The 57,671-nt window shown below is 36.3% G+C and carries 40 protein-coding genes and 3 pseudogenes (1 of these 43 running past the window's edge); 27 read left to right on the forward strand and 16 right to left on the reverse strand.

Features of this window, described 5'->3' with window-relative positions; translation table 11 throughout:
• The 5 genes and pseudogenes from KQI49_RS15300 to KQI49_RS15320 form a co-directional block, all read left to right on the forward strand.
• A pseudogene (locus KQI49_RS15300) lies at positions 1–273 on the forward strand (tagatose-bisphosphate aldolase); the annotation flags it as partial.
• 743 nt (positions 274–1,016) lie between these two features.
• Positions 1,017–4,397 (forward strand): S8 family peptidase, encoded by a 3,381-nt coding sequence (locus KQI49_RS15305; protein WP_216490381.1) that lies wholly within the window; start codon positions 1,017–1,019, stop codon positions 4,395–4,397.
• An 832-nt stretch (positions 4,398–5,229) separates the two neighbouring features.
• A complete protein-coding gene (locus KQI49_RS15310) occupies positions 5,230–6,090 on the forward strand; it encodes a hypothetical protein (RefSeq protein WP_216490382.1) in 861 nt (286 codons plus the stop codon).
• Positions 6,091–6,119: 29 nt separating this feature from the next.
• The gene (locus KQI49_RS15315) at positions 6,120–9,158 is read left to right on the forward strand and encodes an FIMAH domain-containing protein (RefSeq protein WP_216490383.1); all 3,039 of its coding nucleotides are present in this window, start codon (positions 6,120–6,122) and stop codon (positions 9,156–9,158) included.
• A gap of 415 nt (positions 9,159–9,573) precedes the next feature.
• A complete protein-coding gene (locus KQI49_RS15320; RefSeq protein ID WP_216490384.1) occupies positions 9,574–10,104 on the forward strand; it encodes a hypothetical protein in 531 nt (176 codons plus the stop codon).
• Between the two features lie 366 nt (positions 10,105–10,470).
• Here KQI49_RS15320 and KQI49_RS15325 read toward each other — a convergent pair whose 3' ends face one another.
• On the reverse strand, positions 10,471–10,749 hold the full coding sequence (locus KQI49_RS15325; protein ID WP_216490385.1) for a hypothetical protein: 279 nt from the start codon (positions 10,747–10,749) through the stop codon (positions 10,471–10,473).
• Between the two features lie 126 nt (positions 10,750–10,875).
• Between KQI49_RS15325 and KQI49_RS15330 the strand changes: the two genes are divergently transcribed.
• The 3 genes from KQI49_RS15330 to KQI49_RS15335 all read left to right on the forward strand — a co-directional run bounded on the left by KQI49_RS15330 (position 10,876) and on the right by KQI49_RS15335 (position 12,263).
• Positions 10,876–11,649 carry a hypothetical protein gene (locus KQI49_RS15330; protein WP_216490386.1) on the forward strand — a complete coding sequence of 258 codons (774 nt, stop codon included), beginning with the start codon at positions 10,876–10,878 and terminating at the stop codon, positions 11,647–11,649.
• 72 nt (positions 11,650–11,721) lie between these two features.
• The gene (locus tag KQI49_RS18780) at positions 11,722–11,850 is read left to right on the forward strand and encodes a hypothetical protein (protein ID WP_256439021.1); all 129 of its coding nucleotides are present in this window, start codon (positions 11,722–11,724) and stop codon (positions 11,848–11,850) included.
• A gap of 38 nt (positions 11,851–11,888) precedes the next feature.
• Positions 11,889–12,263, forward strand: coding sequence for a hypothetical protein (locus KQI49_RS15335; RefSeq protein WP_216490387.1), 375 nt, complete (start codon positions 11,889–11,891; stop codon positions 12,261–12,263).
• A 218-nt stretch (positions 12,264–12,481) separates the two neighbouring features.
• Here KQI49_RS15335 and KQI49_RS15340 read toward each other — a convergent pair whose 3' ends face one another.
• Complete coding sequence (locus tag KQI49_RS15340; RefSeq protein ID WP_253286863.1) at positions 12,482–14,119, reverse strand: GIY-YIG nuclease family protein; 1,638 nt, start codon at positions 14,117–14,119, stop codon at positions 12,482–12,484.
• Positions 14,120–14,597: 478 nt separating this feature from the next.
• Between KQI49_RS15340 and KQI49_RS15345 the strand changes: the two genes are divergently transcribed.
• Positions 14,598–18,953, forward strand: a complete 4,356-nt coding sequence (locus KQI49_RS15345) for an alpha-N-acetylglucosaminidase TIM-barrel domain-containing protein (protein ID WP_216490388.1) — start codon at positions 14,598–14,600, stop codon at positions 18,951–18,953.
• A 930-nt stretch (positions 18,954–19,883) separates the two neighbouring features.
• Here KQI49_RS15345 and KQI49_RS15350 read toward each other — a convergent pair.
• The 9 genes and pseudogenes from KQI49_RS15350 to KQI49_RS18645 form a co-directional block, all read right to left on the reverse strand.
• On the reverse strand, positions 19,884–20,354 hold the full coding sequence (locus KQI49_RS15350) for an SMI1/KNR4 family protein (RefSeq protein WP_216490389.1): 471 nt from the start codon (positions 20,352–20,354) through the stop codon (positions 19,884–19,886).
• 378 nt (positions 20,355–20,732) lie between these two features.
• Positions 20,733–21,077 (reverse strand): hypothetical protein, encoded by a 345-nt coding sequence (locus KQI49_RS15355; RefSeq protein WP_216490390.1) that lies wholly within the window; start codon positions 21,075–21,077, stop codon positions 20,733–20,735.
• Positions 21,078–21,629: 552 nt separating this feature from the next.
• Entirely contained in the window at positions 21,630–21,929 is a 300-nt protein-coding gene (locus KQI49_RS15360) for an Imm50 family immunity protein (RefSeq protein ID WP_253286864.1), read from the reverse strand.
• Positions 21,930–21,954: 25 nt separating this feature from the next.
• A pseudogene (locus tag KQI49_RS15365) lies at positions 21,955–22,041 on the reverse strand (HNH/endonuclease VII fold putative polymorphic toxin); the annotation flags it as partial.
• 30 nt (positions 22,042–22,071) lie between these two features.
• Positions 22,072–22,596, reverse strand: coding sequence for an SMI1/KNR4 family protein (locus tag KQI49_RS15370; RefSeq protein WP_371817580.1), 525 nt, complete (start codon positions 22,594–22,596; stop codon positions 22,072–22,074).
• Between the two features lie 24 nt (positions 22,597–22,620).
• Positions 22,621–23,340, reverse strand: a complete 720-nt coding sequence (locus KQI49_RS18935) for an HNH endonuclease (RefSeq protein WP_216490392.1) — start codon at positions 23,338–23,340, stop codon at positions 22,621–22,623.
• 376 nt (positions 23,341–23,716) lie between these two features.
• The gene (locus KQI49_RS15380; protein WP_216490393.1) at positions 23,717–24,064 is read right to left on the reverse strand and encodes a tRNA-Val4; all 348 of its coding nucleotides are present in this window, start codon (positions 24,062–24,064) and stop codon (positions 23,717–23,719) included.
• Between the two features lie 17 nt (positions 24,065–24,081).
• A complete protein-coding gene (locus KQI49_RS18940; RefSeq protein ID WP_371817581.1) occupies positions 24,082–25,116 on the reverse strand; it encodes an EndoU domain-containing protein in 1,035 nt (344 codons plus the stop codon).
• Between the two features lie 51 nt (positions 25,117–25,167).
• A pseudogene (locus KQI49_RS18645) lies at positions 25,168–25,749 on the reverse strand (T7SS effector LXG polymorphic toxin); the annotation flags it as partial.
• Positions 25,750–26,340: 591 nt separating this feature from the next.
• On the opposite strand from KQI49_RS18645, the gene KQI49_RS15395 reads away from it, so the two are divergent.
• The 5 genes from KQI49_RS15395 (at position 26,341) to KQI49_RS18945 (ending at position 28,701) form a co-directional block, all read left to right on the forward strand.
• The gene (locus KQI49_RS15395) at positions 26,341–26,709 is read left to right on the forward strand and encodes a hypothetical protein (RefSeq protein ID WP_216490396.1); all 369 of its coding nucleotides are present in this window, start codon (positions 26,341–26,343) and stop codon (positions 26,707–26,709) included.
• Between the two features lie 181 nt (positions 26,710–26,890).
• Positions 26,891–27,424, forward strand: a complete 534-nt coding sequence (locus KQI49_RS15400; RefSeq protein ID WP_216490397.1) for a T6SS immunity protein Tdi1 domain-containing protein — start codon at positions 26,891–26,893, stop codon at positions 27,422–27,424.
• 96 nt (positions 27,425–27,520) lie between these two features.
• A complete protein-coding gene (locus tag KQI49_RS18650; RefSeq protein WP_253286865.1) occupies positions 27,521–27,769 on the forward strand; it encodes a hypothetical protein in 249 nt (82 codons plus the stop codon).
• Complete coding sequence (locus tag KQI49_RS15405) at positions 27,732–27,938, forward strand: hypothetical protein (protein WP_253286866.1); 207 nt, start codon at positions 27,732–27,734, stop codon at positions 27,936–27,938. The genes KQI49_RS18650 and KQI49_RS15405 overlap by 38 nt, the downstream gene beginning before the upstream one ends.
• A gap of 217 nt (positions 27,939–28,155) precedes the next feature.
• Entirely contained in the window at positions 28,156–28,701 is a 546-nt protein-coding gene (locus KQI49_RS18945) for a PoNe immunity protein domain-containing protein (protein WP_483887806.1), read from the forward strand.
• Positions 28,702–28,901: 200 nt separating this feature from the next.
• Here KQI49_RS18945 and KQI49_RS15415 read toward each other — a convergent pair whose 3' ends face one another.
• Positions 28,902–32,315, reverse strand: coding sequence for a glycoside hydrolase family 84 protein (locus KQI49_RS15415; protein ID WP_216490398.1), 3,414 nt, complete (start codon positions 32,313–32,315; stop codon positions 28,902–28,904).
• 1,173 nt (positions 32,316–33,488) lie between these two features.
• On the opposite strand from KQI49_RS15415, the gene KQI49_RS15420 reads away from it, so the two are divergent.
• The 13 genes from KQI49_RS15420 to manA all read left to right on the forward strand — a co-directional run bounded on the left by KQI49_RS15420 (position 33,489) and on the right by manA (position 55,234).
• Positions 33,489–36,383, forward strand: coding sequence for a beta-N-acetylglucosaminidase domain-containing protein (locus KQI49_RS15420; RefSeq protein ID WP_216490399.1), 2,895 nt, complete (start codon positions 33,489–33,491; stop codon positions 36,381–36,383).
• Between the two features lie 104 nt (positions 36,384–36,487).
• Positions 36,488–38,488, forward strand: coding sequence for a beta-N-acetylhexosaminidase (locus KQI49_RS15425; protein WP_216490400.1), 2,001 nt, complete (start codon positions 36,488–36,490; stop codon positions 38,486–38,488).
• 476 nt (positions 38,489–38,964) lie between these two features.
• Complete coding sequence (locus tag KQI49_RS15430) at positions 38,965–42,021, forward strand: endo-beta-N-acetylglucosaminidase (protein ID WP_216490401.1); 3,057 nt, start codon at positions 38,965–38,967, stop codon at positions 42,019–42,021.
• A 270-nt stretch (positions 42,022–42,291) separates the two neighbouring features.
• The gene (locus tag KQI49_RS15435) at positions 42,292–43,521 is read left to right on the forward strand and encodes an ROK family protein (RefSeq protein WP_216490402.1); all 1,230 of its coding nucleotides are present in this window, start codon (positions 42,292–42,294) and stop codon (positions 43,519–43,521) included.
• 133 nt (positions 43,522–43,654) lie between these two features.
• Positions 43,655–45,001, forward strand: coding sequence for an extracellular solute-binding protein (locus KQI49_RS15440; protein ID WP_216490403.1), 1,347 nt, complete (start codon positions 43,655–43,657; stop codon positions 44,999–45,001).
• A gap of 125 nt (positions 45,002–45,126) precedes the next feature.
• On the forward strand, positions 45,127–45,939 hold the full coding sequence (locus KQI49_RS15445; protein WP_216490422.1) for a carbohydrate ABC transporter permease: 813 nt from the start codon (positions 45,127–45,129) through the stop codon (positions 45,937–45,939).
• 13 nt (positions 45,940–45,952) lie between these two features.
• Complete coding sequence (locus KQI49_RS15450; protein ID WP_216490404.1) at positions 45,953–46,780, forward strand: carbohydrate ABC transporter permease; 828 nt, start codon at positions 45,953–45,955, stop codon at positions 46,778–46,780.
• A gap of 57 nt (positions 46,781–46,837) precedes the next feature.
• Positions 46,838–49,546: an alpha-mannosidase gene (locus KQI49_RS15455; RefSeq protein WP_216490405.1), complete on the forward strand. Its 2,709-nt coding sequence runs from the start codon at positions 46,838–46,840 to the stop codon at positions 49,544–49,546.
• 25 nt (positions 49,547–49,571) lie between these two features.
• Positions 49,572–50,888, forward strand: a complete 1,317-nt coding sequence (locus KQI49_RS15460; RefSeq protein ID WP_216490406.1) for a glycoside hydrolase family 125 protein — start codon at positions 49,572–49,574, stop codon at positions 50,886–50,888.
• 21 nt (positions 50,889–50,909) lie between these two features.
• Positions 50,910–52,289, forward strand: a complete 1,380-nt coding sequence (locus tag KQI49_RS15465; protein WP_216490407.1) for a glycoside hydrolase family 1 protein — start codon at positions 50,910–50,912, stop codon at positions 52,287–52,289.
• A 49-nt stretch (positions 52,290–52,338) separates the two neighbouring features.
• A complete protein-coding gene (locus KQI49_RS15470; protein WP_216490408.1) occupies positions 52,339–53,247 on the forward strand; it encodes an ROK family protein in 909 nt (302 codons plus the stop codon).
• A gap of 50 nt (positions 53,248–53,297) precedes the next feature.
• Positions 53,298–54,215, forward strand: coding sequence for an ROK family protein (locus tag KQI49_RS15475; protein WP_216490409.1), 918 nt, complete (start codon positions 53,298–53,300; stop codon positions 54,213–54,215).
• Between the two features lie 56 nt (positions 54,216–54,271).
• Positions 54,272–55,234: a mannose-6-phosphate isomerase, class I gene (gene manA, locus KQI49_RS15480; protein WP_216490410.1), complete on the forward strand. Its 963-nt coding sequence runs from the start codon at positions 54,272–54,274 to the stop codon at positions 55,232–55,234.
• Positions 55,235–55,405: 171 nt separating this feature from the next.
• Here manA and KQI49_RS15485 read toward each other — a convergent pair whose 3' ends face one another.
• The 4 genes in view from KQI49_RS15485 to KQI49_RS15500 are tightly spaced (each overlapping or abutting the next) and all read right to left on the reverse strand, a layout consistent with a single transcriptional unit that may run on beyond the window.
• Positions 55,406–56,245, reverse strand: coding sequence for an ABC transporter permease (locus KQI49_RS15485; protein WP_216490411.1), 840 nt, complete (start codon positions 56,243–56,245; stop codon positions 55,406–55,408).
• Entirely contained in the window at positions 56,242–57,135 is an 894-nt protein-coding gene (locus KQI49_RS15490; protein WP_216490412.1) for an ABC transporter ATP-binding protein, read from the reverse strand. The genes KQI49_RS15485 and KQI49_RS15490 overlap by 4 nt, the downstream gene beginning before the upstream one ends.
• The gene (locus KQI49_RS15495; protein ID WP_216490413.1) at positions 57,110–57,535 is read right to left on the reverse strand and encodes a DUF3021 family protein; all 426 of its coding nucleotides are present in this window, start codon (positions 57,533–57,535) and stop codon (positions 57,110–57,112) included. The genes KQI49_RS15490 and KQI49_RS15495 overlap by 26 nt, the downstream gene beginning before the upstream one ends.
• Positions 57,528–57,671, reverse strand: the 3' end of a protein-coding gene (locus tag KQI49_RS15500; protein ID WP_216490414.1) for a LytTR family DNA-binding domain-containing protein. The gene runs 312 nt beyond the window's last position; the window shows 144 of its 456 coding nt (coding positions 313–456); its start codon lies beyond the right edge, outside the window; it ends in the stop codon at positions 57,528–57,530. Before KQI49_RS15500 ends, KQI49_RS15495 begins: the two co-directional genes overlap by 8 nt.

A 57,671-nucleotide genomic window follows, 5' to 3' on the forward strand; every position in this document is an offset into this window, starting at 1 on the left:
TATCGTCAATGTTCAGAAAAAAGTCGTTTGCCATTTATTTATTTAAGTGGTGGTGTGACGAACGAGCAATTTATCGATACGCTTCACTTCGCTAAAGAGGCAGGGTCTAAGTTTAATGGCTGTCTGTGTGGACGGGCCATTTGGAAAGACGGTGTGCGCCCATTTGCTGAAGAAGGTCAAGAGGCTTATGTCAATTGGCTAGAGACGACAGGCGTCAGCAATTTGGAAAATGTTCGTGAAGCCGTTCAAGAAACAGCTTCACCTTGGAAATAACAGACGTAAATAAAATTTATAATAATTAAAAACACGTAGCATTCTTTTGATAGAAAGTAAGAGTTATTCCTTTTGTTAATCATATTAAACTCAAAATAAACCTCACCCATGAAAGGGCGAGGTTCATTTTTATATTTGGAGCGTCTCACAAATTAATGAGCTTGACTGTGCGGTCATGGAGGTTGCTGGTATCAATCTAGGAAATCCGAGAACACTTTCACTAGGATCTTGATGGGGTGGAAGTCAATGGAAAAAAACGAATCATTGATTTTAACCATGAATTAACTGATGTTATGATGATAGTTCAATGCACATCTTAATGGTTATGAGAACGATGTAAGATTAACTAAGAATAATAAGGTATCCAAAACAACATGGTTCACACTTTACTTTGATGATGTGAGCCATGTTGTTTTTTGACTCCACATCAGTTTGCTCTTTTATTTTTCTTACAGGGTTTTTAATGCGGTTGAAATTGATACATCCAATTTGCAGGACTTTACACTTAGTGATATTGCTTTGTGCTTAAAGAACAAGGCTTAAAAAACAGTCAATTAGGTTCATTTCGACAAAATTCGATAGAAATTAATGTTTTTTTGGTTAGAAGCAGTTATAATAAAATGAATTTATAGAATGTTATAATATTTTAGAGTTTACTTTCATTTTAGTTTTGCTTTGGGGGGGTTAGTCGCGTAAAAATGTTCTTGGTGTAAGGAAAGTTAAATTTTTTAGGAGGAGAAAACATGAATAGACAAAGATATCATGTCCGATTGTTCAGTATCATCGCTTCATTCGTTATGTTGTTTTCAACATTAGGATCAGGGGTGGTGGTGGCTCAAACCGATGATAATCCAGTTTATCGAGCATTTAATGATACAGAAGCAACTACAAATGTGAAATTGAGCAATCGTTTGCTGGATGAATACTCAGAAGTAGATAAAGTTACTTTTTTGGTTAAATTTAAGGAACAAGCGGAAACGGAAAAAGTGGTTGAAAAAGCGAAAGAAAATGCTGAATCAGCCCGTTTGACTGCTCAAAAGGCTGAGCATTTACAGCGTTCCGCAGTTATATCTGAATTAAAAGCGACATCCTTGGATGCTCAACAAAATGTGCGCGAGTTTATTGAAAATGAAGAGGCGGCTGGTCATGCAGAAATATTACATTCGTATTTTATCGTAAATGGAATGGCGGTGACAGCTACAAAAGAGGTTGCGGAAAAGATTGCTTCATTTCCAGAAGTTGAGAAAGTTTTACCCAATGAGACAAGGCAATTGAATATTGGCTCGGATGTAGCAGTAGCCGAAACACTGAAGTCGCATTCAACTGAAGAAAATACAGCATGGAATGTTGACCAAATTTATGCACCGGAAGTGTGGGAGAAAGGGTTTGACGGCTCCGGTATCGTTGTTGCTAGTATTGATAGTGGTGTGCAATGGGATCATCCAGCATTAAAAGAAAACTATCGTGGCTATGATGCTGAAACAGGGGAAGTTGATCATGAATTTAGCTGGTTTGACTCTGCCACTGAAAAGACGGAGCCATATGATGATGTAGGTCATGGTACACATGTCACGGGAACAATGGTCGGTAATGAGCCTGATGGTTCAAATCAAATCGGGGTAGCTCCAGGTGCAAAATGGATTGCTGTTAAAGCATTTTCAGATGACGGTGGGAGCGATGCAGATATATTAGCAGCTGCAGAATGGATTTTAGCTCCGACAGATAAAGAAGGGAATTCACGGGTTGATCTTGCTCCAGATATTGTAAACAATTCATGGAGTGGTGGACCGGGACTTGATGAATGGTATCGGGATGTTGTAAAAGAGTGGCGTCATGCTGGTATTTTTCCTGCATTTGCAGCGGGAAATGTGGATATGTATAATCCAGGAGGTCCTGGCTCAATTGCTAATCCAGCGAACTATCCGGAATCATTTGCAATTGGTGCAACAGATAAGGATAACTTGATTGGAGAGTTTTCACTACTAGGACCATCACCATATGATGAAATTAAACCGGATATTTCAGCTCCTGGTGTAAACATATATTCTTCTGTCCCAGGTGATAACTATGAGGATGGGTGGAATGGAACGTCGATGGCGAGTCCAGCTGTTTCAGCGACAGTAGCATTGTTACAACAAGTCAATGCGAATCTATCTATTGAAGAAGCTGAAGATATTTTAATAGAAACAGCAACGCCTTTAACGGATGATGACTATACCGAGTCACCGAATAATGGATATGGTCACGGACTTGTTGATGCGCATCATGCATTTTTATCTATGACAGATGGCCTTGGAACTGTCGAAGGGAAAGTGGTTCGTAAAGGGGATGAGGCCCCGGTTAGTGGACAAGTTAACATCGTTGATGATGGGCGATCTGTTAAGACAGACCCTGAAGATGGATCATTTAAATTATCCCACGAAGCTGGAGAGTATACAGCAGAAGCTGAAGCTTATGGTTATCAATCGGAGGAACAATTGGTCACTGTTACAGAAGATGAGGTTACTCAGATTGACTTTACATTAGAAGAAATGTCTAAAAGCACGTTAAGTGGAACAGTTACAAATGAAATATCGGGTGAAGTTGTTGACAATATCTCATTAAGTCTTGTTGAAGATGCAAATATTAAACCTGTAGAAACAGACGAAAAAGGGAACTTCAAAATGACTGCTTATGATGGTACTTATACATTGAAGGTATCAGGCAGTGGCTATCATACAAAAGAAGTTGAAGTAACTTTCGAAGATGATCAGGAAATCAACATTACGCTAGATCCCTTCTTTACATATCCCGGGGAAGAGATAAGTTATGATAATGGAACTATGACAAATGGGAGTATGTACTTTGCTGGTGGAGCCGGCTGGGCGGTTAAAATGTCGTTACCGGATGACAGGGATTCTGCTGTAGTAACGAAAGGGTTGTTTCATTTTATAGATAAAGGTTTTTCCGATACAAGTGGAACGGATTTTGCTGTGGAAGTTTGGGATGCCTCTGGAGCAGATGGTCTACCAGGAAAAAAACTTGCTGGCCCTATTTCAGCTGATGCTAAATTTGATGAGTGGACCACTGTTGATTTAACCGAGCATCAAATTGAAGTTGATGGAGACTTTTATATGGTCTATGTGCAAATGATGGACTATCCAGTGGCTCCTGGGCTAGGTACAGATGATGGTAATCCCTACACACATCGAAGTTACCAATATTTGGATGGTAAGTTCTATCCTGCGTTTGAAGATGATGGAAATTATATGATTCGGTCGAAAGTGAGCTATGAGATAGAGTCACCTGTCATTACGTCACCAAAAGAAGGAGAAACTTTAAATGAATCCACCATAACAGTTGAAGGGACTGCCTCACCAACGACAGAAATTACACTTATGAATAATAGAAAAACTAGTGGTGAAACAGAAGTGGATGACGATGGCCGATTCCTGACGGAGATTGAGCTTACAGAAGGTGAAAATGAATTAACAGCAGTATCAAAGGTTGATGGTGAGACAGCAAGTAAATCGGAACCTGTTACTGTGATATTGGATAATGACAATGATAAGTCAGAACTAACCATCGATAATCCTAAAGATGGCGATAAGATTAATGATGAAACAGTCACCGTTGAAGGAACCGTTACCCCTGATAATCTTGATTATGTTGAAGTGAATGGACAAAAGGCAGATGTGTCGGAAGAAGGAGAATACTCTAAACGAGTGATGCTTGATAATGGTGAAAATGAAATTAACGTATCAGCGATGTATCATGATGGCGATAAAATAGAAGAATCAGTCACTGTTCAAGTGAATTACAATGCTCCTGTTATTGAAAACTTGACTCCAAACGAGGATATATATCTTAAAACAGGGGAATCAATCAAATTTGAATTTGATAGTGAACCAGGATTAAGAGCTACATTCCAAATGCACATGCCATTAACGAACACTTTCACAAGTTTTGCCCAAGCAACCGAATTCCCAATGATGGAAATGTCAGATGGTCATTATGTAGGTTACTGGACAGCACCAGAAAAAGCTTACGCAGGAGGAGCGATTCTCGAAGTTAAAGTGATGGATAAGTTTAATAATGTGTCACGGGAAGAAGCGGAAGGTAAACTATTTATTAATACTGATTGATAATCATCGAATTGTATATAATCGGTAACGGGGTCACATCAGATTAGCCTTGAAAAAATGTCAGTTACATGAACAAATCGCAAGGAGTCAAATTTTGAAACTTGATTCCTTACGATATTTATTAGGTGAAGAAACATTTCGGTTGATTGCTGAGCTGATATTGATGGGAAAGGGAGGAAAAGGATCCATAGAGCCAACAGTTTGTTTGGAATAAATTATACAAAAGCAAATCTCTCATGAAAAATACGGACGAAGAAGATTTCCGATAATACATTGAAATTTTCTCAGCCTAGGATGCCTAAAAAAGCGAAAACGTGCTATTATCAGACGGAATAATCGATCCGCAGCAGATGATTAATGAGCATAAAATGTTTTCCTCATATGATTGGTGAAGTGCTAAACTTTAAATCTGGAATTCTTGTTGTAGAAAAAATACAATAGCCCAACCTTAGTGGGCGAAAGAAAATTAAACTAAAAAACACTAATGAAAAAACGATTGTTATTTCATTAGTGTTTTTTTCTGTTCGCTCACGAGCAGATTACTACATAAAGTTTAATTATGTGCAGATGAAAAGGTGTAGTTAAAAAGACTCGCTATAACTATTATAAGAGGCTTTAGGTTTACGTTTTCCCAAACATATCACCATACTATTTTCCTAATTAACAAAAAAGTTAAATAATTAAGCAATATTAATAAAAAACTCAACAATATCCTTATTGTGAAAGCGCTTTAAAAAATATATCTTTAGGTTATATTCTAATAGTTGTTTAAAGGGAAACTAGAAAGGAGTGAAAATAAATCTATCATTTTAAGCGAGAAGGAGGATAGATAATGAGCAAAAAAAACATCGGTATTATTGTAGTTATTAGTATATCCTTAGTTACTCTTTATTTTATTAGTTTTAGCGATATTTCAACTAATGCAAAAGAAGACACATTAATGGATGAATTTGAGAATTTAAAGGGTGAGTCAATTGTAATTGAAGAAGATGAGTTTGACTTTTATTCACAAATTGTACGGAAAAAGATTAATGATCATTCAGATGAAGAAAAAGTAAAAAAGGAAACGAAAAAGTATATTCAAGATGTCTATACCCAATATTTAATCGCAAACTATTTAGACGTATCTAGCCCATACTCCTTTGAAAAGTTGAAAATCGACATGGAACAGGAGAATAATCAAAGAAAGATTAAGCAGGAAAAGGGAGAGAAATTTTATGGGGTGGTTGAGTTTGAATTGGAAGACTATATTCAATATACCTTAAGTAATCTTCAATTAGATATTGTTGACGCTTTGATTCAACGAGCGGATGAATCACTTGTAAAAGAAGCAGAAGAGTATTTGGAAGCTAACCCTGAGCAATTTACCACAATAGAAGCCATTGAATATGAGATTAATAGAGAAGGAACATCAGAAAAGAAAACGATTACGAGACCAGAAATGTCAACATTGGAGAAGGTCGATTCAGCCCTGTTTCATGAGTTGTTCTATGGTGAAGAAGGCGCAGAATTCGAATTAGATGATAATGGGGAATCCATAGAAGGCAAAATTTTAACAAAAACGACAGATGAATATCACATGGAAGACTCAAAAAATCAAATTTTAAAGGTGTATATTACGAGAGATATTTATGATGAGCTTATTAAAAAAATAGGAAAACATAATCCAATTAAATTGGATATGTCATCTTAAATAAATTTAAGAATGGAGATAGGTTAGCGATGAAAAAAATGTGGAAAAACCAGCCAGTCATCTGGCTGATGTTAGTAGCTATGATTTTTCAGCTCTTCCCACAAATGATGGGGCTAGGATACGTTAATGCAGAAATACAGGATGAGGATGATATTGGTGAGAATTTAGTTATTTATCCGTCCTATGAAGAAGATGTTGATTTTGAACCGCATGTAGGAGGACAAGCTAAAGTAGGAAATTGGTTTTATTACGGAGAAGGTGTTGAAAGAGTAAAGAATGAGCCTCATAGCGGAGATTATGCTGCTCGATTATCTTCTACTAGTGATGCTTTAGAACAAGATATTCAAGATTTACAGGTGGGAGAAACATATAAACTTTCTGTCTGGGCTAAAAATACGAACCCTGACAAAACTTCTGCTTATATTGTCTTGAAAAATTATGGTGGAAATGAAAAACAATTAAAAATTGATTCATCTGAATATGAACAATATGAAGCTCAATTTGTCTTTACTGGCGATAAAGATGACATGCCCCGAATAGCGGCTTGGGTAGAAGAGAGCAGTGAGGGTGAGGTCTATGTCGACGATTGGGAGTTAGTTTCTGAAGGCAGTGACATTGCCGATTTAAACATTGAGAATGGATTAATTACTGTTGATTTTGATGAAAATTATCAAGGAAATATAACTAAGAATAATTTCCAAGCGACTTACTCCAATTCTAGTGATTCGGGTAATGTCAAGGAATTACCTATTGTCTCTGAGTCTGTATCTGATAATACCTTGATGATGGAATATACGGCTTTTGAGAAAAAGCCAATTGAGCAAGAAATCACCGTTAATTTGCAATATATGCCTGATAATCAAAGTACAGCCATAAATTATAGTCTGGAATTTACAGTGGAATCTTCTGGTGAACCTTTGGTAGAAGCAAAAATAGAATCAATAGAAGCAGAAGATGGGCACATTACTATTACACTTGATGATAATCCAACAATTGCTCCAGTTGAAAATGACTTCGCTTTTGAATATAAAGTCAATGATGGGCAATATGAATCCTATGATATTCAAGATTTTCAATATAATGAGAAAGAAAAAACCGTTGAATTCAATTTTACACCGGTAAGAGCGGGTGCCTATGAGCAAACCGTGACGGTAAAAGTAACTTATAATGATCATTTTGATACCACTGATTATGTATTAGAGGCACTGGAAACGGGTGAAGGTGTAGCTTATTATGTTGATGCAAAAAATGGCGATGATAATAATGATGGGACAAGTCCAGAATTAGCATGGAAAACGATTGAAAAAGTAAACGAAATTGAATTTGAACCAGGGGACCAAATCTTATTCCGAGCGGGAGAAGAATGGACTGGTGCATTGAAACCACAGGGTTCTGGTGTGAAAGATGCACCGATTGTTATTGGTAGTTATGGCTCAGGTGATAAGCCAATATTAAAACCTGGAGAAGACTGGACGATTTCACACATGAATATTGCTAGTCAAGTTGTCTATGATCCAGTCGTCAACAACGTCATCACTTTCTTTAATCAGGAATATTGGGAAGTAAGGGATCTGGAATTATATGATCCAACTTACGAAGAAAACGAACAAACGTCTGTATATCGCCGAGGAATTAATATAAGTGCAGAGGATGCTGGTGATCTTAATTATTTCAACTTTGATAATTTAGAAATTCACGGGTTTAGAGGTCCGAATACGAACGAAGGAAAATCTTCTGGTGGGATAATTATGACTGTTACCACCCATTTAACCGATGAATCCAAACGCGTACCAACCGCCCTTCATGATATAACAGTAACCAATAGTGAACTATATGACTTAGGACGTTCCGGAATAAACTTTGTCACCCCTTGGACGACAAGAGAAGGTGAAAAATGGAATGAGCATGAGGACTTTGGATATGCTGGTTTAGGATCATGGAAACCCAATGAAAATCTTACAGTCAGCAATAACATCATTCATGACATTGATGGCGATGGTGCCATTATTGATAATGTTAGTAATGCGTTGGTTGACCATAATATCGTGTACAGAACAGGATTTAATAGCTGGTATGCTGTAGGTTTATTTAACTGGAATTCTGATGATGTAATATTTGAGTACAACGAGGTATATGATACAGTACCAGCCGATAGTCTACTAGCTGCTGGAGATGGTCAAGGGATAGAAATTGATGCATTGAATCAAGATACGTATGTTCAATATAATTACATGCATGATAATTCCGGTGGAACATTTATGTGGTGTAACACCCCTTCCTTACTCGGATTTAATGGGGTATTCCGTTACAATATCAGCCAAAATGATGGAACGAGACACGGTGTATTTGACTGGAGACCAGGCCATAAAGGTAGCCAAGCCTATAATAATACAATCTATCACGAGGATACTGGTGACACAGGGAAATTTATGGAAAATGGTGCTACTGGCATGAGTGATGCCGAAATCTTTAATAATATTTTTGTGAATAGAGGAGACATAGGGGACTTAGACTTTATTGAATCTGAGATAGATTGGGAGAGAAATATCTTTACTGGATATGATGAACTCCCAGAAAATGATGAATCTATAATAACCGATGATCCACTTTTTGTAGATGAAAATACTGGTGAAATTGGATGGGATACCGTAACTGGTTATAGCCTACAACCTGAATCGCCAGCGATTGATGCTGGTCTGGAAATCGACAACAATGGTGGACAGGATTACTTTGGTACATTGCTAACAGATGGCAAACCGGACATCGGTGCTGTTGAATTTGTAAAGGAAGACGACGTTCCAGTAAAAAGTGTATCTGACCTAAAAACATTGGTTGAACAATACGAAGAATCCGGTGATATTTCAAATGACGATGCCGTCCACGCTTTGAAAATTCATTTAACAGCATTAGAGCAATTTGAAAAAATAGGTGCTAACGATAAAGTAGTTAAACACCTCAATGGGTTTAAAGATTTACTTGATCATCAAAAAGAAGTTGAAAAGATATCTGATGAAGCCTATGACACTCTCACAAAAGGTGCAGATACGCTAATTGATAACATAGAGTAAAGCTAATTTATCGCAGGTTAGTTGCTGCATGATCCGCCAATTTTAGAAATTGATAACAATATGACTAAGTGGGGGATCAGCAGCAAGTAATAATAGATAATCGTTCGTGCGACTAGGTCAATATAAACCAGTTATAGACATAATTCTGAAGTTGTGTCTATAACTGGTTTTATTATGGGATTACAAGTTAAGGGTGACTTATTTTACTGGATGCGAAGAGTTTTTTCTTGTTCCTTTCTTTTCTCGGGCATTGTTGATTGTCTTTTTTATTTCATAAGAGTTAGAATCCTATTATGTTATAAATGATTGAGATAGTCTATAAGGACAGAGAACCAAGCCTTTTGTCCTGTCATTGATTAAAAGAATGTGATGTGTTATTTTAACTGAGATAATAGGAAATGGGGGAGTTCACAGGATGAGAAAAAAGTTTTTATTTTTATTTTGTACATTATTTCTGCTTGGTGTCATGGCGGGGTGTTCGGAAGATCCTAAGGAAGAATTGGAATCATATCAGAAAGACTTCGGGGAAAATGTGATAGAACCTGTTCATGAAATTAATTTAGAATTAACGACAGCATTGAATAGCTTTAACGACGGTGATGCAAATGACGAAGAAGTTGTTTTATCTTTAAATGAAGATCTTTTAAATCTCATCGAAAAAAAACGAGAGTATCTTGCGGATATGAAAGAACCAGAGTCCGAGGCGGGGGAAGAATATTATGAAGCTTTAGTCAGCGGGGCGAATGCATTATTCGATTACTATGAAAAAAGTTCAGAATTAATAGAGGCTCTTGCAGACGGGACGACGAAGGAAATGACGGAAGCGGAAAAGGGTACGAGTGATTTGGCTAGAGAACGAAAAGAAAAGGAAGATGTGATTAGGAAACTACAAGAGAAATTTGAAGAGGAATTTGAAGTTGAATTTGAACCAGGCAGAGTACTGTAATAAAATAACGGATGCAATACATCTGTTATGCTGCGATAAGCATTATATAAATTAGTACTGCGGGAAGTGTGAAGGACGAGAGAAGGTTCTCGCATTTCCCAAAAGTCACAACGAAAGGCCATAGAAACACGGAGACTCGCAGGAAAAAACATTGAAATGTTTGAAATTAAACAATGGGTTGAGGAAGTCAGGTATTCCCATGGTGACAGACGTTTCATTCAATAGGTTATTGTTCAACAGTTAACGAAGATATACAATCGGACTATTGGAATTTGGTTATGGACATCGCCGTGTTGAGCAAGCAAGAGCTGACAGGTTAAATTGTAGGGCTAGTATCCTAAGTAAAATTAAATATAGTCCGGCCCGTTAATATTCATAAACTTTGTCTTTACATTCGTCTTTTTTATCTGGAAACCCATCTTCTGTGGAATAACTTCCTATTTTAAATTCTTCATCAAAACTAAGTGAAATAACCGCTTCATTATTTACCACGGCATCAATAACCATACCACCCATCGTACTTTCATAGGGTTCTTCACTTTCAATTGCAGTTACTTCTTTGAAATTAGCGTTAATAAAGCTTTCGGCGACAGACTTTGCTTTATCAATCGTTTCTTCATCAAAATTATCTTTATTACTGTTCACAAAGCATCCTCCTAATAGTATAATAATGCTTAATATGAAAAGAGTTTTTATTTTCAAACAAATCACCTCAATATTTATAATACAGAAAGAGGTAGTGACCAAGGGGAAAATGATTAGGAAGAATCAGTGATTGCTAGTGAAACTTATTCTCAGGGTAAGGATAGAATTTTAGTCACATCAAATGATCAAAGTAGATCCCAAGAGGCCTTGGAGAATGAGATGGAAATGGTTCAGGCATATCTTTTCCTAGGCACAAAAAGCCCTAATGGAACAGAAGTGGACGCTGATACACGAGCGAAAATGGAAATGTATTTAATGATGCTAAAAGACTATCATTCGAGTATCGCAGGTAGAGATGAAGTTATCATGGTCGGACAATTGGACTATAAACAAGATCATGACGGAATCTCTGGTCATTATCTCGAATATGTGGTTAAGTCGTATAAATATGATGCTGGGGGTCTATTAAGTAAAGACGATTATCGTGAATTGAGATTTTATGATGATAGTCCAGGCTTCGATGAAGTACCTGCTCTTCATTATTCATCAGTGACGTATGCGACAGGAGAGCATGCATCTTCTAATATTTCTCATAGTGAGTTAAATAAATTGAAAAATGAAAATGCCTGGTATGACGCAAACTTCATAGCGACAAGGGTTTTAGATAAAGTTATCTCCTCATTAGCTAAAAAAGCAGATGTCGTTGGTTTTGTTGAAATCGGCAAAGCAGCCGTTGGATATGAGAAAGCGGAAAATGAAAGAGAAATAGGTACTAAAGAGGCATTGAACGTAGCAGAGAGATTAAATTTGGAAATATCTATTAGTGAGAAAACTCCTGGTAAAGAAATAAATATCCAACTCTATCCTCAAGAAGAAACGTTCAAAAAAGTAGAACGTTGAAAAGAACTTCATGCAGCTAATCCCAATATTGATTTCCCAGAAGATGCTGTTAATGAACATGATTGGTACAAAATGGGTGAAACATTATATAATCTGGAATTAGACTTGGAAGAACATAGTACTAAAATAATTAATTATATTTCAAGTGGAGACAAAGACGGGGAAGATTCTATTGAGGATTTAGTTAAGGGGATAGAATAAATTATACACTGACGCCTCTTATAAGGAGTGTTTTAAGAATGAAAAAAATAAAAAACTTGCTATTATTCTTGCTCCTTCTAATTTTAATAGGTTGCAGTACCAATGTGACTGAGGAAGATTTAGGCGGAGGAACTTGGGTTGGTACTGCGGGATACGAGGATGGAGAACCAGCAGGAGAGCCTAATTGCTTGTACTACATTATCGACGGACTTGAGTTTAAAGATGAAGATACCGTTTATTCTGAAGCCTACGAAAAAGATTTTGAATATAAGTTAGCTGATGATGAAATTACATTTATGGATGAAAATCATCATGATAGTTATTATATTGATTGGATAGATGATAATAAAATCGGTTTAACGGGTGGAAGTGACATGCAGAAGAATGAATCATGCTTTTTGGAGCGGAAGTGATGAAGTTTCGGGGAAGCTCCCAACTACGGGATGATTTACGGTTTAATTAATCGTTTATATACATAAACACACAATTTTTTTACAAGTATATTTATTATAAATATATAAAAAGGGAGAGACCAATAGATCTCTCCCTTTATTTGTGTACAATGCCAATTTGACTCTCTATGACTATTAAATAATTAATTGTAATTTTTTTGCTGAAACTCGTATCCAAATTATGATACTAATGAAGACTCTTTTATAGCCAGAGTTTGATTATATTCTTGGGCCAACATTGTTGTGACAAACTCCACAGTAGGATCTATATCTTCAACTCGCTCTTTTAAGTCTTCTATTGTTGTATAGAAAAATTCTTTTCGGTAATTCACTTTGTTTACTCTTTGCTCGTTCAGTAGCTTATGAAGCTTGTTTTCTAATCCAACAGCGTCATCGCTAAATATCATAGCATGAACATCGAATTTAAATGGGACGGAGGCACTGCCTAATTCATCTACTCTATCTTGTGGGTTTACTCTTCTGGTCATACCTATTTTAAACATTTGTTCTCCAAAGGATCCTTTATTTGAAATAATGTAAACATACCCAGCTTTACCAAGTGTTAGGCTGGCAATTTCTTCTTTTTTATCATCGATTTCTTTAACTTGAATTTGAAGTTCAGCCAACCTATCTTGTAGTTGTTTAATTCTTTCGCTATCAGTTTCTTGCTCTAATAGGTTTTTGTGTCGCTCCATCTCTACGTTGAATTTTCGTTCCTCAACATCAAGCTTTTTCTTTTCTTCAGCAAGCTTTTTTTTCTCTTCGGCTTCTTGTCTCATTTGTTCTTTAATCATTTTTTGTTCTTCTTTTTCTTGTTCACGATAGACATAATATTTATATTCAATTTGAATAAGTTCTTTATAAAGAGGTTCTATTTCTGTTAAAAATTTAGTGATTGTTGGTAAAATAGCCTTATTACCAGTTGCACATATAGAGAGGTATTTCGTAATTATGTTATTAACAGCCTCTTCGGATTCATCTAATTTGTTGTACTTTAATTGCAGTAATAGAATTTGTACTTCAGCTTGAAGCCCTATTATCATTAAGTTATAAATGGTTTTATTTGCTTTAGTTGTATATCGGTCTTCATATTTGCGTAGAAGATTTTTGATTTCCCTTTTTGTTGCGTTTGAGAGCTTTCTTAATTCTTTTGAGTGATCGGAATGTAAATGTAGACGAATAATCGTACCAAGTAAAGTGTCTTCATCTAATTCTTTTTCAAGCTCTTCAAGTTGATTGTTTACGTCGTCAAAATTAATCGTGTGAGGGAATCTACTACTAAAATTCTTAAGACCTGTCACCTCAGCTTTAAATTTTCTCGCCTGATTTGTATAGCGATTCACTTCTTTGGTTAATTTAGAATGTTCTTCCGATAGGGTCTCAATTTCAGTTTGATAATCCATCGTTTTTTTTAAAACTTCAGTCAAACTTTGATTGGCTTCTTCAACGATACGCTCCGCTTCTATCTTTGCTTTATCTAGAAGCCCCTCTCGTTCCTGTTCTACCTCTTTTTCAAATCCGACTCGTAAGTCTGCAATAAATTTGTCTTGCCCATTAATAATATGTTTGTTTTCTTTGATTTGAGTCTCAAGGTGTATATTATTTTCATTAAGCTTTTGCAATTCTTCTTCTTTTTCACGAATTGGTTTGTTATATAGTTCATCTTGTTGCAAAGTTTCATAAAAAGATTTACGATTTATCATTTGGAAAATGAGTAGAATAATAGCAATGATGCCAGGTATAATAAAAAAGCTGAACATACCTAATGTTAAAATGAAGGGTGAGGAATACCACCACTTATCGCGATATTTTTTCATGTCACAATTCTCCTTTTCGAGACTAAATAACTAGTCCTTTTAACCTAATTATACCAAGTGTATTTAATAAATAGTAGCTTTTTCAAAAAAAGAAGGAATTTTTGTTAAAAGGGGCCACCGAGTCGTGATTGGCAACGGGTTTAGCCGTCACTATTTACTGAATGAGCACTTATTGTCATTCGATCTACATAATAAATTTGGTGTACTTTATAACAATTTTTAAAGTCCCTATGTTAGATCTCTTTTACATAACTTATCTACTAGAACAGTCCTATTCCTTCCCTATTAATCAAAGGATTAAAGTCGTAGTTCTTTCTAGTCATTTTCTCAAAAATGACAATTTTCGAAAGCTATCTATTGAGAAAGCGCTTTAACTATATTATGTTGAGTTACAAACACCACGATAAAATCTAGCGACTACAAGGGAGGTATAAAAAGTAGATTTAAATTAACTATACATTGGAAAGGAGAAGATTCTGTGAAAGAATCTAACATACTAGTTAGAACCATAGGAATAATTTCTGTACTTCTGCTCATTGGTATGATGCCAATATTCTCTGATGCTAAAGCTTTCAATTATAGTCAATCAGAAAGCGACAATCAAACAGAAACATTACCGTCTCAAGACGATACCAAATCAGCGGAAGTATGCGTTAAAGGGGACGAAGACTCTGGAGTAAACTATGAAAAGTCGTCTAATGACTCTTCCGTCAATTTACAAGAAGCATACGATTTGATAGAAAGATGGTTATCTTGCGAACAGGTGAATCAATTCGAGTTTAAAGTTTTGGATGAGTCAGAGTATGATCAAGAAACGTTTAAAATTAGCACAGGTGATGATGACCATATCGTCATTGAGGCTACAAGCACAAGCGCATTGTTGATGGGCTGGAATTGGTATATGAAATATGAAGCTGATTCTAATATTTCTTTTAACGGTAAGAACGTAAACTTATCTGAAGAGTTGCCGTTGCCAGAGGAGGAAATAGTACGTCAAGCGAACGTAGAAAATCGATTTGCGTTAAATGACACCGATGAAGGATACACTGACCCTTATGCTGATTGGGAGGAATGGCAGCGGAAGATAGATATTCTAGCAATTCATGGTATTAATGAAGTACTTGTCTATCCTGGGCAAGAAGCCGTCTATCAAAAAACTTTTGAAGAATTTGGTTATTCCAAATCGGAATTGCGTGAATGGATTCCGGGCCCAGCTCATCAGCCTTGGTGGCTTATGCAAAATCTTAGCACATTTCCTCGTGTCATGCCTCAAGAGGTTATTGACAAGCGGGCTGAATTAGGTGAAAAAATTAGTGATAGATTGAGGGACCTGGGTATGACACCTGTTTTCCCCGGTTATTATGGAATGGTACCTTTTAAATTTGAGGAAAGAAATCCAGATGCCGAGATAGTCTCTCAAGGCACATATCATACGTTTCAACAGCCTGATTGGTTGGATACAACAAACGAATTATATTCGGAAATTGCCGCTACATTTTATGAGCACCAGAGTGACCTGTTCGGGGACACTGATATGTTCAAAATGGATTTATTCCATGAAGGTGGTAAGGAAGGTGGCGTAGACGTAGGGGAAGCTTCAATAGCTGTACAGGAAGCTTTAAATACGGCTCACCCAGATGCGATTTGGGTTCTTCTAGGCTGGCACTCCAATCCGCGAATAGAAACTCTTGAGGCGGTAGATAAAGAAAAAGTACTTGTATTAGATGGGATTTCCGATAGAGATACCGCCAAAAACAGAGAAGAAGATTGGAATCAGACTCCATATGCGTTTGGAACGATATGGAACTTTGGCGGCCATACGAACATGGCAGCAAATCTTACCGTGTGGAATGAAAAATTTTATGAATGGTTAAACAAGGAAGACAGTGCGCTTTCAGGAACTGCCTTATTGCCTGAAGCGATTAATAATAATCCTTATGCTGTGGAATTTTTTACTGAACTAGCGTGGCATGAAGAATCGTTGGATTTGGATGAATGGACGGCGGATTATGTGAAAGCTCGATATGGAGCCTCGGATTCTCATGCGATTCAGGCTTGGCAAACGATACAAGATACGCTTTATAACTTGCCCGGCAATAACTCTAGCGAATACGCAACTGAATTGTATAGTTTAGAACCTGATATAGATGCATTGAACGAAAGTAGCTATTTCCAAAAAGACTTGCATTATAGTAAGGCCAAGTTTGAACAGGCGTTGGCGGATTTACTCGCTGTGGATCCCGAACTACAGGACAGTAGTGCTTACCAATATGATCTTATGGATGTAACTAGGCAGGTTCTGGCCAACAGGGGACGCATTTTACTTCCTGAAATTGAGGAAGCTTATCATGAAAGGGATAAAGAATTATTTGAGGAGTTGAGTGATCGATTTCTTCACTATATCGACCTTACTGATCAGGTGACGGCTACTAATTATCATAGTATGCTAGGACCATGGTTGAATAAGGCTGAAAATTGGGCAACGAGTGAAGGAGGGATTGAGCAATTGAAATACGATGCAAAGTCTCTCATTACAATATGGACGCCTCAAAACAGTCTTAATGACTATGCACGTCGTCAATTGTCAGGACTTACCGGCGATTATTACTATTCAAGATGGGAGTCTTATTTTAATACGCTTGACGCTGCATTAAAAACGAAGACGGCACCAAAGTCTATTGATTGGTATGAATTTGGAGAAGATTGGGTAAATCAATCTGGTGATTTCCCAATAGAGCCAGAAGGAAATATTGTTGACATCGCTAATGATGTATACAATGAGCTTGCGATTCAGTCAATAGGTGAACTGGAAGTGACCAGCAATCAAAAAGTATTCAACAAAGATAACAAAAAGGCAACAATCAAGGGTTCATTTACCAATAAAAGTGGATTAAGTGAAGCGCAAGATGTTGAACTTATATTGGATGTCCCGGATGGTTTTACAGTGAAACCCAAGACGGAGACAACAAGAGAGCATGTTGGAGCAGGTGAGGAATTCAGTGTTGAATGGGAAGTGACCACTTCTGAAATTCCAAGCGAAGAAGCAACACAAATCTTCACTGTTAATACAAATTATGAAAGCAATGGTGAGACCCAAACACTATCTGAAGATGTAATAGAACTTGTAGAAAATGAGGTGAAATCTCCATTTAAGATGGTATCATTTAATGAGTCAACGTTTTCTCAATCTGAATCAGGTGATGAGTTAGCCATTTACGGTGGCGGTGAGGATTGGTGGAAATCGACGGATGAATATGGTGCCATTTATAAAGAGGGTGGTTTTGAATCTTTTGATACGGCAACAGCAAAGGTTGATCATCAAGATGAGACGTGGGGATATGCACGCGCTGGACTTGTCGCACGTAATGACCTCACAAGTGAATCAGCTGGCTATATCAATCTTTCTGTTACACCAGAAAATGGGTGTGTGCTTTCTTGGGACAGTAATGGGGACGGAAAACTTAACGAAAGTAAGGAAGCAAGCGGCTTTTCTGCTCCTACTTATGTAAAGTTATCACGAGATGGATCCACTTTCACAGGTTCGTGCAGTAAAGATGGGGAAACATGGACAGAGGTTGGGACAGTAGAGGTTGCTGACGTTAACTCGACCCAGGATATTGGTTTGGCTATGTCAGCAGCAAATAGGCATTCCGAGGAAATGGGTATTGTTAATTTCAGTGAATTTGAAGTAGAACCACAAATATTTTCATTGGATTTACCACACAAAAAAATACCTAATGGAATTCCAGTGAATATTAACGCCGTTTTTGAAAATGTATTGGACGAACCGATAGAAAATATGGATGCTTCATTAGACGTACCGGGTGATTGGGAAGTAGAGAAAGTCACATCAGAAAAGTCAGAAGTTGCTCCCGGAGAAAAAGCGGAAATGTCATGGAAAGTGATTGCACCTGATGATGCTGAATTTAGTCGGTATAATGTAGGAGCTTCAGCGAATTTTGAAGTGGATGGAGAAATACAGGATGCTGAAGATGCTATACCGATAGAATTGGTCTCTCCAACAAACAAATTAGATGAATCTTTCAATAATGTTGGAATCACAGATGAAGATAATCCAGATTCAGGCAATCTTGATGGGAAAATGAGCTTTTCGGCGCAGTCGCTTGCTGAAAAAGGATTTACTCCAGGTGCCACTGTGACACATGATGGAATGGCTTTTGAATGGCCAGATGTTGCGGCTGGAGACCTTGATAATGTTGCCGGGCAGGCGGCAATCCGAAAAGATGTAAAAGGAGACAAGCTTTCCTTTATTGGTACAGCTGTTGGAGCAAGCTCTTCAGATCAAAAAGGTACAGGATCTATTATTTATTCGGATGGGTCTGTAGAAGAATACACTATTAAATTCGCTAACTATTATGCTGGACATAATCCGTCAAAAAACAGCGTGGTAGCAGTTGATGGACGAAACAGGCCATCTGGTCCAGTAAATGCCGAATTCAAATACCAATTCCTTTACGATACCGTGTCATTGGATCCGGATAAGAAGGTTGCGGCCGTTATTTTGCCGGAAAAATCCAGTTTGCATGTATTTAGTATGACAATGACCAAACTCAGCTCAGCCGATTTGAAAAAACAGGTTCAATATTTACGAGAACGAGAAGAAATTAATGACGATGAAACGACAAATGCATTAAATCTCCATTTAACAGCTGTAGAACACTATGAAAAATCAAAAGCAGGAGAAAAAGTGATTAAACACATGAAAGGCTTTAAAAAGTTACTTGAACATCAAAAACATGAAGATTTAATTTCAGAGGAAGCCTTTAATAAGCTAAGCATAGATGCAGATTATTTAATAGAAAAGTGGCAATAAAAAATTCGTTTAACGGCATTAGTTCATGGTTTCCCGAGTCTCCCCAAACCGGGGAATTAGGAGGATTTCAATCTTAATTACAATTAAAGAAATGAACATATGTAAGTTCGCGAAGCTGTTCAAGCAACAACAGCACCATGCAAATAACAAATGTGGATAACTCTAAAAGCCATTCTATCTTTCTAATTATTTTCAACTCAAGCGGACCGCATCCATGAGGGGGTGTGGTTCGTTTTTATGTGTTTGGAATTGACGCATATTAATGGCTGTCAGGTTTGGGCGGTGTGGTCAATAGGCTGTAAGCCATACGTGAGTGTGATTGGATGAAAGGATAACGATGGATAAAGTACTAGATTAGCCTTCCCACAGTTTCGCAAGAGGATAGATTGACTTTGCTTTGTATGACTGTCAAACTACTATTAATACGTTGGTTATTATCCATTTTAACCAATGCCCTTTAATGACCTTATTATATACAAAATTATATCCTCGATATCTAGACATTGCTTTATATCATCTGCTGGTATTTTGAAAATTCCATTCGATCATAGTAGTAAGAAACAGACAGTAATGAGTAAAGGCAAGACCGTGTATAACTACATTGCCTCGCTTTTTTGCACTTTATTGAATACTGCTTTTTAAATTAGATCAATTGTCACTGTCATCTGATTCATCATCACAGACCATCAAGAATATTACCAGATATCGTTGGTCAGGAAATATATGTTACTCATGCCAGGATTATATTGTTCGTCTGCATAGTCCCATAAATAAATTTGGTCAGTCATAATTGTGTGCGATTGTTCCTGGGAAAAACTTGAATACCGTTTGCACTATCACCTATTCCATTGGACACATTCATGGAAGCATTCATATTAGCCGAATATTGTACTGCTTTTTTCATCAAGGATTTGTTTGGTCTATAACATATTATATTTCCTGACTAACCAAATCTAATAAGAAGTCTCCAAAATTATCGGCAATAACTTCGTAACTTTGATGTTTTAATGCAACACCGGGGGTATAAGCAACTATCCGTGGTTCTCTAGCATCATTTAAATTATTAAAGTTAAGGCAGAATAAATCGTCACTCCCAGAATCGTATATTACAAGAAGGCTATTTGGTAAACTTGATACTTGTCTTTCTGATAAGGTATACCAAATAGCATCTGGTACAGAAGAGTTTTCAAAATCGTCATGTATAACACCGAAAATTTCTTCTGCTCCAAAATTTCCCGCTCCGAAGGTTTTTAGAAAGTCCAAATACGAAGGTGAAAATTTTAAATTAAGTTTTTGTTCAGCCTTTAAAATCAATTCTTCAAAACGTCCTCCTATAAAGTCATTTAAACTTTCATTTTCTGTGATTATTTTTTTAGCTTTTTGATAAGAATTAATGAGCATAAACATCCCTCATTTTCTGGGTTATTATATTAAAAGTCACTTGCTTTATTTTCCAGTAGCTTTTTCGCTATTTATTAAATTCAAATCTATTAATACCTGATGGTGAGCGTTTGAAAAAATATGAATACTTCATTTAAACATCCAAAAGAATTATTTTTCGTAAATAGGGAAAGCTTTAGCAATCGTTCCATCTTTATTTACAATCTGGGCAGAACGCCCGTTATTTCAATGGAGGAATGAACGTCTGACTTGAACGTCGTGATGGATTGTGATTACGACTCCGTAGAAATGATGAAAAAGACCCTTAAACAGTCATCATCTGATCTCTCAGATTAACGCATTTCTATGCTTCCCCCGATTAAAGTCTCTTATGACTTTTTAATCTTTTGTTAACTCAGGAAGCATTGATTTTAGTGAATTTATCTGTTCTAACTCATACTCGTAATTAACAATCCCATCGAAATAGAAGGATAGGAGAGAATAGAAACGATCGGCGCTTTCTAGTAAAGATGATAAGAATACACGCTTATCAACAAGTTGATTTGTTACTTCACCATCATCAATCATTACTAACATCGAGTTATAGTCTATTGTTTTTAAATCGAATTTTATCGGCTGGTCAGGAAAAAATGTAAATCCATAACCAGATTTTAAAACATCTTCAACGGTATTGACGATATAAACCCATAATTGATCAACTAAATCCCAATGATTGAAATTCATTAATAACTTTATTGTTGTAATTAATAACAATGACACCATTTAAGTAATTTAAATCGAGTTGCTTTAAGACATTCATCATTCTACTACCGCCCTCAACGTTAATAAAAAAATGGGTTGGATGATTAGTAGCCTTTTGCAAATTATAAATTGGTTTATTGGGGGGATTAATATATATTTTTACTTCTATAATAAGATCACCTACCTAGAATATAATTCTCCTATTCTTCCCTTGTTTAGACCGATTATATATTCAATTCCACTTACCGTACCGGTTATGGTACATACTGTTTTGTTTGTTCCTTTTAACCTCCTTTACATTAGAAAGGCAAGTGCGTCAAGACGTTCAGAAAACCATTAAAATGATTGGGTGGTAGGAGGTAAGGTTACAGAGGGAGGGGACGGGTACCATCGTCCCATTATTTTTTCCTGTCGCCGAAAATCTTTACACCCGATTCATTGTGTCCCCTTTAGTATCTATGTATCCTTTAATTGTTTGGATAATGCCCACATCCGCTTTGATACTTAAATCTAAAGTTCCTGAAACACTTATATCTAATAGATTAGTTTTTGATCCAATTCAATTTTAATATCTACACTAAGCTTTTTGTTACTAGCTTTTATAGATAACTCTTTAATATCAAAAAAATTAAGTTCAACTAAAACGCTGTTATATCCTGAATTATTCCATTTTATCGGTGGATTATCTGCATACTTAGGCATAACAAATACTATTGAAAACTTTCTACCTTCATCCTCTAATTTCGTGCTTAAAATACGAATATCGATTAATTCAGGAACTTTATTATATAATTGTGATATAAATCGATTGTCATCTAGTTGTTTTTGCCACATATTATCACCTCAATGTTTTTATTGATTATTTGTTAAATGGATAATAATCTTTAGTGTCAGGCACTTTACCAGTTCTGGGGTTTTCGGATAGTCTCACATTATAATGTGGTCCTTGGTTTCCTTTAGAACGAGGTTCTTAAGGCTATTTGTCTTCGTTTAACTCGTTTAAAAAGTCGGGGTCAACCCATATATCCCGGATTTTATAGTCTTGTAAATCCATATTTTCCTTCATTGGTTTTATCTTTTCTATAAATTTCTCAAAGTTTCTTTCTATATAAATAAGAGGATGATTAGGCTTAATGTCTTCGTTTAATAGCTCAGTATCATGATCCCATAGGCTTATATAATGATTATCTAAGCCTAAACAAATTATATTCCCACCTTCAACTCTGCTAATGGGTATATGTTTATTTGGTATGCGCTCTTTATAAATTTCATATTGGAATTTTAAATCATTAATTTGAGCATTTTTAACACCAAAGAAGTCTGTTATGGATATTGATTTTATATCTTCATTTTTAAGTTCGATAATATTTGGTTCAGGGGTACCTACATTATATTTCCGTAAAAAGTGTTTATAGCTCTGGGGTAAAATAATCCCCAATTCGTTTTCAAACTTATCAAGTTCAGTTTCATCAAATGTATATTTATTCGAACTGATATCAATCCTTTATTTTCACCTCAAAATTATTCAGGGTGCTAAACCCTTTCTGATTAATGCGGCCCCACCTGTATGCCTGACAGTCTGATGTAAATTTGTTGGTACTAGGATCAATGTTTTCCCATCTTCAACGTGGTTCCATGTGAAGCCTTTAGGTGTAGATTTTAATCCAACAGCCCTATTTGCGGCTGTGAAGTCACTAGAGGTATTGCCCTTTAGCCCTTCGATTTTTACACTTATTTTTGAATATGGACTAAAGTCGGGAAAACCATCTAATGTAAATCTTACTCCGTCTGGATATTTCTTTGCTAAAGCACCATCTAATTTATATGTTTTTCCCGCAAACTTTTTATTTATAATTCTTACTTTGTTATTAATAGGAGTAGAGCTCTGTTTTGCAAACATCATTATCTGATCTCTCAGATTAACGCCATCAACTACATTATAAGGAACAGGGCCGACAGTTGCTAGTTGATGTTGTGGGCCATAAGGAAACAAGTTAGGCATTTGAATGTTGGCTGCTTTGTTTGTTGCATTTTTCACGCTTTCTTTGGCGGCTTTTGTAACGTTAGAACCTACTCGTGTTGATTTTACCGCATTTCCAGCGCCTTTTGTACCTAAAATGGTTCCGAGAGTATAGGTCACCCAATGGGAGCGGCTTTCTGCGTCGCCGTTAACCATATCGCGGGTAATAGATTCAGCAATGACGTTGCTGTTTATGGCTTTGCCACTTTCTGAAAAAAACGACACCTTAGGTACATAGTCTAAGGTGTCGCAATATGACTACTATTATATTTTTTTAATTCCTCAAACGACTTTTCAAAAAAATCATTAGGGTGTAATGTTTCATGGTTAGAGTAAACCATATCGTATTTGTATTAACCCTTTAAACTATTTCTTTTACATTGTAATGAAGCTTTATTTCTGTAGGCAAGTCCTGGTTAAATTCCTGGCATTTTTGGTGTAGTGTATTAATGTTAGATTATTTACCCCAGTTTTTTTATGTGTGACTTTTGTCTATCCAATGACATGTTATATTTATAATTAGATGCTTTGTTTAATTATTTGGTACTTAAAGAACTAGGTCAGTGTTCTTGCCCTGTTCCTTTCCTTTTCAAGAATACAGTTATAGATTTATATCAATAAATCGCTCAGGTAGTTTTTCTTTCCAGATCAGAATCAACTTTCTAAATTCTTCTGTCTCCATTGTTTGATCTGGTGGAGGGTCGTCTAAAATATCGGCAAGCGATACAGTAGTAATGTCAGGTTTTATTAATACGGTTGGTGCATCAAGAAATAATTCGTATTCCGAGTAAGTTCCATTGATAACTTGATCGATAGTCTCTATTATTTTTTTAACATCTTCCTCTGTAGAGATTAATTCAATGAAGTCAGAGAACAACTCTACATCTTTAGGAAGTTTAATTAATAAACGCCCTGATGGTGTACGTGTGAAAAAATATGAATATTTCATTTAAACACTCCAAAAAATTATTTTTCGTAAATAGGGAAGGCTGTAGCAATTGTACCGTCTTTATTTACATACATTTGTATACGCATTCCATTAGATAAAGTCCCTTCATACTTATTATTACCAATTCGATGTTTATTTTCATAAGCTTCATGAATGGCTTTTAAAACGTCAGTTCTATCCCAGTTTTCGGGAAAAAAACTAGACGGCAAACGTTTTTCTTTTCCATTAATAACCACCCTTGCCCTATAAACCCCATTTTTATCAGGTTGGGTTTTGGTATCTTTAATAATTTTTCCACCCATCATACTTTCATGATGATAACCCACAGCCTTTTTCCTTTTATTTACTTCACCTAAAAAGATGTGTCCCATTGAGTTATCATTATAGATACGGGTTTTATTTCCTCCATCAGCAATCTTCTTCGCCGACATCATCATCTGATCTCTCAGATGAACCCCATCAACTACATTATAAGGAACAGGGCCGACAGTTGCTAGTTGATGTTGTGGTCCATAGGGAAACAAGTTAGGCATTTGAATGTTGGATGCTTTGTTCGTTGCATTTTTCACGCTTTCTTTGGCGGCTTTTGTAACGTTAGAACCTACTCGAGTTGATTTTACCGCATTTCCAGCGCCTTTTGTACCTAAAATGGTTCCGAGAGTATAGGTCACCCAATGGGAGCGGCTTTCGGCATCACCATTAATCATGTCTCGGGTAAATGATTCGGCAATGGCGTTGCTCATATATTTTCCAGTTTCCACTGGATGAAGCACCATATGTTCCATTGATTGATACGTTTGGATAGGGTGGCGCACCATTTGGTAGGCGCCCGTTGCTGTATCGACAACCATATCAACTCCACCCCTAAAGCCACCTTTGATGGACCGGCCGGTTGTTTTTAATCCGGAAATAAAAAAGTTGTCTTTTTTCTCGGCACTCTCTAATGACACACGTTCTGTGATAGGGCGGTCGTTCCTTTGCTTCAAAATTTCCTGTTTCTCTGCAAAATCTTTTTCATCTAAATAGGTTTGAATTTCATTATAAGCCTTCATATTTTCAATTTTTACTGGATTATAAGATGATACTGATAGATCAGCGCTTTTGAACTTGGCATTTAGATCTGTAATATACTGTTTCATTGTTTTAATGCGACCTAATATAGGTTCTAGTGCACGAACTTGAGAATCGTCTAATTCATAAAGTTCTTCAACAACATCATTGACTTTGTCTTTCCCTTGACGAACACTCTCAATGACTTCAGATTCATCAATTTTAGTAATAGGGACGATATCATGCACACTTTCTATGATACTATTAGCATCATCGGTGAGTTCAATTGTTTTACTTTCTACTTCATCAAATCCGTCTTTTACGTCACTTTGCAAATATTCTTCTTTGACTATACCACTGGGATTGGATTCAAACGAGTCTACAGCTTCATTCATTTGTGTCAGCACATCGCTGAATTCTTGGAGGGAATCTTAGAAGTATTCAAGGAAAGGAAGATGACAATCCTGATAGTATGAGCGAATGGCTTCACCACCCTGACCTTTTAATTCATCATCTAACGAGCTGAAGTTTAGGACGGATTTTTCAATGGTCTGTAGTTGTTCTGTTAGATTTTCAATATCAGACTTGGTTTGATTAACCCCTGTCTGTAAGTTTTCAACATCTAATGACTTCAATATTAGTCCCTCCTTGGCGTAAGCATGTCATCAAGTATTTATGTAGGGATATCTAGGGTAAATTTTACAGTTATAAATATTGTACTTGAACTTATTAATTGATGGTAGTGTACTTAGTACCGATTTATTGGAAGGGATATTCATCTGTTAGGCATAAAGTCTTGTGGGATATGGAGCGTTGGGAATAATTGTCATGCTTTTTTTGAATCATTCGATAGCTAGAGATATGAGGGCATTTCCTTTTTAAAGTAATTTGGTAGAAGTATGAGGATAATTCTTATGCCCCCCTCACATTACTTTATTCCTGCTTCTAAGGGAATGAGAAGGAGTTTCAGTCTAATTCTTTTGATTCATTTGGGAAAATTAGATTTACAATTAAAGTAAGCGTGATAAACTAAATTTATTTATATAAAAATTTGTTTAAAAAGTCTGATTAAAAATGATGCTTCGTCTAGAGGACCTTCTGCTAAAACCGACAACGTCCTTTGGGCAACATAGAAGTCGTCACTACCCGCGAGAAATTCATTAAAATCATTAAATGTAAAATCCTCACATTTTTATGATAATAAAAAGAAAATGGATTTAACTTTATTGGGTGTGGAAGATTTTGAATATATCCTTAGTCCAATAGGGACGGGAAATATTGTATTGGAAAAGTTGGATCTTGGAATAGAAATAAATGATGTTGTAATTATTTTATCCTTTGATGAAGTTTTAGGTGATATTGTAATAAATTTTCCCGAAAGTGAAGTTTTATCTAACGAATATGAGGAAATTCAAAGGAAATTACTTGATATAATAACGTATACAATGAATCTTAAGGAAAAATACAATATACCTAAAGTGATTTTTGGCTATGAACCTGCTACAAGTCCAGATAGCATGTTATTGAAACTTACCAATAACATGGTGAATTATGAAAAAGAAATAGATAAATTAATTCAATCCCTTTCTGTGTGAATATTCCAACTTAGTTAAATAATATTAAAAAATAGGTAAAAACTCAAATGAATCTGATTACATCACTGACTAACTTTATTAATCTTGATAACAGTGGATTAAGAGGTACCCTAACATCCATCCAAGATCTTCATAATAAGCTCATAGTTTAAGTGTAAAATTACTAAAATGGAGGAAAAGTATGATTAATGACTTTAATTTAGAAAATAAACCCTCTACAAAAGTATTAAAGAAATATGAAGATTTCCTTCCAGAAGAAATAATAACACTTTGGAAGGATAATGGTTTTGGTACTTTTATGAATGGTTATTTTAAAATAGTTAATTCGGAAAATTATCAAGATATATTACAAACAACAAGCAGAAGATATAAAGATGGTGTTGTATTATTAATAACAGCAATGGGGGATTTAATTATTTGGGCGGACGGTTATGTCAGAATATTAAAATACCGATTTGGCAGATTGTCGACGCTTATGCCTAATTTTAAATTTTTCTTTAGTAGTCTAGAATCAAATAAATTTAAAGATAATTATCTAAAATGGCAACCCTATCCAGAAGCAGTTCAAAAATACGGTGAACCAGCCTATGATGAATGCTTCGGTTACGTTCCTTTACTAGGGTTAGGTGGTCCAGAAAAAGTTGAAAATCTTCAAAAGGTAAAATTAAAGGAACATATCCTCCTCATATCGGAGTTTATGGGGCCGATTAAATAAAATAACTTGATAAAATCACAGCCATTGTCACTGATCAAAGATTGTGATTTTATTTATTGCAAATTTTATATTGGAGAGACTGGGGCAGGAAAGAGCGTGGCTATCATTTCCAACGCTCGATCTCAACAACGTGCTGCCATAGAGTCAGTTGAAAACGGTGAGGTTGCTTTAAAAACAAATAAGCAAAAAGGTAATTACGGCGAAATGAAAATGGATGATTATTTTGAGAGTCAAGGTTATGAGCGAATCAGTAATGATCGAGTAACCGGCTTAGATGACAAACTATCCAAAGGGATTGATGGTGTTTATGAAAATGCCAATCCTCCGCCGAAAACAGATGGGTGATGGTTGGATAAATGGCGGTAATTCTGGAATGAGACTAGAATCTGCTGAGGGTATTGATAAAGCAGATGATATATTGCTTGAAGGTTATGAGCGATTTGTAATAAATGTGCTCTCAGACGGTAAAGTAGTAAGAAAAAAAGTTAATGAAGTGGGAAATTTAGACAAATAAATTCGTCATATTTTAAGCGATTATTTGTAGGAAAGTTAATAACAAAGGGAGAAGTATATTATATGAGGGACAAATTAAAAAGCAATCAATATTTTTTAGAATACATTTATCAACAAAAGGATCGAACAATAACTTTCAGTTTAAGATTAATGAAGGGCAAGTTCCCTCTGAAAGAATTCCATTAGTTATCGAAAAAATTGACTCTCTAAACTTTCAAGTGTTAATTGCTAAGTATTCATGGGGCACTCCAGTAGAAGAACTTATCCCTGAGTACGAGAGACTTGCTGCTAATATGCCAAATGTATGGAATCAAAAATCAGGATATATTGATATGTTGTGGATGGTATCGATTGGAATCATGCTAGAGATTGACAACGATATATTCAGTATATTAAATAAGTTAGTGGAAGAATCAGAGCTAGATGATTACCTTTTGAAATATTTGTTTAATTCGAGGGATTGTGAGGTTGATACTATAGAAGGAAACTTCTTGTTTGAAACTCCCTATAAATATTTAAGTAACGTTATTACTGAAGATAAAAATACAGGTCAAAAAAACCTTAAATATTATCTAGAACATAAATGGTATCAGGGTCATGAGGACACTAGTTGGCATGACATTCACAAAGAAGAACAACGATTATATTACGGCTATTGGAGTTTCGAAAGCGGAGCGTTAGCTCAAATCCTTAGACTAGATGATAGTAGTTTAAAAGACACGACCTATTATCCATACGATATGGTCCATTATCAAGACAAATAAAATATATAACAAATCATATCATCACATAAATAAGCCGCTTTAACGCTTATAATGTGATGTTTTTTAATAATGCAGTTAATCGGGAGCTTAGAATCTAATCTATACCCCGTTTTTAAATAAATTCTTGTGTTTTGTACTGTCTAAACATTGATGGCATCCCTCCAGTGAATAAAACAAGCACTGGAGGGATGCTACTTATGCTATTGCCACTTTTCTATTAAAATATCAGCGTGACGAATTAATGTTTTTGCCGCTTTCTTATCCATTTGTCCATCTTCTTGATATTTATTAACTAATTGTTTCATCCCTTTCATGTGATTTACTGCTTTGCTGTATGATTCAGTTTTAACAAAATGATCGATTGAGGTCAGGTGTGTCTGTAGTAGGCGTACAGCAGACCCGTCTACATTTCCCTCATCTGCATAGTGATCTACCAATGATTTTATACCTTGAATGGTTGATTCGACATTGCCAAAGTCATTTACCTTGTCAATCGTGACTTGGTAGATGAATGGAATATTTCCATTTTCCCATTCTATTTTCACATCTAGTACTGTGTCTATGTCTGTTAAATCAAAGTAGTTATATCCGGATTCTGTTGTACCAATTTCTTTCCAACCTTGTAACGTTCGTACAGACAGTTTGCTATGGGATACATTTAATGGATCCTCTAAAAGTGTGATTCCATCTATATCTTTTTTTGCTTCGCCAACGTGAAAAAGGATTTCACCAGCATCATTATTAGCAGGCTTGAATATGGTATCAAGCTTTCCGTCCGAAATTTTTTCTACATTATTCCCTTTGTTAACATCTGCTGTCGTGGTGATGGTAGGATCATTAATTTCAGGGAAGTATTCCCCACCATTGATTTCAATTTCATGCATTCGAAGCCAGTTCCCTGTACCTTCTTTTGTTCGAGTGACGCGGAATCGTAGGTATTTTGCTTCTTGGTTGATATCGGAAACTTCCTCTGAACGATAGTCTCCTTCATCTTTAGTGAAAACATCTTCTATACAATCGTCATCGGTAACTTCACCTTCGTTTGGACCGTCTTGGTTTCCGAGCGCCATTGCTGTATGCCATTCATTGCCGTCTAACGATGTTTCAATAACAGCATGGCGAGGATAATCTTGGTCATTTTGATCTACATATACTTTTAAACTGTCAAGATCAATTGTTTGTCCCAGATTATAAGTAATAAATTGTCCTTCTTGTTGAGACTCTGCAAACCAAGTATAGGTTGCTAATTCACCATCTAAAACATTTAGTGCCTCAGATTCATGTAAATCGACATTTTTATCCACTACCGAAATCGGTTCCACCTCGTTTGATTGGACTTTGAACGTATCAAAAAGGAAGGAAATCGGCTTAGTTGTTTTGTTGACCAATCGAACATATCTGGCATCAGCAGGATTTTTAGAATCATCGACTTCTTCCCATTCAATCCCATTTAATGACGTTTCAAGTATTAATCCCTCCGTCATTGTTGCCTCAATCATGGACAAATCCTTGATTCTACTAAGTTTTAAGCCGATATAGTCATTTCTGTCTAACTTCATACTTAGAGTTTCATCAATGGATGTAATATCGATTTTCTCATTGATTGACAGATTTTTATAATCGTCTACATTGGTAAATACTTTGGCATCAGAAACTGTTGAACTCATGTCCAATAATTTTTCCATGTTTTGTGTTACTTTTTCCTGCAATTCATCTGTAAACGGTTGCAACCGTTTACCCGCTGGTTTGGCTTTTACGTTTCCTTCTCCTTTAAGCATTGGGCGATTATAATTCAAACTTTGTTTTCTTAAGGAGGATGCTTTGGTAATCATGTTCCAAGCCTTTTCCTTATCACCATCTTCAATAGCAAGCTCTGCCTGTAGAAACTGCTTGTTCGCAAGCACCATATCACGTAAAGCGTTTATAAAAGGTTCCAGTTCCTCTCTTAATTTTTTATTTTTTGATTTCTCCATAAATTTATCGCCAGCATCAGCAATAATCTGCAATTCATCCATCAATTCAGGAGCGATAACTCCAATTGCTTTATCATTATCAAGGTTGGATATTATTTCATCCATTAAATCTTTGATGTTTTCACTTTCGTCAGCTGGCATCCCGACTGCAGGGTCTGCATGTGCCATATGTTTGGCTAATGTATAAAATTCCTCTGTAGCATCAATTTCAATATATTTCATGCTGTCTTCCCAGCTCTGCGAAGCGTCAAATGTTTCTGTATTCCATGCATAATCGGCAATGGCGAAAATTGAAATTTTTGAGGCTTCAGCTTCCTGCATCGGATTTGTCACCACACCGGCAAGATTTTTAATACCTGGTTCAAGCATATCTCCTTTTCCGAGGAAAACACGTGTCATATCAACATCATTGACCGGCCAGTTCAGCCAAAAAAGTGGGTCCCGGCGCTCAACGCCATTATTGTCTCGATGTTTGAAGCGGTCGATGGTATACTGTTCAACCGGACCTACAGTGCTTTCGCCAGTCCAAAGAATGTGGATGTTGTCGGCAAAATATTTTTCGAGTTTATTTAATTCCTTACCGCCGTCCCACGCCCAACCTGAGTTATAAGCAGCAGGGGTGTAAATAGTATCTCTGATATCTCCTTTTTCATCAGCCCACTCAGAGACAGAATCCATTAATTCGACCACATAATCAAGTGGGAGTGCACCAACGTCGTCACCGAGTACTCCAAACTGCCTTACACCTGCATCATATAATTGTTCAAACTTAGTAAGCATTTTTTCTGTGTTTTCTTCAAGCAATTCCATGGCAGCATCATCACCTTCTTTCTGAGCGATCTCGGCAACCTCTCCTAACGGTGAAATCGACCAGACGAAATGTGTCTTGTTTTTTCGTCCAACTTCCGCCATGTCACTTATCTCGTCCAATTTATCCTCTGGGTAGGGTTCATCCCACTTTGCCCTATGATAAGGATCATCTTTAGGTGCAAAAATATAGGACGTCGTCTTGAATTGTCCACCGAATTCCATTAATGATTTTCGATCATCATTACTCCATGGAATCCCGTAAAATCCTTCGATGAATCCCCGAACTTCCGTATTAGCATAATCCTTAATTGTAAGGTTTTGGATTGTATTACTGTTGCTCTGGTTCAGAATGGCATCCAATGAAACTAATCCATAAAAAGCCGCATCCGTATCTTTTCCAATAACAGTAATGGATTCGTTTTCAATTTCTAATAGATGAGCATCTGTTTTGTCAAAATTCATATCATTGTCAATATCAGCATGTTGAGCAGCCGAGCCGTTTGAATCGTTTGTTCCAACAAAAATAGTGACTTTATCATCTGAAGGTTCCGTAGTTATTTCAGGTGTTGACAAGTCGTTGTCTTCAAAAATTTTGGTGACTTTGTTTTTTGTTACATCATCGATTGTGTCATCATAGATAACTTGAAATTCGTTATTAAGAGAAAGCTCTCCTTCGTTATACTCCAAGCTGTGTGGCGTTGGATAAATTTCATACTCCTCATCAGAGCTCTTCGCCTCAGCGCTTGCAGTTGATGATGCGAATTGATTTGATGCCAGACTAACGAGTAAAATGGCAATCAAAGGTAAATAGAGTAGCTGTCGTTTCTTCATCGCCCATGTCTCCTTCTTTTTGTATTTTTAAATAAAGTTCGAAAAGATAACTTTAATGAAAAGCTCAGTCTTTATCCACCTCCTTAAGGTTTTCTTTAACGGAATATTGTTGTGTTTTTTTGGCCGTTAACATCTTCCCCTCTGATACGCGTCCTTACGTGATTTTTAAATTTAAAAATAAAAGGCATAATGATAACAATGCACAGGATTTACTTCTCCCATTTGCATTATTTCATTATGCCTGATCGCATCAGTCACATATGATCAATATTCCTGATTTTTTCTATGACTCTCTATTCAAGTATAGTAGATGATAATAATAAAAGGTGTCGAATTTTGTCGAATAAGTTTGCGATCCCTGAAAATGAGTATAAAGTAATGTTTATATCGAATTATCCCGGTCATAAAGTACGACGTTTAGTTGAGTATTCAAACTAACAGTTAACGTCCGCAATTTAAGAGATGAATCTCATATGACTGTTCCGCATAAAAGAAAGTGTAACTATATGGGAACTAATCCCCCCTTAAAATATTTCTATATAGGGAAAGGTATTATGGTAATTAACAAAGAATGAAAATAAAGAAACAGTTCTTTTCAGGTTCCCGCTAGATAAAATCAATTTATTCAATCAATCATAGTGACATTTATGATGAAATAATAAATTCTGCACGAGTAGTAAGAAAGTTCCTAAGATTACATGAACAGAACTTTGTGCCTATTGTTGCTGAAGATTAGATGTGATAATCTAGATATAATTTCACATACATCACATGTTACTAATCTGATTAGGCATGGTGGTATAGTAGAAGGACTAAACTCCTTTCTTGTTACCCCATGTCTTTTTTTATTGTTTTAATATCAGTAACCTGTGAATAAGTGTGGAAAAATATGATTTTAAAATTATATTTTTGGGAGGTGAGAAAGCGCCAACAATTATGTTAGGTAAATTCGTAGTTATTTCAGGTAAGACAGAATAAATAAGTATTTTAATTCAACTCTATATTTTCTCTTTTCTAATTTAGATGGCTCTTGTGCCGATTCCTGGTGGGAAAAAGAAGAAAAGGAAAAAGATCACGACCGTACTTTCTATGACGAATGACATTTCACTACATTTAGTAAAATGAATGCATTTATTTAATTAATCAAATATTTTAGGAGGGTTTTATTCAGTTATGCGAAAGCGAATAATAATCACAATATCATTATTAATATTTGCATGTATAGGAACCATTGGAAAGCCACTTGTTACAAACGCTGAGGAAACTGAACCAAATGTAACGACTAAACAAAGTGTAAAAGACAAATTAGTTCCATTACCTCGTGAAATAAGTGTTAATGACGGCACATTAGAGATGACTGAACGTGTCAATATTTTAGGACAAGAATCTGCAGATAAAGATGCCTTAGCAGTTTTAAGAGAATTTTTAATGGGTCATGGCATTGAAGTGAATGAGGAATTTAATGAAACATCTACCACAATAGCTTTAGGTGAAGAGGGACACCTTGCACCTGATGTGAAAAAAATGGAGGGTGAACTCACGACCTTAAACAATTCAGATATAGGTGCTGAGGGATATGTGTTGAACATCGAATCTGAAGCCAATGAGTTAAGTCAGGGTGGTACTATTTTTCTAAAAGGAAAAGATGGTGACGGTACCTTTTATGGAATAAAGACACTTATCCAATTAGCTGAAAAAGATGATGATTTACTCACCTTTGAAAACATAAACATCACGGATGAACCGTCCATGAGTGTTAGAGGTATCATTGAAGGCTTTTATGGTAGTCCTTGGGATCAAGAAGACCGACTCGACCAGATTAACTTTTATGGTGATTATAAGATGAACACTTATATTTATGCACCAAAAGATGATCCATACCATCGTGAAAAATGGCGTGAACCCTATCCAGAAAGTGAAATGGATCGGATGGAAGAGTTGATAGAAACTGCCAACGAAAATAAGGTCGACTTTATATTTGCCATTTCCCCTGGGATAGATATACGTTTTGATGGTGAAGCTGGTGAAGAAGATTTTCAAGCTTTAATCGAGAAAAGTGAGTCACTTTATGATATGGGCGTACGTGACTTCGCCATCTTGTTTGACGATATCGATAATAAAAATGGTGTTAAACACGGCGAATTATTAAATCGATTCAATGAAGAATTCATAAAAGAAAAAGATGATGTTAACCCACTAATAACAGTGCCAACAGAATACGATACACTTGCGATGGGTGGAGAAATTAATGATTTAAATCCCTATACGAAATCCCTTTCAGAAACCCTTGATGACGATATAATTGTAATGTGGACAGGACAAGTTGTCGTATCAGAATCACTTCCTTTTGAAAACGTTGAGTTTATGCAGGAAGTATATGGTGACAACATTGGAATCTGGTGGAATTATCCAGTAACCGACTATTTAACATCAAAACTTGCTCTTGGTCCAATTGTTGAAGTAGATAAAGGACTTGAGGGAGAACTCGATTTCTTTACAATGAATCCCATGGAACATGCCAATTTGTCTAAAATTACTTTAGCGACAGGCGCTGATTATTCCTGGAATATTCCAGAATATGACTCCGACCGATCATGGAATCGTTCTATTGAACTTTTGTTTGATGACCTTGCTGATGAAATGAAAATATTTGCGGACCATTCTTCACGTATGACTGGCCCTTGGAGTGTTGGACGCAAGGATGCTGAAGATGTTCAGGAAACGATCGATGACTTTTGGATTAAAGTTTCAAAAGGACAGGATGCAACAAAAGAAATAAACCTATTAGAAAAAGAATTTACTGACATGATCAATGCATCTGAAACCTTAAAAGCAGAGTTGCCTCAAGAAATTCTAAATGAATCAGAAAAAAACCTGGACAAGCTGAAATTACTCGGTGAAAATGCTCAATTAGCTATAAATTTAATCAAAGCTAAAGTAGATAAAGAGAATGAAGATTATGATGAATTGAAGGAAGAACTTGAAGCTAATCTACCAGCTTTAAATAGTGGTGCCAGGGTATCAGAAGACACTGTACTGGCATTTATTAAAGATGCTATCGAGTTTGACACCATGCCAGTCGTTTCGTTTGATGTTTCTAAGACATTGATTGCTCCTGGAGAAGAAATAGAATTTACAAGTACGAGTTCATTGACTACAGAAGAGCTAGAATGGACATTTGAAGGGGCGGCCGTTGAAACAAGCACGGAGGAAAATCCTAAAGTTGTTTATGATAAAGAAGGTATATATACAGTAAAACTAGTAGGTAATAACTCACTTGGAGAAGATCAAGTTATTAAAGAAGAATTTATTACGGTTACAAATCTTGCTAAATATGAAACAACTAACCTTGCATTAAATAAGGATGCTACAGCATCAAGTGCCTGTGCTCCCACAGAAGGGCCGGAAAATGCAGTTGATGGTAGCACTTGGACGAAATGGTGTGCGAATGGAGAAGGTCCTCATACGTTAACCGTAGATTTGGGAAGCACTAACTTAGTCAGTGAAATTGTCATTAAGCATGCTGAAGAAGGTGGAGAACCAGTGGGTTCAAATACAGCTGCATATCGTGTGTTGATTAGTGATGATGGTGAAAACTTTGAAGAGCTAGTTAAAGTAACGGGTAATGAAAGCGGCATTACAAAAGATCAAGTTCCAGTTACAAAAGGACAATATGTCCGTCTCATTGTTGATGAACCAACACAAGGTGATGATAATGCTGCACGTATCTATGAGCTTGAAGTAAATGGTCTAGAGGGAGATGTGGAATTACCTCCTAAATACGATCCAGAAACACCAGAACCTGTAGAGGATGCTGCTGAACTCAAAGATCTTGTGCAAGAAATGGGTGATGAAGGCGATATCGAATCAGAAGCTGTCCAACATTTATCCACCCATTTGGAATCCGTAAGCCATTACGAAAATAAAGGATCAGCTGACAAAGTCGTTAAGCATATGGAAGGTTTCAAAGTATTGCTTGACTATCATAAAGAACAAGGCCTGATTGATGAAAATGCGTACGAATTACTTAATAAACATGCTGATTATTTAATTGAAAAGTGGTTATGATATTCTAAAAACATAGAGTTTCCAGCCATTTAGCTGGAAACTCAACTTGTGCACTGATGAAACAAAAGGATACTTAAGACACTATGTAATTGGAGGGGAATTTTTTGAAAAAGGTAATCGTAATCTTGTTATCAACTTTAATGATTTTATCAACTTTTGTCAGTCCGGCTTTTGCAAGGGAATCAAAATTAACGAATGATGAATTAGCTAGTCTAGCGCTACCAATTGTTCAATCATATGAAGCTGACTCAAATTATTCAACATGGACAATGGATGAAACAACTAGATTTGTCATTCCAGATACAGAAGAATACAAAGAGAATGATAGACTTAAGGAAGTTGTAGAACTTGTATCAGCTGAGTTTTTTGAAAAGGAACTTCCAACAAACTCAGAAATTGAAAAAGTATATGCTAAGGAATCAGAGATTACATCTAAAGATATCGTCGTTATCTTAGATGAAAACAGTGAAATTACTGAAGAAAGTGTTAGTGATGAGGCTTATAAGATTGAAATTGGAGAAGATGGTGTGAACATAGTAGCTGCATCCGAAACGGCTGCTCTATATGCTTTACGCACAATCCAACATATCATGATTACGAATGATAATCGTTTAGCGTCTGGAACAATCATTGATTATCCTGAATTAGAGGAACGTAGGGTCCATATTGATATGGCAAGAAAATATATTACTAAGGATTGGATAATTCAACATATTAGAGAAATGTCTTATTTTAAAATGAATGCCATTCAGTTACATTTTTCAGAGAATATGGGCTTTAGAATTGAAAGTGACACAGATCCGGAAATAGTGTCGGAAGATGGTTATTTAACGAAAGATGAAATAAGAGAAATTTTAGCAGAAGCTAAGAAGTATGGCGTTAAGGTCATCCCATCACTCGATACACCAGGCCATACGGAACATATCTTAAAAGTTCATCCTGAGTTTGGGCAAGTCGATATAAATGGGAATCATAGCGATGTTGCGCTAGACGTGACAAACCCTGAAGCAGTAGATTATGTAAAAAGCCTTTACAGTGAATATATGGAGTTATTTGAAGACAGTACGGACTTCCATATCGGCGCAGATGAGTATATGGAATTTGACAGAGACCCGTTTATTTCAGATTACAAGCCGGTTCTAGATGAATATGCGCAAGAAACGTTAGGTGAAGACTATATATGGAAGGACACAATGGCTAATTATATTAATGATATAGCGGAACATGTCCATAAAGCTGGATTTAAACCGAGAATTTTTAATGATGCTATTTACTATGGAGAGGAAGATAAAAACAACTGGGAACCAGACGAACCAAAGCAGAAGATAGAAATGCATGATTATATTGGTATCGATTTCTGGTCACAAATGTCTTGGAATAAGAGTATTGCACCACTTAGTACATTTGTAGAAAGAGGACATGAGAATATATATAATTTAAACTCCGGATTCTTCTATTACGTGTTGAGAAATGATAAGCCAGATGATGGACGTGAACAGCATTCGTTTGACTATTTGGATCAAGATAAAAGGATTTATGAAGAATGGACACCAGGTAAGTTCGCTGATAATACTGTAGATGATGATTCATCATTCATTAAAGGTGCATCATTAGCTATATGGAACGATAATCCAGATTTAGTTGGTGAGGATGTTATTACTGAAGATATCGCTAAAGAGTTGCGTTCCTTAGCAACAAAGTCTTGGAATACATCAAGCAATGATGTGGCAGATATCGATCAATTTAGAGCAAACTATGCAGAACTAGAAAACGTTGCTGGCTTTGAGAAAGGTAGTGAGTTGCCTGATGTTGATCCTGTTAAACCCATAGAACCAGAACTCGCGGAAAATGCCGCTGAACTAAAAGAACTCGCGCAACAAATGGCAGATGAAGGTAATGTCGACCCAGCAGCTGTTCAACATTTGACCACCCATTTGGAATCAGTAAATCATTATGAAAATAAAGGGTCTGCTGATAAAGTACTTAAACATTTGGAAGGCTTCCACGATTTGCTAGACTATTACAATAAGCAAGGGTTGATTGGTGACGAAGCATTCGAAGAGCTTAGTAATCAAACAAATCATTTAATTGAATTGTGGAAGTAATTGCATGTTAAGTTTTTGACAAGTATTGATACATGCTGGAAACTTAGCTGTACAAAAAGATATTACACTTACCATGAGCACGGTGCAGATGGACCTTTGAATGTTTTGTAGGTCCATCTGCTTTCTTTATTATCGGTAATGTGTCAATCATTTAATTTGTTTCGTTTCATAGTAGTAAACACCTAGGTCATAAGGTGCAATGTTTTCTAAAAAAACAAAATCTTCTTTACTGTAGGCTGTAGGTTATGATATACTTTCATCTGAACTTCTTAAATGCGATTTAATAAGTGGGTGTATTGGTACCTGCTTTATATTTTAAAGTGTTTGTAAACGCTTTATTAATTGATTGTTATTAAACTACATTTAAGAAGTTTCACTATAAAAAGATAGGAGGAAAGTTTTTCTATTTTTATGTGATCAGTTAAGTTGTCCAAAAATACTATTTGCTAAATTTAAATAGTCAAAGGAGAATCTTTATGTTAAAAAAGAAAAATGGTATTTATTACATGATGATTAGCACGATTGCATTGTTGATGTTGTCAACCTTATCACTGCCTATAAGTGTTCTCGCTGAAGAAAATGAAGACGATGTCATTAATGAACGATACCAAGATGAATTAAGTTTACAGCCAGTGGCTCCGGCTTTTAGTGTTGAGTCACTTTTGGAGTGGTCACCTGAAGATGATCCAGACGCTGAATTAAATCAGGCGAGTGTTCCGTTAAATGAAAAGCGATTTAAAGGACATCAAGTAAATCCACTGGCACATCCGGAAGTAGGTATTACATCAGCAGCTATAACGATACCGGATCATGATTTATCAAGTTCAGTAGGCAGTAATGATTTTAATACTTACGCTTTTGATAACTGGCAATTACTAGATTCATATATTTACTGGCCAGGCGCTCCTAATAAAGAAGGGGTCTTTGCATTGCCTTCACCCGATATTGTCGATGCTGCTCATCGAAATGGCGTTCCAGTCTATGCTTCATTGGGTTTTCCATGGGGCCCTGGATCACCAGAAACCTTGGCTGAAATTGAAGCATTTACAGAACAAGCCGAAGACGGATCGTTTCCGGTTGCGGATAAAATGATAGATGTAGCTGAGTATTATGGTTTTGATGGTTATTTTTTCAACCAAGAAACTTATGGTGTTAGTAAAGAAACAGCTGTACGTATGAATGAGATGATGAGATATATAAAACGTAACTCAGACTTACGTATTAATTGGTATGATTCACAATCCAATGATGGCGATGTTTCATACCAAGATGCAGTAAACGATAAAAATGATATGTATGTTGAACGAGCAGATGATGGTGTTTACGCTGTTGATGAGTTCTTTTTAAATTATAATTGGAATGTCGATAAAATTAATACAACTGTTTCAACGATGAAAAAGCATGAGCACTCACCATATAATGCTTATGCAGGATTTGAATTACAGCAGAATTCCTATAATACAAAAGTTAATACAGATGCATTACTAGACAATCAAGGACAATCTAAAGTTTCTCTAGCTTTGTACACGCCTAATTCGACAATGGGAATGGCAGAGGATCCAGCTGATTTTCATAACCAAGAAAATTATCTATGGACCGGTCCACAAGGGGATCCATCAATAGCAGATGACTCAGAAGATTGGAAGGGCATGGCTCGATTTGCTACGGATTCATCAGTTATCCAAAATAAGCCATTTGTAAGTAATTTTAACAGTGGGCATGGAAAAAAATACTATGCTGATGGTAAGGAAGTGAGCACACAAGAATGGAATAATCGTTCCGTCCAAGATATTATGCCAACATGGCGCTGGTGGATTAGAGGCGAAGGTAGTAAATTAAATGGTGAATATGATTTTGATAAAGCTTATAATGGTGGAAATTCTTTGAAATTCACTGGAAACCTTGATGAAAACTCTGAGAATGACATTATGTTATATAGCACAAAACTTTCGATAACAGATTCAACTAAAGTACGTTTAGTGTATCAAAATAAACCTGGTGCTGATATTTCACTAGGTGTAGCTTATGGTGAGGATTACTCTAAAGAGAATATGACGTATTATCCGCTTACTGATTCAAAGAAGGACTGGGAAGTCATAGAACTTGATTTAGGTGATGATGCGGGTAAAACGGCTTATGGACTTAGCTTAAGGGTTGAAAATCAAGGTGAAGTAGAAGATTATGCAATTAATTTAGGACAAGTTTCTATTTATGATGAGGAAAGTCCTGAGTTAGCAGTTAAAGAAGCGAAAGTAGAAGAAAAAATGTTAAAGGCAGCGGACAATGCTGAAGCACGTTTAAGCTGGACTCCAGAGGAAGACGCCCTGCATTATGAAGTTTATCAAGAAAATGCACAAGGAGATAAGAAACTTCTAGGAGTTACTCCAAACAATCACTTTTATACACCAAATATTTCTAGAACGAGTGAGAATGCGTCTAATGATAACATGACAACACTTAAAGTGGTACCAATTAATCATACATTTGAACGCGGAAAAGCAGTGAAAGTTGATTTTGATTGGGGGATGGATGTTAATGCAACAGAATATGATCAAAGTCCACCATCTCCGAATGTTGCTTTAAATGCCGAAGTTTTAGATGTTTCATCTGAGAATCCCGCTGAATCAGCATCTAAAGCTTTAGATGGTTCATCAAGTACGAAGTGGGCAGCGACTGACATGCAAGAAGGCTACTTAACCATCGATATTGGGGAAGAAAAGACTATTAGACGCTGGAGAGTAGAACATGCTGAATCAGGTGGAGAAGAAAAAGATATGAATACCATCGATTTTGAACTTTTATACAAAGATGAAAGCGGTAATTGGGTTAGTGCAGAACGAATAGAAGATAACGAAGAAGCGGTAACAGATATTGTTTTGGAAGACCCTGTTACAGCAAGTGAATTTAAATTGCAAATTCATAATAGTGGTGCGTCACCTTGGGGAGCTATACGTATTTATGAATGGCAACTATTTGAAAGTGATAAATTACCTAAGACCGAAAATGTGATGATGCATTTTGCGTCCGCTGAAAATAATGAAGGTGCAAATGATAAAGTTACTATTAAAAATGTAGAAAAAGATCAGATTGTAAGATTATACGATACATTAGAATCACAAACTCCTTTAAAAGAAAAGGTAGCGAAAGAAGCCGGCACGGTCACCTTCGATAACTTAGACTTTGGTAATGAAGCTGGAAGAATTTATTACACAGTTCAAACACCAGAAGTGGATGAAAGTCTAAAATATAGTGTTAGCTATTTAAGTGAGGAACTAACTGTGTCCGACCTAAAATTATCAGTCTATCAATGGGATCTTAAAAGAGGGTTAGCAGATAGTGAGACCCTACGCACATTAAAAATGCATTTAACGGCTGTTGAACATTATGAAAAATTGGGAAAAGCTGACAAGGTGGCTAAACATTTGGATGGATTTAAAACATTACTAGATCATCAGCTGGAAAACGATACAATTACAAAAAAAGCTTTCGAATCACTCAAAACAAACACAAATAAAGTTATCGTAAATTTATAGGAATTATGGAAGAGAGGCTGAGACATAAGTGTATTACTTAATTTTGTCTTAGCCTCTACTTTCTAATATTAAATTCGTGTCTGACATTGTAAGTGCATACAAAAGTTTATTTACAATTTCTAAAACGAGTGATATAATGCAATTAACTTATTAAAAGCATTTTAATAAGACGAAGATAAATGCTTCTAAACTTAATGATTACTTGTTTAATAGTCGCTTTCATAGCTATACTTATTATAAACGTTAAAAAAAGTTAAAGGAAAATGTGACATGAAAAAAAATGAGCATTGGAATACAGATCAAATAAGACAATATAATCGATCATTGGTCTTGAAAATGATTTATAAAGAGGGTCCAGTGTCAAAAGCTGAAATATCCAAAAAAAGTGAGTTAACTTTCGCGACGATTGGTAACATTACTTCAGAATTATTGGAAATCAAGGCTATTCGAGAATCGGGCTATGGTAAATCAAATGGTGGCAGAAGACCTGTTCTGTATGAGTTTAATTGGGATAATTATTATGTTATCGCTTTAGATATTGGGGTGACCCAAATTTCGGCGGCTCTCGTTAATTTTAAGGGAAATATTTATAAACAATACAACACGAATATGGCGGACTTTTCAATGAATATCAATTTGATTGAAAGGGTTTACGGCGTTGTTGATCAATTGATATCTCAGACAGATTTATCATTATCTAAAATTGTTGGAATTGGTGTATCTGCACCAGGACCAATTGATGAAGATGATGGAAAAATATTAACGCCTCCCAATTTGCAAGGTGTAAAGAACGTTAGTATCAAAGAATTATTAGAGCAACGTTATCATTTAACAACAATATTAGAGAAGGATGCCAATGCAGCGGCCTTAGCTGAGCAATGGTTTGGAAGCGTTCACTCGAAAGAAAATATTCTTTATATTTTCGCTGACCAAGGTATTGGCGGAGGAATTATTATAGATTCACGCATTTTTCGAGGCTTTAAAAATGGCGCTGGTGAAATCGGTCATATGTCAATCGATATTGATGGCCCAAGATGTAATTGTGGGAATTTCGGGTGTTTGGAGTCGTTGGCCTCTGGAATAGCATTGGTAAAAAGAGTTAAACAGGAAATTCATCGTGGAGCGAAAAGTTCATTATCAGACCTTTATTTAAACCATGAAGAATCCTTAACCTTAGAAACAATCGTTGAACATTGTAAAAAAGGAGATCTATTAGCTGAAAGTATAATTGATGAAATGGGGCGTTATTTAGGAATAGGAGTAACCAATGCAATAAACTTCTTTGCTCCAACCATGGTTATTTTTGGTGGACAAATGATTGAATTAAATCCCGAAACCATTCAAGTCACGGAGGAAATTGCCAAAGACAGAGGATTTTCAACATATTCAAACGATATTAAGTTTATCAAGTCAAGTTTTGGCAAACAATCCAGTTTGATGGGGGCAGCATCTATCATACAGCAAAAAATATTTGATTATCCCGAGAATACACTTATTTAAAGTAAGCGAGATACCTGTAATGATACGCAGGAATGCTAATGGAAAGATACTTTACTGAGGAGGTGGTGCTTTACATAAGCGATGCCATTTTAACTCATTTGAATCTGTTTAAAATTAGAAGGGAGAGAAGAAAATGAGAATTTGGAATAAACGTCTATTATTTATGGTGATTTTACTTGTTGCAGCTTTTTCACTTGTTGCTTGTGGAGGGAATGACGGGGCTGGCGAAGACGCTGACGGAGGTGATAAGACACTGGAATTGATTTATCAGGCTCCGGATGATGCATTTGCTTCATGGATAGATAAAGTTAAGGAAGAGTTTGAAGAAGAACATGAAGGGGTCAATGTTAAAATTACTGCAGTAGATGCTGACGAAGGAGATTATCCAAACAAGAAAATATTGATGATGAAATCCGAAAAAACAGCACCGGACATTGTGATGGAAGATACTGAGGCACTTAAACCTGACGCTGCTGCCGGATATTTAGAACCAATGACCGAAGATTTAGAAGACTGGTCCGATTGGGATCATTTCTATGATCCTGTAAAAGAAGGTGTTACAGGTAACGATGGTGAATTATATGGCATTCCTATTTCTACTGACGTTAGAGGGCTTTGGTATAATAAAAATGTTTTAGAAAATGCTGGTATTGATGTTCCTTGGGAACCAGAAACTTGGGACGATGTTCTTGATGCCGCAACAGCCATCAAAGATGATGTAGAGGTACCTTTCTGGATAAACTCTGGAAAAGCTATGGGAGAAGGGACAACGATGCAAACATTCCTCCCGCTTCTATATGGAACTGATAGTGATCTATATGATGAAGAAGATGAAAAGTGGATTGTGGAAAGTAATGGATTCTTGGATACATTGAAATTTATTGATGACGTTTACAATGATGATCTTGGTGCTAGCTTGAGCTGGGCAATCACTGGACAAGCAGGAGCAAAAATCTCAACTGAATTAATGCCTAAAGAAGAGGTAGGTATTGCACTTGATGGTAATTGGATGCCAGGAAATTGGGGTGAGGATGGAAACGCACCTTGGCCAGAGTGGGAAGATGCTATTGATTTAGCTCCTTTACCGACCCAGAATGGACAAGAGCCTGGACACTCAACGGTATCCGGTGGATGGGCATTATCTGTTCCTGAAAAGGCTGCCAACAAAGATTTGGCAATAGAATTTATTAAACTAGCAACGAGTGAAGATAATTTAAGATATGGTACACAGCTAACGCCGCGAGAGGACATAGCTGAACTTGATGAATATAATCAATTAACATATCAGGAAAAGATGACAAACTTCCTAGAATTCACTAACTATCGTCCGACTTATGACGAATACCCAGAAATTTCTTCTAATATTCAGGATGCAGCAGAAGCCGTGACAACTGGAAGTATGACTCCGGAAGAGGCTATGAAGGAATTTAAAGAAGCGGTTCAACGTGATGTTGGTGAAGAAAATACTAAAAAAGAATAAATACTCATGCTAAAGGGTCATCCTGCGATGACCCTATTAAAGAGGTGTAAAACTTGGCACAAAAAACGTTAAATAAAAGCCCATATTTGAAGGCATTACTTTTTGGCTCCCCGGCTATTATTTTGATGCTTATTTTTGTAATAGGCCCTATTGTTATGACGATTCTTTTTTCTTTTACAGATATTGCTTTAACAGGTGCAGCGGCAAAGGATGTAAGTTTTGTCGGATTCGATAACTTTGTGAGGATGTTCAAAGATCCAAATTTCAAAACGAGTATTTTTAATACGATTATTTTCCTAGTTGGTTCAGCACTTATTGGCCAACAGGTCGTAGGTTTTCTAGTTGCATTTTTAATGAAAGGCAAAGCGAAACCTTTTAGAAGTGCTGTTGGCCTACTTGTGCTTGCTGGATGGATTACCCCAGAAATTGTAGTGGCCTTCGTATGGTTCGCATTTTTAAGCGATGATGGAACATTAAACACAATACTAGGGTTTGCTGGGATGGAACCTGTTGCATGGTTACTTAACTTTCCAATGATTAGCGTTATCTTTGTCAATATTTGGCATGGAGCAGCCTTTTGTATGTTGATGTATCAGGCAGCACTGGATGATATCCCTGAAGAAGTTGAAGAAGCAGCGAAGATAGACGGCGCTAATTCATGGCAACGTCTTTGGAGAATTACTCTGCCTATGATTAAAGGAGCAGCTGTAACGAATATGGTATTAGTAACCTTACAGACATTAGGCGTGTTTGGATTGATTTTTGCACTGACAGGTGGGGGACCTGGAACAAAATCAACGACATTACCATTATTTATGTATGACGAAGCCTTTGTTAATTATCAATTAGGATATGGAACCGCAATCTCTCTTGTACTACTCTTAATGGGTATTGTACTGAGCTTGCTTTACATTCGTTTTTTGAAATCTGAAGATTAAATGAGGGATTTATATGAGAATTAAAAAACAAATAACTGTTGCATTGCCCTATATAATCCTCTCAATTATTGGGATTATGTTTTTCATGCCATTACTCTGGATGATTTTTGCATCATTTGATGTGAATGCGACATTAGCTATTGAATTTCCTAAAGAATTTACATTTGATCACTGGACACAATTGTTTACAGATCCAGATATTTTACGAGCTTTTGCAATCGGTATTTTCCTATCGCTAGGATCCTCGATTGTCATTGTTGTTGTATCAGCTCTTGCTGCCTATCCATTATCAAGGTTCCATTTAAAACATAAAGATTCTATTATTCTATCAATCTTATTTTTATCTGGTTTGCCGATGGCGGCGATTATGGTTCCTGTGTATCAGTTGTTTGTCTTTTTTAACTTAAATGATTCATTGTGGGCGACTATGTTATTCATGGCAGCCTCAGCATTACCATATGGAATTTGGCTTATGAAGAACTTCATTGACTCGGTACCTATCACTTTGGAGGAATCCGCATGGATTGATGGCGCATCGGTGTTAGTGGGGTTGAGAAAAGTAGTAGCTCCCCTTATGAAACCGGGGATTTTCACGGTTTTAATTTTTACATTTACAGGTACTTGGGGAAACTTTTTTGTACCATTTATACTTATTCAGTCAGTTGATAAACTACCAGCTTCTGTGACAATCTTCCAGTTTTTCGGACAACACGGGATGGTTTTTTATGGCCAATTGGCAGCATTTTCTTTTGTGTATACAATTCCTGTGATCATACTTTATTTTGTTGGACAAAATTATATGTCTCAAGGATTTGGTCTTGGAGGAGCAACGAAAGGTTAATTTTGTTTACTAAAAACATAAATCATTTATTAATGTAGATATTTTGGAGGAAAAATAATGAACAACAATCAAACCATCCACATCATTTCCCATACCCATTGGGATAGGGAATGGTATTTGCCTTATGAAAAGCACCATATGTTGTTAATTAAACTAATGGATCAGCTTATTGAAACATTAGAGAATGATCCTAATTACAAGAGTTTTCATTTGGACGGACAAACAATTATACTAGATGACTATTTAGAAGTGCGTCCACATATGAAAGATAAATTAAAACAGTTAATAGAAAATGGACGGATTTACATTGGGCCATGGTATATTTTACAGGATGAATTCTTAACAAGTAGTGAAGCGAATATTCGTAATTTACAATATGGAATGAAAGATGCCCGTAACTGGGGTGGACTCTCAAAGCTTGGGTACTTCCCGGATTCATTCGGAAATATGGGGCAAGCTCCACAAATACTTAAACAAGCGGGGATACAGTATGCTGTATTTGGTCGTGGCGTAAAACCAACTGGCTTTAATAACATGGTTATAGACTCAGAGAATTTTGAATCACCCTATTCCGAAATGGTTTGGCGTTCACCGGATGGATCTTCTGTTAAGGGTATTTTATTTGCAAATTGGTATTGTAATGGTAATGAAATTCCTGTCAACAATGATGAAGCAAGGAATTATTGGGAACAAAACATTGAGAACTTAAGTAAATATGCTTCATCCCCACATATGTTAATGATGAATGGGTGTGACCATCAGCCGATTCAAACCGATTTATCTAAAGCTATTGAAACGGCAAACTCTTTATATCCTGATGTGACATTTAAGCATTCAAATTTCAATGACTATATTGAAGAACTTACAAAAACATTACCTGAAAATGTAAAGGAAATAAAAGGCGAACTTCGCAGTCAACAAACGGATGGATGGGGTACTTTAGTCAACACTGCATCTTCACGTATGTATTTAAAACAAATGAATCGAGAATGTGAAACATTATTAGAAAATGTTGCCGAACCTTTAGCCACTTTCGCTCATATCCTGGGAGCCGATTATCAGCATGATCATTTTGCATATGCTTGGAAAATTTTAATGCAGAACCACCCACATGATAGTATTTGCGGCTGTAGTGTCGATGAAGTTCACAGGGGGATGGTTACTCGTTTTGAAAATGCAAAACATGTGACTGAAACGATTATTGATGAAAATCTTGAAGTTATAACCTCTCAAATTGATACAGCTTGTTTTAAAGATAGTCAAGCTGATGCGCTTGCGTTTACAATTTTCAATACAAGTGGCTACAAACGTTCTGGAGTTGTATCCGTAGAATTAGATGTAAAACGTGAATATTTTTCAAAAGGAGTTAATAAGAAACAGTTGAAAGAGTTTCCGTTAGGTAATCGGGTCATCATTGACGATAAAGGCAATGAATACGGATGCCAAATAGAAGACTTAGGTATTTCATTTGGTTATGACTTGCCCGATGATAAATTTCGCCAACCTTATATGGCTCGCCGTGTTCGTATAGAGTTTGAAGCATTGGAAGTACCAATGCTAGGTTATAAGACATACGCCTTAATAAAAAAGAACGTAAAACAAGATCATGTATCATTGTTTAAAAATAAAAATGAAATAGAGAATAACTATTTCAATATAGTTATTGAATCCAATGGTTCATTGACCATAACAGATAAGCAAACTAAACGTCAGTATAAAGATTTTTGTTTATATGAGAATTCTGGCGATATTGGTAGTGAATATATGTACAAACAGCCTAACGGTGAAAAGACAATAACAACTAAGGACTTAACAGCTACAACTCGGATTATTGAAGATACTTCACTTAAAGCTGTTGTTGAAATAACCCATGAATGGGAGTTACCAAAAAGTGCTACCGACTTATTAGATCAGGAACAACAAGAGCTTGTTTGGTTCACAAAACGAAAAGCAACTCGCACTAAAGAGACAGTTCCTTTCATAATAAAAACGTTTGTTACGGTAACAAAAGATGATCAAGGAATTAATGTCGAATCAACGTTTAATAATCAGGCGAAAGACCATCGATTAAGGGTACTGTTCCCGACAGATATAAAAACAGATTCTCACAACGTTGATGCCATTTTTGAAGTAGCAAATCGTGACAATGTACCATCAAAAGAATGGACTAATCCTGATTACTCTCAACATCAACAGAAATTTGTTGCTTTAAGTAATAAAACGGAAGGTATTGCTATTTCTAATAAAGGTTTAAATGAATATGAGGTCTTAAGAGATTCACGGCAAACAATTGCAGTCACGCTGGTTCGTTCAGTTAGAGAAATGGGGGATTGGGGATATTTTCCGACTCCAGAAGCTCAGTGTCAAGGAGAGCAAAAAGCAGCATTTAGAATTTATCCATTTCAAGGTGACATGAATAAATACGAAGCATACCAAGATGCTTATCAATACCAAATTCCATGGATAGCCAAGCAAACAGGCATTCAAAAAGGAAAAGTAGCGTCAACACATTCATTTTTAGATTGGGGCGGTCCTAAGCTGGCATTTACTTCCTTGAAAGTAAATGAAGATACTCAAGATATTATGGCCCGTTGGTACAACATGTCAGACGTTGATGATTATCTTAAAGTATCTATGCCTAAAGAGAAGGCTAATGCTTATAAAAGTAATATTTTAGAGGAACAGAAAGGAAGTCTGGAACAAGGTGATATAGAGATAAACGCCAAGCAACATGAGATTATCACATTAGGTTTGAGATTGAAGTAAAAGCAATTGAAGGAGATAACTTGATATGGAAAATAGAAAGATACCTGCCTCAATGAATAAGTTAATTAATCATATAAAAGACAGTACAACTGATGATAAATTAAGTTATATGTTTGAAAATTGTTTTGCGAATACCTATGAAACGACGATTCGTCCTCAAGACGATGGTACAACCTTTGTTATTACAGGTGATATACCGGCCATGTGGCTTCGAGATTCGGCTGCACAAGTCAGACCTTATCTAGTACTTGCTGAGACGGATGAGAAGATGGCTGACATGATCCAAGGTGTTATTCAAAAACATATGGAATATATTAATCATGATCCGTATGCGAATGCTTTTAATGAAAAGCCAACAGGCGATCGTTATGCTGACGATGATACGGAGATGACGCCTTTATTGTGGGAACGGAAGTATGAGATAGACTCTTTATGTTATTCAATTCAACTAGCCTATTTATTCTGGAAATCTACTGGACGAACGGAGCATTTTAATGACACGTTTAAAAAAGCAATGGAAAACATTATGCATGTTTGGAAAGTCGAACAAAACCATGCAGAGAAATCAAGTTATTTCTTTAGACGAGATAACTGCCCGCCACAGGATACATTATCACATGATGGAAAAGGTGCACCGGTTAAATACACCGGGATGACGTGGTCAGGTTTTCGCCCCAGTGATGACGCCTGTCAATATGGTTATTTAATTCCCGCCAATATGTTTGCGGTAGTTGCATTGAGATACCTCAATGAAATTGCTAAAAAGGTTCTTAGTAATCAAAATTTAGCTCAGAAGGCTAAATTGTTAGCTGATGAAATTGATGAGGGTATCCAAACCTATGGTAAGGTGGAGCACCCTGATTATGGTGAGATTTATGCCTATGAAACAGACGGCTTTGGTAATTACAATTTAATGGACGATGCGAATGTCCCCTCATTATTATCGATACCGTATCTTGGATACAGTGATTTAACCGATAAAACTTATCAAAATACTAGAGATTTTATATTGAGTAAATTAAACCCGTATTACTACGAAGGAACAGTCGCTAAAGGGATTGGTAGTCCTCACACACCAGAACAATACATCTGGCATATTGCACTTGCGGTGCAAGGCATGACAGCCGAAACTTTAGAAGAAAAAAATAATATATTGGAAACGTTAAAGACGACTGACGCAGATAAGTATTTAATGCATGAAGGTTTTCATGTGGATAACCCAGATCAATTTACAAGACCTTGGTTTTCATGGGCGAATTCTATGTTCAGTGAATTTATCCTCCATATAAATGGAGTACATGTTAAAGGAAGTCCTCTAGCGACAAGATTAAGTACACATTAATTAGTAGAAGAGGTGCTATTCATGGTAACTTACAAATTCCCAAAAGACTTTTTATGGGGAGCAGCTGCTTCCGCAACTCAAACGGAAGGGGCTGCGGATAAGGATGGAAAAGCTAAAAACATATGGGATTATTGGTACGAAATAGAACCTGAACGTTTTCATGAGGAGGTTGGTCCTCAGGTAACGTCTAACTTTTATAGTTCATTTAAAGAAGATATAAAAAGGATGGAAGTTATTAACTTAAATTCATTCCGACCTTCTATTTCATGGTCTCGTCTACTGCCTGACGGTAAAAATGTTAATCAAAAAGCTGTTGCCTTTTATAATAGTATGATTGATGAATTGTTGGAACATGAGGTAGAACCAATTATTAATTTATATCACTTTGACATGCCGCTTCACTTTCAGAAAATAGGCGGATGGGAAAATAGAGAAGTTGTCAAGGCATTTAATTATTATGCAGAAACAGCGTTTAAATTGTTTGGGAATCGTGTGAAGAAATGGACAACATTCAATGAGCCTATTGTTCCCGTTGAAATGGGCTATTTAAATCATTATCATTATCCATGTGTTGTGGATATGAAGCGGGCTGTTGTTGTTGCTTATCACTCGATGCTTGCTAGTGCGAAAGCGATTCATTCATATCGTGAAATGAAACAAGACGGCGAAATAGGTATTATTTTAAATTTAACCCCGTCTTATCCGCGTAGTGATTCAAAAGAAGATTTGGAAGCTTCCAAGATTGCTGATTTGTTTTATAATCGAAGTTTTTTAGATCCATCAGTTTTAGGGACGTATCCTGATGAACTCGTTCAATTATTAAGGAGATATGATCTTCTACCAACGAAAGAAGATGGTGATTTACAACTGATTCGTGATAATACCGTTGATTTTTTAGGTGTAAATTATTATCAGCCTCGTCGTGTTAAGGTAAAAGAAACCCCTATTGAGTCTGAAACAATCTTACCTGAAAACTTTTTTGATCCGTATGTTTGGCCTGAGCGTCGAATGAACCCTTATCGAGGATGGGAGATTTATGAAAAGGGTATTTATGATATAGCGATTAATATAAAAGATAATTATGGGAACATACCGTGGTATGTTGCTGAAAATGGTATGGGAGTAGAAAATGAACAACGTTTTATAAACGAGTCAGGTATGATTGAAGATGATTACCGGATTGACTTCTATAGAGAGCATTTAAAATGGCTACATAAAGGTATTCAAGAAGGCTCTAATTGTTTTGGCTACCATGTATGGACGTTTATGGACAATTGGTCTTGGTTAAATGCATATAAAAACAGGTATGGTTTATATCGCATTGATTTAGATACTCAGGAACGCTCTTTAAAACGTAGTGGAGAATGGTTTAGTAAAATTGCTAAAAATAATGGGCTTTAAAAACGATGTCAATCTTAAAATGATATAATTAAACAATTTGAGGTGTAATATGGAGAATATCCTCGCATTTGATTTCGGTGGTACACATATTAAATATGGTTTAATTAATCAACATGCACACATATTAAATCAAGAGCATACATCAACGCCAAATAGTCTTGATGATTTAATTGTTTTAATTCAAGACCAGCTTCGAAAAAATACAAACAAGAAAATAACAGGGATTGCCGTTAGTTCGCCTGGATCGGTTGCCGATAATGGAGTTATCTATGGTTCTAGTGCTATTCCCTATCTCCATGGTCCAAATATTAAGAAATTGATTGAAAGCAGAGTAGGATTAACGGTCCACATAGAAAACGATGCAAACTGTGCCGCACTTGCTGAAATTTGGCAAGGATCTGCTGTTGGAAAAGAAAATATTGCAGTAGTCGTAATAGGTACAGGTATTGGTGGGGCACTTGTGAGGAACGGTATTATCGAGAAAGGCAGTCATTTACATGGTGGTGAATTTGGCTATATGATCTTGGATCAAAATAACCTAGGAAGTGGTATGAACACCTTTAGTGAACTTGCTTCAACTTATTCAATTATAAAGCGCGTGGCTGAACGTAAAGGAGTCCCTTCATCCTCTTTAAAAGGCGAGATGATTTTTTCAAAAGCGGAACAGGGGGATAAAATATGCCAACAAGCGATTGCGGAATTCTATCATATGTTAGCGATAGGGCTGTATAACATCCAATATACGTATGATCCTGAATCGATTTTAATTGGTGGTGGCATCAGTGTGAGAGAAGATTTGCTTGAACGGTTAACGAAGGAAATGGAGGCTATTATAAGTTTAGTCGATGTAGCAACGGTGATTCCAAAGGTTGAGAAGTGTTATTTTAAGGCTAATGCGAATTTGATTGGTGCAGCCTATCATTATCGACAAGCAGAAGGTTTAGGTAGCACTAATTAATATGTATCTCTAAAAGCATTCGTATTCAAGAGTAAAGGAGCAGACTTAGTATGAAAAATTCAATAGGAGTGGACATAGGGGGAACTAAAGTTGCTATTGGGATTGTAAATGAAACCGGACTAGTAAAGGAACAATCGATTATACCTACAGATTTATCTATTTCTCCGTTTGACATGATCTCCAAAATCAACGTTGAAATAAAAAATATCATTACCCAAGCAGGTTTGAAACAAGAAGATATAACTGGTATTGGCATAGGTGCACCCGGCCCACTTGATAGCAAAAATGGAATGATTTTATGTCCCCCAAATTTACCTACATGGAAGGATATCCCCATCCAAAAATGGGTAGAAGATGAATTTTCTATTCCAGTAAAGTTAGAAAATGATGCAAATGCGGCAGCACTTGCAGAAAAATGGATAGGCGCAGGGCAGAAGAATGATGATTTTATATATATGACTGTCAGTACTGGGATTGGATCAGGTATTATTTCAGATGGGAAGTTGTTACATGGCCGTAAAGGTAATGCGGGAGATGTTGGACATATAGTCGTAGACCCTTCGTTTGGACAATGTACTTGTGGACAATATGGTTGTTTAGAATGGATTGCCTCTGGTACTGCAATCGCAAGGGAAGGTTCTAAAATAATGGGTGAGAAGTTAACGACAGCAGAGGTATTTAATCTTTATGACCAAAACCATACTGATATTATACCATATATGAATCGTGTGTTTCATGTATTAGGTGTAGCGTGTGTAACCTTAATAAACATGTTTGATACTGAAAAGATTGTGATAGGTGGAGGCGTTTCGAATAGTGGTGAGACACTGTTTAATCCGATTCGAAGCTATGTACAATCTTATGCACTAAATCCCGATGGAAGAAAGACAGAAATTGTACCATCTCAACTTAAACAGAGTAGCGGAGTAGTAGGTGCAGCGGCTTTATGGATGGATAATGTGTTATAAGAATAGAACATTATTTTTAAGCAATGAATGCTAAAAATTTTGATGGAGGGATGAAAATGTATAAAGAGCCTATATTTCTGTCCCCTGTGTATCAAAAAAGAATATGGGGCGGACAAAATTTAAAAAAGGAATTTGGCTACGATATTCCATTTGAACAAACAGGAGAGGCTTGGGTTATGTCTGCCCTTGAGAATGAATCGAACATCGTTAAGAATGGACCTTTAGCAAATAAAACACTTTTAGATTTATGGGAAAACCATAGTGAGTTATTTAATAAAAACAACAAAAATGACTCGGTATATCCTCTTCTTGTAAAGATTTTAGATGCTAACGCTAATTTATCTGTTCAGGTCCATCCAGATGATACATATGCTAGGGAAATCGAAAAAGTTCCATACGGTAAAACAGAATGTTGGTATGTGCTAAACGCTAGAGAAGATGCAAGTATTATTTTAGGGCACCATGCACAAAATCGAGAGGAATTAGACAGGATGACGAAGGATGGGGAGTGGGATAAATTACTTCAAACGAAAAAAGTAAATCCTGGTGACTTTTTTTATGTGCCTAGCGGTACGATTCATGCGATTGGTGAAGGTATTATGATTTTGGAAATCCAACAAAGTTCAGATATTACCTATCGTGTATATGATTATGATCGGACAGATGATAACGGGGCCAAACGTGAGTTACATTTAGAAAAAGCGAAGGAAGTCACTACAATCCCACATAAATCCTCTGAATTTCCTCGTATCAGAGAATGTGTAGAAGGGCTCACGAGCGACACATTGATTAAAGAAAAATACTTTACAGTTTATCATTGGATATTAGATGGAACTGTAACTCATAAATTATCAGCGGACTTCTTGCAGGTAAATGTTATCAAAGGTGAAGCAAGTATTAAAGTTGAAGATCAATCGTTTGCGATTCAAAAGGGTGATAACTTTATTATTCCTCACAGCGTACAATCATTCCAATTGGTAGGTAATGCAGAATTTGTAGTTTCTCATATAACAGAATGAAATCTTAATAGATTCTAATAAGCCATGATTTTAGTGAAAATCATGGCTTAATGTGTTTAATCTTTAACTCAGAGGTATTATTCTTGTTAGAACATTAGATGTTGCGTTTATCTGTCTAATCCGCTTGCATCGTTTACGAACAAATTCCCATACAAAAAAATCCCACCAACCTCACCTCCTATTCCTCCACAAAACTAAATCAATCAAGACAACTGTAAATCCAACCAAATACATCCAAGAAAATTGGCTGGTGAGGAGTTGGTCGTTCCAATGTAATGTCACTCCAAGCATTTCATTGACTTCATGGTAGGCTTCAGTCGGCATAACTGTTTTCATGGGTTCGAGCACGTCGGTCATAAGCAGGTTTCTTAATAAAACGGTTGATTGGGTTGTTGGGAATAAAATAATTATCTTTTGGATATAGGCTGGTAAAATGCCGATTGGAATGTAAATCCCAGCTAAAAATCCAATGAGTGTTCCTACAATCGTTGAAAATCCGCTGAAGGCACTCATTGTTTTTAAACTCGATGTAATGAGGTGAAAAAGCAATGTATGCATGAGCGTGCTTAGAATAATGATAGTAATGAGCGACACAGAAAGATTGAAAGTGATGTTAAACTTCACGAGGGTATACATATAGCCAAAAATAAATAGTAACGCTGTAAAAATGAATCCGATGATGAACGAATAGGTTACATAGGAATAAGCAAGCGACTGTTTGGTGGTTTTTGTGATCAGGAAGTCTTCGCTTTTTCTGCCGACTTTATCCTCAATGAACTTTCCAAGAGCTCCAAGGGAAGCTGTAGCAGTGGTGACAGCGATAATACCTGCGAACATCCATAAGAAAACGAAAGCAGCTTGGTCGTTGAATTCGGGTAAATTGGACGAGATGTTTTCAGATAAAAAGAGCAGGTAAAGTGTGATGATGATAAATACTGAAAATAATGAGAAAAACACACTCGCTTTGTCTTTGAAAAACAACTTGATATGACGCTGGATTAAAGTATTCATACTCTCACCTTTCTTTTGATTTGTTCAGTGACTTGTAAGAAAACATTTTCCAGGCTTGCTTCTTCAATGGAAAAATGGGTGATGTCTTCTTCTGCCATTTTTAAAATGGGGATGGCTTCGTTGCTTTCTTGAAGAGTGATGGAGATTATGTTGTTTGTACTTTCAAACGAATATTGCCGAGAATTTAACCAGTCGATGATATGGTCTTTATTTTCTGTATGAAGGCGAAGGGTGGTTTTTGAATAGTTTGATTTTAATTCATGTGGCGTGCCCTCAACTTCCACTTGACCGTCATGCATAATGAGTACATCATCAGCGTCTTCCGCTTCGTCGATGTAATGAGTTGTCAGGAAAATTGTTAATCCTTGTTCTCTTTGAATGCTTCGTAAAAGTGTCCAAATTTCTTCACGTGATTCCGCGTCGAGCCCTGTTGTTGGCTCATCTAAAATTAAAAATTTTGGGTGATGTAAGAGGGCGCGGATGATATCTGTTTTTCGTTTTTCGCCCCCAGAACACTGACCGTATTGACGCTTTCTTTTATCTGATAGATGGGTGACTTCCAGCAACTCATTGATTCGTATCAACGCTTCTTTTTTAGATAAGCCATAAAGTTTAGCCCGGGACATTAAATTTTCTTCTATCGTCAGCTCTTCATCCAGCCGATGGGTTTGGAAGACAATGCCGGTCACTTCCTCTAAGGTTCCGCCAGTAAAGGTAATATCACCTTGGTCAGGTTTTAATAGATTGATGATCATATGGATGACGGTTGATTTTCCAGCTCCATTTGTCCCGAGAAATGCAAAAGTAGATCCTTTTTTAACATGGAATGAGACATCTGTCACCGCGTGAATTTTTCCAAAAGATTTACTTAAATGGTTTACTTTCAGCATGTTTATTCCTCCACTTTGAAATTTTTTCATTCATATCTTCAGCTTCCCTTTTTAGAATAGACATATAGATGAGCGTGATCATGACATAAATGATAATCACTAACGATAAAACAAGGATGAAATTAAATAAGTCCACAGGGATCAATTTAATGACAATACCGGTTCCATACACAATAGCAAAAATGAACATCACATCTATAAAAATACTTAAAACGATATTGTCAATTGGTAGTTGATTAAACCAAATAATAAATAACGAGATTAATGCGCTTGAGAAAAACAACAAAATAACATATTGACTATTAAAAGCAGCCATATTGGGAAAAAACCACGTTGTCATCGTCAGAATTAAGGTTGTGATTGTAAATGTGGTCGCAAATAAAATGAACCAGTTACGCATCATAAAGACCTCCCTTTTCAAATAGTTCTTTAAAGTCTTTTCGGTAATGTCGTGTGACAATTAATTTTTCGGCACTCGTCATTAACAATTCGTATCGGCTGTTAAACAACGCTCTAACCGACTGAATATAACGGGG

Origin of the sequence: Virgibacillus sp. MSJ-26, from assembly GCF_018918075.1 — a bacterium.
In the GTDB taxonomy this organism is placed as follows: Bacteria; Bacillota; Bacilli; order Bacillales; family Amphibacillaceae; genus MSJ-26.

Excerpts from the sequence above, each read along its gene's own strand:
- KQI49_RS15400 (WP_216490397.1), top strand. The coding sequence starts at position 26,891 with ATGATTAATGACTTTAATTTAGAAAATAAACCCTCTACAAAAGTATTA.
- KQI49_RS15380 (WP_216490393.1), bottom strand. The coding sequence starts at position 24,064 with ATGAAATATTCATATTTTTTCACACGTACACCATCAGGGCGTTTATTA.
- KQI49_RS15440 (WP_216490403.1), top strand. The coding sequence starts at position 43,655 with ATGAGAATTTGGAATAAACGTCTATTATTTATGGTGATTTTACTTGTT.
- KQI49_RS15405 (WP_253286866.1), top strand. The coding sequence starts at position 27,732 with ATGAAAATGCCAATCCTCCGCCGAAAACAGATGGGTGATGGTTGGATA.
- KQI49_RS15435 (WP_216490402.1), top strand. The coding sequence starts at position 42,292 with ATGAAAAAAAATGAGCATTGGAATACAGATCAAATAAGACAATATAAT.
- KQI49_RS15335 (WP_216490387.1), top strand. The coding sequence starts at position 11,889 with ATGAAAAAAATAAAAAACTTGCTATTATTCTTGCTCCTTCTAATTTTA.
- KQI49_RS15340 (WP_253286863.1), bottom strand. The coding sequence starts at position 14,119 with ATGAAAAAATATCGCGATAAGTGGTGGTATTCCTCACCCTTCATTTTA.
- KQI49_RS15315 (WP_216490383.1), top strand. The coding sequence starts at position 6,120 with ATGAAAAAAATGTGGAAAAACCAGCCAGTCATCTGGCTGATGTTAGTA.
- KQI49_RS15475 (WP_216490409.1), top strand. The coding sequence starts at position 53,298 with ATGAAAAATTCAATAGGAGTGGACATAGGGGGAACTAAAGTTGCTATT.
- KQI49_RS18940 (WP_371817581.1), bottom strand. The coding sequence starts at position 25,116 with ATGAAGGCTTATAATGAAATTCAAACCTATTTAGATGAAAAAGATTTT.
- KQI49_RS15310 (WP_216490382.1), top strand. The coding sequence starts at position 5,230 with ATGAGCAAAAAAAACATCGGTATTATTGTAGTTATTAGTATATCCTTA.
- KQI49_RS15465 (WP_216490407.1), top strand. The coding sequence starts at position 50,910 with ATGGTAACTTACAAATTCCCAAAAGACTTTTTATGGGGAGCAGCTGCT.
- KQI49_RS15490 (WP_216490412.1), bottom strand. The coding sequence starts at position 57,135 with ATGCTGAAAGTAAACCATTTAAGTAAATCTTTTGGAAAAATTCACGCG.
- KQI49_RS15485 (WP_216490411.1), bottom strand. The coding sequence starts at position 56,245 with ATGAATACTTTAATCCAGCGTCATATCAAGTTGTTTTTCAAAGACAAA.
- KQI49_RS15320 (WP_216490384.1), top strand. The coding sequence starts at position 9,574 with ATGAGAAAAAAGTTTTTATTTTTATTTTGTACATTATTTCTGCTTGGT.
- manA (WP_216490410.1), top strand. The coding sequence starts at position 54,272 with ATGTATAAAGAGCCTATATTTCTGTCCCCTGTGTATCAAAAAAGAATA.
- KQI49_RS15445 (WP_216490422.1), top strand. The coding sequence starts at position 45,127 with ATGCTTATTTTTGTAATAGGCCCTATTGTTATGACGATTCTTTTTTCT.
- KQI49_RS15460 (WP_216490406.1), top strand. The coding sequence starts at position 49,572 with ATGGAAAATAGAAAGATACCTGCCTCAATGAATAAGTTAATTAATCAT.
- KQI49_RS15470 (WP_216490408.1), top strand. The coding sequence starts at position 52,339 with ATGGAGAATATCCTCGCATTTGATTTCGGTGGTACACATATTAAATAT.
- KQI49_RS15450 (WP_216490404.1), top strand. The coding sequence starts at position 45,953 with ATGAGAATTAAAAAACAAATAACTGTTGCATTGCCCTATATAATCCTC.
- KQI49_RS15350 (WP_216490389.1), bottom strand. The coding sequence starts at position 20,354 with ATGCTCATTAATTCTTATCAAAAAGCTAAAAAAATAATCACAGAAAAT.
- KQI49_RS15360 (WP_253286864.1), bottom strand. The coding sequence starts at position 21,929 with ATGTGGCAAAAACAACTAGATGACAATCGATTTATATCACAATTATAT.
- KQI49_RS15415 (WP_216490398.1), bottom strand. The coding sequence starts at position 32,315 with ATGAAGAAACGACAGCTACTCTATTTACCTTTGATTGCCATTTTACTC.
- KQI49_RS15420 (WP_216490399.1), top strand. The coding sequence starts at position 33,489 with ATGCGAAAGCGAATAATAATCACAATATCATTATTAATATTTGCATGT.
- KQI49_RS15305 (WP_216490381.1), top strand. The coding sequence starts at position 1,017 with ATGAATAGACAAAGATATCATGTCCGATTGTTCAGTATCATCGCTTCA.
- KQI49_RS15430 (WP_216490401.1), top strand. The coding sequence starts at position 38,965 with ATGTTAAAAAAGAAAAATGGTATTTATTACATGATGATTAGCACGATT.
- KQI49_RS15495 (WP_216490413.1), bottom strand. The coding sequence starts at position 57,535 with ATGCGTAACTGGTTCATTTTATTTGCGACCACATTTACAATCACAACC.
- KQI49_RS15355 (WP_216490390.1), bottom strand. The coding sequence starts at position 21,077 with ATGAATTTCAATCATTGGGATTTAGTTGATCAATTATGGGTTTATATC.
- KQI49_RS15455 (WP_216490405.1), top strand. The coding sequence starts at position 46,838 with ATGAACAACAATCAAACCATCCACATCATTTCCCATACCCATTGGGAT.
- KQI49_RS18780 (WP_256439021.1), top strand. The coding sequence starts at position 11,722 with ATGGGTGAAACATTATATAATCTGGAATTAGACTTGGAAGAACATAGT.